The sequence below is a fragment of the Arthrobacter sp. P1_D4 genome (genome assembly GCF_056406115.1).
In genome coordinates this window covers 57084-113200 of the sequence record NZ_JBFUAU010000020.1, presented here as the reverse complement: position 1 = coordinate 113200, position 56117 = coordinate 57084, and the positions used below count along the sequence as shown (strand labels likewise).

The 56117-nt window shown below is 66.8% G+C and carries 53 protein-coding genes (2 of these 53 cut by a window edge); 13 read left to right on the top strand and 40 right to left on the bottom strand.

What is annotated here, in order from left to right:
* A protein-coding gene (locus AC1D0A_RS18770; RefSeq protein ID WP_243181561.1) for a helix-turn-helix domain-containing protein crosses the window boundary here: on the top strand, positions 1-463 show its final stretch. The gene continues 875 nt to the left of window position 1, outside the view; only the last 463 of its 1338 coding nucleotides appear in the window; its start codon lies off the left edge, out of view; it ends in the stop codon at positions 461-463.
* 7 nt (positions 464-470) lie between these two features.
* On the opposite strand, the gene AC1D0A_RS18765 is transcribed toward AC1D0A_RS18770, so the two are convergent.
* Both AC1D0A_RS18765 and AC1D0A_RS18760 read right to left on the bottom strand, forming a co-directional pair.
* The gene (locus tag AC1D0A_RS18765) at positions 471-1397 is read right to left on the bottom strand and encodes a hypothetical protein (protein ID WP_476946518.1); all 927 of its coding nucleotides are present in this window, start codon (positions 1395-1397) and stop codon (positions 471-473) included.
* A complete protein-coding gene (locus AC1D0A_RS18760; protein ID WP_279294368.1) occupies positions 1394-1981 on the bottom strand; it encodes a DUF6318 family protein in 588 nt (195 codons plus the stop codon). The genes AC1D0A_RS18765 and AC1D0A_RS18760 overlap by 4 nt, the downstream gene beginning before the upstream one ends.
* Positions 1982-2238: 257 nt before the next feature.
* Between AC1D0A_RS18760 and AC1D0A_RS18755 the strand changes: the two genes are divergently transcribed.
* The 3 genes from AC1D0A_RS18755 to AC1D0A_RS18745 all read left to right on the top strand — a co-directional run bounded on the left by AC1D0A_RS18755 (position 2239) and on the right by AC1D0A_RS18745 (position 3796).
* Entirely contained in the window at positions 2239-2673 is a 435-nt protein-coding gene (locus AC1D0A_RS18755; RefSeq protein WP_476946517.1) for a pyridoxamine 5'-phosphate oxidase family protein, read from the top strand.
* Positions 2674-2819: 146 nt separating this feature from the next.
* A complete protein-coding gene (locus AC1D0A_RS18750; protein WP_243181564.1) occupies positions 2820-3293 on the top strand; it encodes a very short patch repair endonuclease in 474 nt (157 codons plus the stop codon).
* 146 nt (positions 3294-3439) lie between these two features.
* A complete protein-coding gene (locus tag AC1D0A_RS18745) occupies positions 3440-3796 on the top strand; it encodes a hypothetical protein (protein ID WP_243181565.1) in 357 nt (118 codons plus the stop codon).
* Here AC1D0A_RS18745 and AC1D0A_RS18740 read toward each other — a convergent pair.
* The 14 genes from AC1D0A_RS18740 to AC1D0A_RS18675 form a co-directional block, all read right to left on the bottom strand.
* Positions 3793-5175: an McrC family protein gene (locus tag AC1D0A_RS18740; protein WP_243181566.1), complete on the bottom strand. Its 1383-nt coding sequence runs from the start codon at positions 5173-5175 to the stop codon at positions 3793-3795. The two genes, AC1D0A_RS18745 and AC1D0A_RS18740, sit on opposite strands and share 4 nt — an antisense overlap.
* Positions 5168-7399, bottom strand: coding sequence for an McrB family protein (locus AC1D0A_RS18735; RefSeq protein WP_476946516.1), 2232 nt, complete (start codon positions 7397-7399; stop codon positions 5168-5170). Before AC1D0A_RS18735 ends, AC1D0A_RS18740 begins: the two co-directional genes overlap by 8 nt.
* Before the next feature lie 68 nt (positions 7400-7467).
* A complete protein-coding gene (locus AC1D0A_RS18730; protein WP_028275636.1) occupies positions 7468-7764 on the bottom strand; it encodes a membrane protein in 297 nt (98 codons plus the stop codon).
* Between the two features lie 59 nt (positions 7765-7823).
* Positions 7824-8255: an acyl-CoA thioesterase gene (locus AC1D0A_RS18725; protein WP_243181568.1), complete on the bottom strand. Its 432-nt coding sequence runs from the start codon at positions 8253-8255 to the stop codon at positions 7824-7826.
* A 149-nt stretch (positions 8256-8404) separates the two neighbouring features.
* On the bottom strand, positions 8405-10480 hold the full coding sequence (locus AC1D0A_RS18720) for an ABC transporter ATP-binding protein (RefSeq protein ID WP_476946515.1): 2076 nt from the start codon (positions 10478-10480) through the stop codon (positions 8405-8407).
* Complete coding sequence (locus AC1D0A_RS18715) at positions 10477-12210, bottom strand: ABC transporter ATP-binding protein (RefSeq protein WP_476946514.1); 1734 nt, start codon at positions 12208-12210, stop codon at positions 10477-10479. Before AC1D0A_RS18715 ends, AC1D0A_RS18720 begins: the two co-directional genes overlap by 4 nt.
* A gap of 326 nt (positions 12211-12536) precedes the next feature.
* Positions 12537-14540: an MDR family MFS transporter gene (locus tag AC1D0A_RS18710; RefSeq protein ID WP_476946532.1), complete on the bottom strand. Its 2004-nt coding sequence runs from the start codon at positions 14538-14540 to the stop codon at positions 12537-12539.
* Between the two features lie 103 nt (positions 14541-14643).
* Complete coding sequence (locus AC1D0A_RS18705) at positions 14644-15129, bottom strand: MarR family winged helix-turn-helix transcriptional regulator (RefSeq protein ID WP_476946513.1); 486 nt, start codon at positions 15127-15129, stop codon at positions 14644-14646.
* A gap of 99 nt (positions 15130-15228) precedes the next feature.
* Entirely contained in the window at positions 15229-16917 is a 1689-nt protein-coding gene (locus AC1D0A_RS18700; RefSeq protein WP_476946512.1) for a thiamine pyrophosphate-binding protein, read from the bottom strand.
* Positions 16914-17993 (bottom strand): agmatinase, encoded by a 1080-nt coding sequence (gene speB / locus AC1D0A_RS18695; RefSeq protein ID WP_476946511.1) that lies wholly within the window; start codon positions 17991-17993, stop codon positions 16914-16916. Before speB ends, AC1D0A_RS18700 begins: the two co-directional genes overlap by 4 nt.
* Before the next feature lie 92 nt (positions 17994-18085).
* Positions 18086-18427 carry a P-II family nitrogen regulator gene (locus AC1D0A_RS18690; protein ID WP_476946510.1) on the bottom strand — a complete coding sequence of 114 codons (342 nt, stop codon included), beginning with the start codon at positions 18425-18427 and terminating at the stop codon, positions 18086-18088.
* Complete coding sequence (locus AC1D0A_RS18685; protein WP_476946509.1) at positions 18424-19881, bottom strand: ammonium transporter; 1458 nt, start codon at positions 19879-19881, stop codon at positions 18424-18426. The genes AC1D0A_RS18690 and AC1D0A_RS18685 overlap by 4 nt, the downstream gene beginning before the upstream one ends.
* Before the next feature lie 240 nt (positions 19882-20121).
* On the bottom strand, positions 20122-20898 hold the full coding sequence (locus tag AC1D0A_RS18680; RefSeq protein WP_476946508.1) for a hypothetical protein: 777 nt from the start codon (positions 20896-20898) through the stop codon (positions 20122-20124).
* A 102-nt stretch (positions 20899-21000) separates the two neighbouring features.
* Complete coding sequence (locus AC1D0A_RS18675; RefSeq protein ID WP_028275626.1) at positions 21001-21576, bottom strand: helix-turn-helix domain-containing protein; 576 nt, start codon at positions 21574-21576, stop codon at positions 21001-21003.
* A 280-nt stretch (positions 21577-21856) separates the two neighbouring features.
* On the opposite strand from AC1D0A_RS18675, the gene AC1D0A_RS18670 reads away from it, so the two are divergent.
* The 3 genes from AC1D0A_RS18670 to AC1D0A_RS18660 all read left to right on the top strand — a co-directional run bounded on the left by AC1D0A_RS18670 (position 21857) and on the right by AC1D0A_RS18660 (position 26101).
* A complete protein-coding gene (locus AC1D0A_RS18670; protein WP_476946507.1) occupies positions 21857-23527 on the top strand; it encodes a sodium:solute symporter family protein in 1671 nt (556 codons plus the stop codon).
* Positions 23528-23849: 322 nt separating this feature from the next.
* Entirely contained in the window at positions 23850-25142 is a 1293-nt protein-coding gene (locus AC1D0A_RS18665) for a VIT1/CCC1 transporter family protein (protein ID WP_028275623.1), read from the top strand.
* The gene (locus tag AC1D0A_RS18660) at positions 25142-26101 is read left to right on the top strand and encodes a matrixin family metalloprotease (protein WP_243181576.1); all 960 of its coding nucleotides are present in this window, start codon (positions 25142-25144) and stop codon (positions 26099-26101) included. Before AC1D0A_RS18665 ends, AC1D0A_RS18660 begins: the two co-directional genes overlap by 1 nt.
* 4 nt (positions 26102-26105) lie before the next feature.
* Here the strand turns inward: AC1D0A_RS18660 and AC1D0A_RS18655 are convergent, their stop codons facing one another.
* From AC1D0A_RS18655 to AC1D0A_RS18635, 5 genes are all read right to left on the bottom strand, one after another.
* Positions 26106-27239 carry an LOG family protein gene (locus tag AC1D0A_RS18655; protein WP_476946506.1) on the bottom strand — a complete coding sequence of 378 codons (1134 nt, stop codon included), beginning with the start codon at positions 27237-27239 and terminating at the stop codon, positions 26106-26108.
* 107 nt (positions 27240-27346) lie between these two features.
* Complete coding sequence (locus tag AC1D0A_RS18650) at positions 27347-28123, bottom strand: SDR family NAD(P)-dependent oxidoreductase (protein ID WP_018775918.1); 777 nt, start codon at positions 28121-28123, stop codon at positions 27347-27349.
* Positions 28124-28149: 26 nt separating this feature from the next.
* Positions 28150-29523, bottom strand: a complete 1374-nt coding sequence (locus AC1D0A_RS18645; RefSeq protein WP_372702868.1) for an MFS transporter — start codon at positions 29521-29523, stop codon at positions 28150-28152.
* Positions 29524-29716: 193 nt separating this feature from the next.
* A complete protein-coding gene (locus AC1D0A_RS18640; RefSeq protein ID WP_079550394.1) occupies positions 29717-30424 on the bottom strand; it encodes a FadR/GntR family transcriptional regulator in 708 nt (235 codons plus the stop codon).
* Between the two features lie 14 nt (positions 30425-30438).
* On the bottom strand, positions 30439-30933 hold the full coding sequence (locus tag AC1D0A_RS18635) for an SRPBCC family protein (RefSeq protein WP_028275618.1): 495 nt from the start codon (positions 30931-30933) through the stop codon (positions 30439-30441).
* 39 nt (positions 30934-30972) lie between these two features.
* On the opposite strand from AC1D0A_RS18635, the gene AC1D0A_RS18630 reads away from it, so the two are divergent.
* Positions 30973-31746 (top strand): gamma-glutamyl-gamma-aminobutyrate hydrolase family protein, encoded by a 774-nt coding sequence (locus AC1D0A_RS18630; RefSeq protein ID WP_476946505.1) that lies wholly within the window; start codon positions 30973-30975, stop codon positions 31744-31746.
* A gap of 21 nt (positions 31747-31767) precedes the next feature.
* Here the strand turns inward: AC1D0A_RS18630 and AC1D0A_RS18625 are convergent, their stop codons facing one another.
* The 6 genes from AC1D0A_RS18625 to AC1D0A_RS18600 are packed head-to-tail and all read right to left on the bottom strand — an operon-like array spanning position 31768 to position 37761.
* Complete coding sequence (locus AC1D0A_RS18625) at positions 31768-32802, bottom strand: Gfo/Idh/MocA family oxidoreductase (protein ID WP_243181581.1); 1035 nt, start codon at positions 32800-32802, stop codon at positions 31768-31770.
* The gene (locus AC1D0A_RS18620; protein WP_243181582.1) at positions 32799-33593 is read right to left on the bottom strand and encodes a TIM barrel protein; all 795 of its coding nucleotides are present in this window, start codon (positions 33591-33593) and stop codon (positions 32799-32801) included. The genes AC1D0A_RS18625 and AC1D0A_RS18620 overlap by 4 nt, the downstream gene beginning before the upstream one ends.
* On the bottom strand, positions 33593-34696 hold the full coding sequence (locus AC1D0A_RS18615) for a Gfo/Idh/MocA family oxidoreductase (RefSeq protein WP_243181583.1): 1104 nt from the start codon (positions 34694-34696) through the stop codon (positions 33593-33595). The genes AC1D0A_RS18620 and AC1D0A_RS18615 overlap by 1 nt, the downstream gene beginning before the upstream one ends.
* Positions 34697-34727: 31 nt before the next feature.
* On the bottom strand, positions 34728-35645 hold the full coding sequence (locus AC1D0A_RS18610; protein ID WP_476946504.1) for an ATP-binding cassette domain-containing protein: 918 nt from the start codon (positions 35643-35645) through the stop codon (positions 34728-34730).
* Between the two features lie 18 nt (positions 35646-35663).
* On the bottom strand, positions 35664-36713 hold the full coding sequence (locus tag AC1D0A_RS18605) for an ABC transporter permease (RefSeq protein WP_028275613.1): 1050 nt from the start codon (positions 36711-36713) through the stop codon (positions 35664-35666).
* Positions 36714-36765: 52 nt separating this feature from the next.
* Positions 36766-37761 carry a substrate-binding domain-containing protein gene (locus AC1D0A_RS18600; RefSeq protein WP_028275612.1) on the bottom strand — a complete coding sequence of 332 codons (996 nt, stop codon included), beginning with the start codon at positions 37759-37761 and terminating at the stop codon, positions 36766-36768.
* Between the two features lie 348 nt (positions 37762-38109).
* Here AC1D0A_RS18600 and AC1D0A_RS18595 point away from each other — a divergent pair, with 348 nt between their 5' ends.
* Complete coding sequence (locus AC1D0A_RS18595; RefSeq protein WP_243181584.1) at positions 38110-38850, top strand: GntR family transcriptional regulator; 741 nt, start codon at positions 38110-38112, stop codon at positions 38848-38850.
* Positions 38851-38945: 95 nt separating this feature from the next.
* Complete coding sequence (gene iolB, locus AC1D0A_RS18590; protein ID WP_476943301.1) at positions 38946-39842, top strand: 5-deoxy-glucuronate isomerase; 897 nt, start codon at positions 38946-38948, stop codon at positions 39840-39842.
* A 4-nt stretch (positions 39843-39846) separates the two neighbouring features.
* On the opposite strand, the gene AC1D0A_RS18585 is transcribed toward iolB, so the two are convergent.
* Both AC1D0A_RS18585 and AC1D0A_RS18580 read right to left on the bottom strand, forming a co-directional pair.
* On the bottom strand, positions 39847-40371 hold the full coding sequence (locus tag AC1D0A_RS18585; RefSeq protein ID WP_476946503.1) for an aldo/keto reductase: 525 nt from the start codon (positions 40369-40371) through the stop codon (positions 39847-39849).
* Positions 40372-40399: 28 nt separating this feature from the next.
* Positions 40400-41641, bottom strand: coding sequence for an MFS transporter (locus AC1D0A_RS18580; RefSeq protein ID WP_476946502.1), 1242 nt, complete (start codon positions 41639-41641; stop codon positions 40400-40402).
* Positions 41642-41805: 164 nt separating this feature from the next.
* Here AC1D0A_RS18580 and AC1D0A_RS18575 point away from each other — a divergent pair, with 164 nt between their 5' ends.
* Positions 41806-42255, top strand: a complete 450-nt coding sequence (locus AC1D0A_RS18575; RefSeq protein WP_079550370.1) for a MarR family winged helix-turn-helix transcriptional regulator — start codon at positions 41806-41808, stop codon at positions 42253-42255.
* A 102-nt stretch (positions 42256-42357) separates the two neighbouring features.
* Here AC1D0A_RS18575 and AC1D0A_RS18570 read toward each other — a convergent pair whose 3' ends face one another.
* The 9 genes from AC1D0A_RS18570 to AC1D0A_RS18530 all read right to left on the bottom strand — a co-directional run bounded on the left by AC1D0A_RS18570 (position 42358) and on the right by AC1D0A_RS18530 (position 52917).
* Positions 42358-43773: a sugar porter family MFS transporter gene (locus AC1D0A_RS18570; RefSeq protein WP_476946501.1), complete on the bottom strand. Its 1416-nt coding sequence runs from the start codon at positions 43771-43773 to the stop codon at positions 42358-42360.
* Positions 43770-44555 carry a sugar phosphate isomerase/epimerase family protein gene (locus tag AC1D0A_RS18565; protein ID WP_476946531.1) on the bottom strand — a complete coding sequence of 262 codons (786 nt, stop codon included), beginning with the start codon at positions 44553-44555 and terminating at the stop codon, positions 43770-43772. The genes AC1D0A_RS18570 and AC1D0A_RS18565 overlap by 4 nt, the downstream gene beginning before the upstream one ends.
* Before the next feature lie 81 nt (positions 44556-44636).
* A complete protein-coding gene (locus AC1D0A_RS18560) occupies positions 44637-45650 on the bottom strand; it encodes a Gfo/Idh/MocA family protein (protein WP_476943304.1) in 1014 nt (337 codons plus the stop codon).
* Between the two features lie 16 nt (positions 45651-45666).
* Entirely contained in the window at positions 45667-46578 is a 912-nt protein-coding gene (locus AC1D0A_RS18555; RefSeq protein ID WP_476946500.1) for a sugar phosphate isomerase/epimerase family protein, read from the bottom strand.
* Between the two features lie 213 nt (positions 46579-46791).
* Positions 46792-48303: a CoA-acylating methylmalonate-semialdehyde dehydrogenase gene (locus tag AC1D0A_RS18550; protein WP_476946499.1), complete on the bottom strand. Its 1512-nt coding sequence runs from the start codon at positions 48301-48303 to the stop codon at positions 46792-46794.
* Between the two features lie 48 nt (positions 48304-48351).
* Positions 48352-50280 carry a 3D-(3,5/4)-trihydroxycyclohexane-1,2-dione acylhydrolase (decyclizing) gene (iolD, locus tag AC1D0A_RS18545; protein WP_476943307.1) on the bottom strand — a complete coding sequence of 643 codons (1929 nt, stop codon included), beginning with the start codon at positions 50278-50280 and terminating at the stop codon, positions 48352-48354.
* Between the two features lie 39 nt (positions 50281-50319).
* On the bottom strand, positions 50320-51270 hold the full coding sequence (locus AC1D0A_RS18540; RefSeq protein WP_028275600.1) for a Cgl0159 family (beta/alpha)8-fold protein: 951 nt from the start codon (positions 51268-51270) through the stop codon (positions 50320-50322).
* Entirely contained in the window at positions 51267-52268 is a 1002-nt protein-coding gene (gene iolC, locus AC1D0A_RS18535; protein ID WP_028275599.1) for a 5-dehydro-2-deoxygluconokinase, read from the bottom strand. The genes AC1D0A_RS18540 and iolC overlap by 4 nt, the downstream gene beginning before the upstream one ends.
* Positions 52269-52512: 244 nt before the next feature.
* Positions 52513-52917 (bottom strand): tautomerase family protein, encoded by a 405-nt coding sequence (locus tag AC1D0A_RS18530; protein ID WP_476943309.1) that lies wholly within the window; start codon positions 52915-52917, stop codon positions 52513-52515.
* A gap of 253 nt (positions 52918-53170) precedes the next feature.
* On the opposite strand from AC1D0A_RS18530, the gene AC1D0A_RS18525 reads away from it, so the two are divergent.
* Positions 53171-53533, top strand: coding sequence for an ArsR/SmtB family transcription factor (locus tag AC1D0A_RS18525; protein WP_476946498.1), 363 nt, complete (start codon positions 53171-53173; stop codon positions 53531-53533).
* The gene (locus tag AC1D0A_RS18520; protein ID WP_476946497.1) at positions 53530-54012 is read left to right on the top strand and encodes an SRPBCC family protein; all 483 of its coding nucleotides are present in this window, start codon (positions 53530-53532) and stop codon (positions 54010-54012) included. The genes AC1D0A_RS18525 and AC1D0A_RS18520 overlap by 4 nt, the downstream gene beginning before the upstream one ends.
* Positions 54013-54185: 173 nt before the next feature.
* On the opposite strand, the gene sucD is transcribed toward AC1D0A_RS18520, so the two are convergent.
* Positions 54186-55088, bottom strand: coding sequence for a succinate--CoA ligase subunit alpha (gene sucD / locus AC1D0A_RS18515; protein ID WP_090582639.1), 903 nt, complete (start codon positions 55086-55088; stop codon positions 54186-54188).
* A 12-nt stretch (positions 55089-55100) separates the two neighbouring features.
* Positions 55101-56117 carry the 3' portion of an ADP-forming succinate--CoA ligase subunit beta gene (sucC, locus tag AC1D0A_RS18510; RefSeq protein WP_018776032.1) on the bottom strand. It continues 153 nt past the right edge of the window, so the window shows 1017 of its 1170 coding nt (coding positions 154-1170); the start codon falls outside the window, past its right edge; it ends in the stop codon at positions 55101-55103.

The window sequence follows — 56117 nt, the reverse complement described above, 5'->3', positions numbered from 1 at the left end:
GAGTGCCGAAGAATTGGCGTACGAGATCCATGGCGATGCGGGCACCGGCGCGGCGATCCGGACCGAGATGCACCGGATCCGCGCCGTTCTGGGAGATATCCTGGAAGCGAACCCCTACCGATTCTCTTCAACCCTCAACGTCGTTACCGACGCTTCCGTTGTGGCCGGTCACCTGCGGGGCGGTCGGGTTGCCGAGGCGTTCGCGGCGTACCCGGCAACACTGCTCACCCGTTCGGTCAATCTGGCGATCGGGTTCATGCGCGACGAGCTCAACACGGCCGTGGGAGCTTCCGTCCGGTCAAGCGGTGATGCCCGGCTGATGCTGCAGTGGTGCACGAGCGACATGGGGTCCTTCGATACGGCGACTGCGGCTGCCGTGGCTGCGCAATTGGGGCCGGACGACCCGCGTTGCCAGCTCGTGAATGCCCGGATGGAACGGGTGGACCGGGAATTGCGAGCCTAGCCACGGACTAGGGAGGCGGCGGGGCGACCCCGGGGCAGCCTTGGCCTTGGGGATTCTGCAGGCACGTGTCTGCGTAGTTCCTGGTGATCGTCCGCCAGACACTGACGGTCTGCGGCGGCGAGCTGAATTGCCCTTGGCCGGGGATGGGCAGCGGCGGTCCGCCATTGACGGAGTAGGTTCCCTGGAAATGCGTCGTCAAAACCACCGGGAAGTCGCCGGTTTGTGTGTACACGTGACTCGTCAGGGTCTTCTCGCCCCAGCGATCCTGCGGAAGCGGTCCGCCGGCCACCGCTTGCGGGCCGAGCGAGGTGCCGTCGCCATAGCTCCAGGAGTACTGCACGGGCTTAGCCACAATAGCCACACTTTGGCCCAGCATATCGACGCCAAATGTTTGCTCGATGGCCTCGGCATAGAAATTTGTCTCGGCACCCCTCAGAGTGTGTGGGCTCGGCTGCATGACGCTTCGGCCGGCATTGATTGGTAGTTGCTGAAATTTGGTCTGAATCTGGGCGGCAATCTGGCCCAGCACGTCTACGGGTTTCTCGAGATAGACACACCGGTCAGGCGAGATGCGGCTCCAATCATTCGGTCCCGCAACAACCAACTTCCACCACCATCTAACGGGGCGGCCGTTTTCGCCAGCGTTACACTCTGCCGTCGCCGCTAGACACGGAAGATCGAAGTTGTTGTTATCTATCAGGCACAGATACTCGAACCTGTACTGGAATGGGCTCTCCGGAGCAGTCCCGGGCGCATCCACCCAAACCCCGAACGTCGAGTCATACCTCCACACGCCCACACCCGTCTCGTTCCAGAAAACGTCGGATGCTTCGGCGTTGGCAGAAGGGCTAACGGCCGTCGAAAGAGACATGACAGCGGCGAGCACAATCCCGATACCCCACCGCCTTCGTCCTGAACGCGCGAGGCGATTCATGCACCGATCCGGTCAACATCCATCGCCATCCAACGACCGTCAGAGAAGCGGAGAATCATGATATCTGCTAGCACTTGGGAGGCAGGCACGGATTTCTCGACGCTTGAGTCAGCTCGATAGAGGGCTCCTGCCGACTGCTCCAACTGTGTGGTCACCTGGTAGGTACCCCGGGATGTCTTGACGAAGTTGGTATAGGCCCCCTTCGCTTGGAGTAGCCCTCCCGCGATCCATCGTCCTTCCGAGTTCCACTCCACAATTCCCGAGCGCACCTTCGCACATAACCTGCAGGATGAGTCTGTCACCTCATCCATCAGCCGGAATTCCCCAGTCTGATAAGCGTAATTCAGCAGGGTGTACCAATGTTTGGCAAAAGCAACAGCGCCTTCCTTCGTCTCCGCCTTCGCAGCTTCCGGCAACTCGGGTACTGGCACGTTCTGCGCCTTGCCGGTCGCGTCGGCGGGCTTGTAGCTGGCAGTAGGTGTTGGAGTTGTGCTCGGGGTGGCCGGCCCTGAGGGACTCTGCGAAGCAGCAGGTGGAGATCCGGGAGGTGGCGTTCCACCCCCGCTGCACGCTGTGGCCGACATCAGGGAGATCGACACCCAAGCGACCGCACAGGCTCGCCAGGGACCGGAAAGCGAAGTGCGAGATGTCATGGTCAGCTACTCCCCCGATAGAAAATCAAGACGATTGAAGCCAATTTGTGGCTTAAGGGTAACTGAGATCACATTTTGCCGGTCAAAATTATCCACAGGCAGCATGCGCCCGCCTGTCGGACCAGCAGAACACCCCGGCAGTCCTTTAGCCCCTAGCCAGCGACCGCCCGATTCAGAACAATGAACCCATGATGTTCGAACACGAAGACGGCAATCCGATCCTCCCACTGGACGACGACCAAGCCTGGACATTGATTGAGGCTACAAAGCACGGCAGGCTCGTGGTCACCGTGGCCGGAGAACCCGACATTTTCCCCGTGAACTACGCGGCCAGCGGCCGGAAACTGTTCCTCCGCACCGCCCCGGGAAACAAACTGGCCGAGCTCACCATCAACTCGAAGGTTCTCTTCGAAACCGACGGGATCCTGTCCGAGGAAGCATGGTCAGTAGTCCTGCGCGGCACTGCACGCGTGCTCGACCAATCGGCGGACATCGCCGACGCCGAGGCCCTCGGGCTGAAACCGTGGGTTCCGACGTTGAAGGACTTCTACGTCGAAATTACGCCGACGTCGCTCAGCGGACGCCACTTCCAGTTCGGCGAACACCCGGAGCGGGAAATCTAACGCCCGACGGCGGCTACCGCCCGCAGTTCCCAGACCCGCAGTTGCCCGGTCCGCCACCCCCGGTCCGCTTCAGACCCGCGCCCCGAGGCTGCTGCCCGGCGGCTGCTGGCCGGCGCCAGGACTTGGCACCCGCCTAGACTTAAACAATGGCGGACAAGCTGACTCCGGAGCGGCGCAGCTGGAACATGTCCAGGATCCGGGGCAAGAACACCAAGCCGGAAATGCTGGTCCGTAGGCTACTGCACGCGAAGGGATACCGCTATCGCCTGCACGGCACCGCGAGCGGCGGCAAACTCCCGGGCAACCCCGATCTCGTCTTCGCCGGCCGCCGCAAAGTCATCTTCGTCAACGGCTGCTTCTGGCATTTCCACGACTGCCGGGTGGGCCAGCACGCACCCCAAGCAAACGCCGAGTTCTGGGAAACCAAGCGCACGCGCACCCGGAACCGCGACGCCGCCCAGCGGCTTCAGCTCGAACTCGATGGCTGGGAAGTCCTCACCGTGTGGGAGTGCGAACTGAAGGACCGATCGGCGTTGGAGCTCCGCCTCGATGCCTTCCTCCAGGGCCCTCCCCGCCACAGTCCTTTCCTGCACAGCCCGGCCCGGGACGAACCCTCCTGAGGACCTTCGCTGAGCAGCAACGCCCCGCGTGTCGCGCGGCCCACCTCCGGTGCAGGCTGAACGACCTCAGCTAATATTCGACTCCGGGGGCGATAGGCATTATTCGGTCAGTACCAACGCGTACTGCAAACACGGGAGAGCGCACGATGCCGCACTTGCTGATGTCCAACGACCAGCCCGAAACGGCTGCTGCGCCAACAGATTCCAGTCCCGCAGATTCCAGCCCCACAGATTCCAGCCCCACAGTTCTGCCGTTCCGTCGCCTCGGCCACACGAGGCTCCACGGCTTCCGGGCCCGCCCGCTCCGCGGAGCGAACCCGGATCTGGAGCCGCTGCGCCGGCAGGCGGCCTCGATCATTGATGAGGTTCTGGCTGGCACCAACCCGGAAGAAGCTGACGTGCGGGAGAAACTCCAGTGGCACGTCGCCAACAACCCGGGCCAGCCGGAAAAGGCGCTCCTGGAACATTTGCGGACAGTGGCCGACCAGCAGGAATCCGCCTAGCCGGCGGACCTGTCGATACTGGCCTGCCGGAGCACTTCGCCCCACGACTGCTGGGCAAGATCTGCCACGGCGGCCAGGATTTCCGAGGGCGGTAGCGACAGATCCAGCGGGAACTCGACAATGTCGATGTCGGTATTGAGAATTCGGCGCAGCTTGATTTCCCCGGCTCCCGGGTAAACGATCCACGCCGTCGGCACCCGCAAGGATGTGCAGTAGGCCAGCATCCGGTAGTGGTCGCCCGAAAGGGACGCGCCGACGTCGGCCGCGGCCTTGTACTTGGCGTCGTACACCATCACGGGCCGGCCGCCGAGGAAGTGGACGGCACCGGGCTGCACCACAATGCGGTCCGAGTCGCGGACGGCCTCGTTCAGCAGGGCGTTGTAGCGCAACCGCATTTCCCCGGGGTAGGCGGCCATGGCTTCGCGCAGGGCTGTTCCCACGAAGTCCTCGAACACCTTTGCCATGTCCACCACGAACGACGCCGACTGCTGCTTGCCGTCGCCGGCCTCCGCCGACGCGTTCCGCAGGATCAGTTCGGCGAGCCGGAGAGCGGCGTGGTAACGGGTGTTCATCCGGCTGGGCCGCCACTGCGGCAGCGGCGCGCCGGACTGAAGGCGCGTCACGGCGTCGAGCTTTCCCTTGAGCTGGCGCAGGCGGCTCAGGACTTCCGGCCGAACCCGCGGCACCTGGGACATCCGTTCCAGTGCGGCGCGCAGAATCCGGTTCTCCGCGATGTCCTCGGTGAACTCGTCGTAGGAGACTTCCAGCGGAACCAGCATGCCGGGCCGGCGGGAAATCTGGTCCGACATCCGGATCCGGCCCTTGACGGTCCGGAGGGATTCTTCCACCATGAGATACCCCTGCAGCACGCCGCGGCTCAGCGCCCGGTCAGCGAGCTGCGCCAGGGATTCGGCCAGGGCGCTCCAAAGTTCAGTGTGCTCCACCGCGGCGACAGAATCGTCCCGGAACCCTTGGTCCCCCGCGTAGCCGAGCAGGAACAGCAAACGGCTCAGACCGAGCCGACCCTTCGGTCGCACCTCCAGCTGCACGGCGGGAGTGCGCACGGAGCCGACGGTCCCCACCGGTTCGACCCGGTACAGGCCCATGCCCATCGGCGAGGCCTTCGCCAGGCCGCTGGCGTTGACGTAGGCGGCAGTGTCCGGATCAAGCCGCTCCACGACGCCGGCGGAGAGTTCGTCGAGGACAATGTGCCGGCAGGCCTCCGCCGCACCGCGTCCGGATGAACCCCGTCCGGATGAACCCCGTCCGGATGAACCGCGCCCGGCCGGACCGCCTCCGGATGAACCCCGATGGTCAGAGGCATTGCGGTCCGACGAACTGCGGTCCAGCGCTACGGCGTCCCCGGCCAGCCTAGGCATGCGCCAGGCGGCCCAGGAGTTGTTCCAGTCCGAACCGTTCCTCGAGCTGGGCGCGGTTGAGCTGCCCGTGATAGTGCTCCTCCAGCAGCGGCATGAGCTCGTATTTCCAGATCCTGCTCAGGCCCTTGGGCGTCTGCGCGGACTTCTTCATGAAGTAGGAGGGCCCGATCATGAGGTCGCGGTCCCATTCGTCGATCGCGTCGTTCAAAGCGTCAAGCAGCAGGGCCGGCGTCGTGTCCAGGTCGCGGGCCTGGAGGAAGCGCAGCAGCGAGCCCTTCACGGGTTCCGTCTTCGGGTGCAGCTCGATGAAGGAGAACCGCCGCCGGATGGCCGCGTCCATCATCGCGATGGACCGGTCCGCGGTGTTCATGGTGCCGATGATGTAAAGGTTGTCCGGCAGGGTGAACGGCTCGTTGGGGCTGTATTGCAGGTAGATGCGGTCGTCGCGGTATTCGAGCAGGAAGTACAGCTCGCCGAACACCTTGGCGAGGTTGGCCCGGTTCATCTCGTCGATGATCAGGAAGTACGGTTTGCTCTCGTTCCCGGGCTTGGCCGCTTCCTCGGCGAGCCGGCGCAGCGGTCCCGCCACGAGCTTGAAGGAGACCTGCCCCTCGTCCGTCTTGTCCGGGCGGAATCCCTCGAAGAAATCCTCATAGGCGTACGACGGGTGGAACTGGACCAGCTTGACCCGCTCGTCCGTGGTGTCGCCGGCGAGCTCGGCGGCGAGGTGTTTGGCGAGGTACGTCTTGCCGGTTCCCGGCGGACCGTAGAGCACCAGCTGCCGGTTCTCCTCGAGGAGTTCGGCGATTTCCTGCAGCGGCTCCAGGTCCATGTGCAGGGACGCGGCGAACTCCGGCGTCAGCGGCCGGAACCCGTCACAGGCCGGTTCGACGGCGGCATCCGGCGCGGCGCCGTCGCCGTCCTCGGCTTCCGCTTCAGCCGGCAGCAGCGCCTCGAGCGCCTGGATCACGCGGGTGATGTCCACGATGTTGCCGGAGGTGGTCAGCTGGCGCTGCACGTGGCGGGGCAGGCCGGTGGCGTCGTGTTCCTCATCGAACCAGCGGACCTTGCGGCGGAGCTGGCGGTTGTCTTTGGCATGCTCCGGTTCGCCGAGGACCACGCCGATCCGGACCTTGCCCGAGCTCTGGTAGAGCGCCAGGTCACCCGGCTTCATGACGGTCAGGAAGGCGAAGACTGCGGTCTTGGTGTCCTCACGCTCCACGTAGCCGAGGTGCTTGTAGTCCTCGTCAACGGCGTTCTGGACCAGCCCCGCGGTGACGCCGGGGTCCAGCAGGCGGAGGTGTTCGACGTCGAGCGTCACCGCTTCCTCGTCCCGCCACTCCCCCAGCAGCTCGGCGTTGTCGTGGTGGGTGCGCAGGAGCCAGGCGCGGCGGCCGGGGTCGCCGACCTTCCGCCACTGGCTCACCAGCTGGCGTGAGTACCAGTCGATCCGCTGCCCGGCCTGCTGGTCCAGGTGCAGGCGGATCCGGTGGATGTCCGCCGAAATCTCCTCGTCGCTGTCCCCCTTGGCCCCGCCCACGAGGGAAGCGAAGGCGTCGCGGATCTCCTGCCGTTCGACATCGGCCACCACGGGTTCGAAGTAGCTGGGCCAGACCAGGAACTCAATGCTGCGGCGGATGGCCGGCTGGTCATCCGGGGTGCCGGCGACCAGCCGGTGGAAGGCCAGCGGATCCTTGACCGCGGCCTGGACGACGTGGGCCGGCCGCTGTGCGACGTGCTGCACGAAGCGGCAGAGCCATTTCAGGTGGTCCCAGATGGTCCAGTTGAATTCGGCGGTGCGGTCCCGGATCACGCCGTGGTCCGTCATGCCCGCGTAGAGCTCGTCGGGGAGCTCCATCGCAGGCTCCAGCCAGGATGCCGCCTCGGCGACGCGGGCCCGCTTGACCTTCAGCGACTTGACCTCGTGGGCCAGCGGCAGGGACTGGAGGAAGAGTAGCTCCACGGCCAGTTGCTTCGCCCCGCGGGTGGCGTCTTCCAGGTTCTGGCGCAGGTTGGTCATCATCGGCGCCTTGGGATCTGGAACGCCCCGTTCGAGGCGTTCCAGCAACTCCGCGGCAGCCTGGACGGACCACGTTTTGGTGCGGCCGTCCAGGGGGGACGCCTTGCCGAGCAACCCCGGGCCCAGCACAAACCACGCCGCGTCTTCAATCTCCTTGGAGATACCGAGGGCGCGGTGCAGGGCAGGCTTCTTGGTTGGGGTCATACGTTCAATTTACAGGCTTAAACTGAACGCGCCCATTTAACGCCGACCCCAAACTACCGGCCAGTAGATTACGGACGGGCGGGCAGCAGACTCGGTTTCGCGCCGGGCCGGCGCTTCACGCCGAAGGTGAAATACGTGGCCGGACCGATGAAATTCACCAGCGTGGCAAGCCGCCACATGGCCTTGCTGCCGCGGATCTGCGCAGACGGGCGTCGGCTGATGTCCGTCTGGGCCGCGACCAGCAGCGAGAGTTGGACGATGGCAGCGGCGATGGTTCCGAACCGTGCAATCGGCGAGAGTTCGTTCCACTTCTTCTTGCGGGTGTGCTTCTTGTGCATGTTCTGGCCCATGTTCACAACGACCACGCCTCCTTTTAGCGTCGGAGTTGTTCATTCTAGGAGCCCTACCGGCACCGTGGTAGAGGCTATTGGACCGGGTGGGCAGGGGTGTAGGGGGCCAGCCGGTCCTTCTGTTCGGGCGTCAGCCGCAGAACCCGGCCGGTTGCCTCGTCCACGAAGGCGAGATGGCTCGTGGCCCGGACGCAGTCCTCGCGCGTGACGGGATCCTGCACCAGGTAGTGGATGTCAAAGCTGGCGCCCTTGACCGCGCCGATCCACAACTGGACGACGGCGGGCACGTTCCGGTACTCAAGGGTCCTGACGTACCTGATCTTGTGCTCCACCACGAGCGCCAGCGTCCCTTCCGGAATTTCATTGAAGAGCGGCACCAGCGGTTCGGTTCCCGGCAGCCCGGGCCCCCGGGGCGGGCCGAACGCCGCGATCCGTGCTTCTTCGAGGATCCGGACAATCTGGACGTTGTTGATGTGCCCGTAGGCATCCATGTCGCTCCAGCGCATCGGCACGCCCACCTCGAGGCGCCAGGGCTCCGTGGATGTGTTCTCCCCAGCGGCTGCACCCTTGCCGGCGGGGCCCGCGGCTGTGCCTGCGCTCTCCCTGCCGGGCCCGTGCCCGCCGGCTGTGCTCTTCCCGGCGGGGCCTGCGGCGCTCAGCTGTGCACCGCCGTCGCGTCCTCCGCGGAATCCGCCACGGCAGAGTCTGCGTCCTCGCCGGCGAACTGGGACATGTACAGCCGGTAGTACGCGCCCTGCAGGGCCAGCAGTTGGGCGTGCCGGCCCTGCTCGACGATCTGCCCGTCCTCCATAACAAGGATGGTGTCCGCGTCCCGGATGGTGGAGAGGCGGTGGGCGATGACGAAGCTGGTGCGTTCCGTCCGCAGCGCCGCCATGGCCTTCTGGACCAGGGCTTCGGTGCGGGTATCCACGGAACTCGTGGCCTCGTCCAGGATCAGCAGCGACGGGTTCGCCACAAAGGCCCGGGCGATGGTGATCAGCTGCTTTTCGCCGGCACTGACGTTGTTGCCTTCTTCGTCGATCACCGTGTTGTAGCCCTCCGGCAGCGCCCGGACGAAGCGGTCCACGAACGTGGCCTTGGCCGCCGCCATGATCTGTTCTTCGGTGGCGTCCAGCTTGCCGTAGCGGATGTTCTCGTAGATGGTTCCGCCGAACAGCCAGGCGTCCTGCAGCACCATGCCCACCTTGGCGCGCAGCTCCGAACGGCTCAGCCGGGTGATGTCCACACCGTCCAGGGTGATGCCGCCGGAGTTGAGCTCGTAGAAGCGCATCACGAGGTTGACGAGGGTGGTCTTGCCCGCCCCGGTCGGTCCCACGATCGCCACCGTGTGTCCGGGTTCGGCCGTGAAGGACAGGTCTTCGATCAGCGGCCTGTCCGGCGTGTAGCTGAAGGTGACGTGCTTGAACTCGACGTGCCCGTCGGTCTTGGCCGGGAGGTGCTCGGTGGCGGTCTCGGCGTCCTGTTCGTCGGCGTCGAGGAATTCAAAGACCCGCTCGGCGGAGGCGACACCGGACTGCAGCATGTTGGCCATGCCGGCCATCTGGCCCAGCGGCTGGGTGAATTCGCGTGAGTACTGGATGAACGCCGTGGCGTCGCCCAGGCTCATGCTGCCCGAGGCCACGCGCAGTCCGCCGACGACGGCGATCCCGACATAGCTGAGGTAGGAGACAAACTGCATGACCGGCATGATCATGCCGGAGACGAACTGGGCTCCGAAGCTGGCCTTGTAGAGTTCCTCGTTGCGCTCGTCGAAGCGGGCCAGCATGTCGGCGTCGCGGCCGAACACGCGGACGAGGTCATGGCCGGAGAACGATTCCTCGATCTGGCCGTTGAGCTCGCCGGTGTTCTTCCACTGGGCGGCGAAGAGTTTCTGGCTGCGGGCGCCAATGATGCCGGCTGCCACGCCGGAGAGCGGCAGGGCGACGAGCGCGATCAGGGCCAGCTGCCAGGACACGATGAACATCATGATCACGATCCCGATGACCGTCAGGGCCGAGTTCACGAGCTGGGCGAAGGCCTGCTGGAGCGCCTGCTGGATGTTGTCGACGTCGTTCGTGACGCGGGAAAGGATGTCGCCGCGCTGGCGGGTATCGAAGTAGTTCAGCGGCAGCTTGTTGAGTTTCTTCTCGGTGTCATCGCGCAGCGTGCGGACCACGCGCATGACCAGCACGTTGAGGACATAGCCCTGGAGCCAGAGGAAGATGTTGGCCACGAAGTACATCACCAGCACCACGCTGATGAGGAACGCGAGCTTCTGGAAATCGATGCCGGCGCCCGGCACGACGTCCATCTTGGCGAGCATGTCGGCAAAGTTGTCCTGGCCCTGGGAGCGCAGTCCTTCGATGAACTGTTCTTTGGTGGCCCCGGCCGGGAGCTGCTTGCCGACCACTCCGGCGAAGATCACGTCCATCGCCTGGCCCAGGATCCTCGGGGCAATGACGTTGAGGACGACGGCGACCGTCACCATGGCGAGCACGGCGGTGATACCGGCGCGCTCGGGCTTCAGCAGCCCCATGAGCCGTTTGGCCGAGGGCCAGAAGTGCTGGGCCTTCTTGGCCGGCACGGCACCGAACATGCCGCCGTCGGCCTCGCCGGGCGTGTACTCCTCCTCGATGAAGTCATCTTCGATCAGGTCGGTGGCGTCCGTATCGGCAGCGGCCTGGCCGGCTGCGGTGGCCGGCGTGCTGGAGACTTTCTCGTTGGTGCTCATGCCACTGCCTCCGCGCTCAGCTGGGATTCGACGATTTCCTGGTAGGTGCTGGAGCTTTCCAACAGTTCCTCATGTGTTCCGCGGTCCACGATCCTGCCGTTGTCCAGCACGAGGATCTGGTCCGCATCGGCGATGGTGGACACCCGCTGGCCGACGATGATCACTGTGGCATCGGCCGTCTTGGCCTTGAGCGCCCGGCGGAGCCTGGCGTCGGTGGCGACGTCAAGGGCCGAGAACGAGTCGTCGAACAGGAAGACCTTGGGTTCGGTGACGAGCGCGCGGGCGATGCACAGCCGCTGCCGCTGGCCGCCGGAGACGTTGGTGCCGCCCTGGGCGATCCGCGCTGCGAGGCCGCCCTTCTTTTCGCGCACGAACTCCGCGGCCTGGGCGACCGTCAGTGCCTCCCACAGGTCCGAGTCCGTGGCCTCGGGCTTGCCGAAGCGCAGGTTGTGCTCAATGGTTCCGGAGAACAGGTAGGGCCGCTGCGGCACCATGGCCACGCGCTGCGTGATCTCGGCGCGGTCCAGCTGGGTGACGGGGACGCCGTCGAGCAGGACCTCGCCCGACTCGGCGTCGTACAGCCGCGGGAGCAGGGCCAGCAGGCTGGACTTGCCGGCGCCGGTGGAGCCGATGATCGCCACGGTCTGTCCGGGCTCGGCCGTAAAGCTGATGTTGCTGAGCACGGGAGCTTCAGCGCCAGGGTAGGCGAAGGTCACGTTGCGGAATTCGACGCGGCCGGCCTTTGCCGCAGGCGTCACCGGGGTGAGCGATTCGTGGATGGAAGGCTCGACGTCGAGCACTTCACCGATCCGGTCGGCGCAGACCGAGGCGCGGGGAATCATCATGGCCATGAAGGTGCCCATCATGACGGCCATGAGGATCTGCAGGAGGTACTGGAGGAAGGCCGTCAGAGAGCCGACCTGCATCTCGCCGGCGTCGACGCGCTGGCCACCGAACCAGAGCACAGCGGCCGTGGAGATGTGCAGGATCATGCCGATGGCGGGGAACATCAGCACAAACAGGGAACCGATCTTCAGCGAGACGTCGGTGAGGTCCTGGTTGGCCGCGCCGAAGCGCTCGGCCTCGTGGGGTTCGCGCACGAAGGCCCGGACCACGCGGATGCCGATGATCTGCTCGCGGAGGACACCGTTGAGCCGGTCGATCTTCTCCTGCATGGAACGGAAGAGCGGCATCAGGCGGACCACGAGGTAGCCCACCACGACCACGAGCAGGGGCACGGACACCCAGACGAGCCAGGACAGGTTGAGGTCCTCGCGCAGGGCCATGAAGATCCCGCCGATGCACATGATGGGTGTGGCCACCATGAAGTTCAGTGCCATGAGCATGAGCATCTGGACCTGCTGCACATCGTTGGTGCCCCGGGTGATCAGGGTGGGGGCGCCGAAGAGGTTGACGTCCCGCGCCGAGAAGCTGCTCACCTTGCGGAACACGCCGCGGCGCAGGTCCCGGCCGAACGCCATCGCCGCCTTCGAGCCGAAGTAGACGCCGGCGATCGCGGTGGCCACCTGGATCAGCGCGACGCCGAGCATGACGCCGCCGGTGCGCCAGATGTAGTCCGTGTCGCCGCGGGAGACGCCCTCGTCGATGATCTGGGCATTGAGGCTGGGGAGGTACAGAGCCGCGATGGTCGAGGCCAGCTGGAAGATGACCACAGCCGCGATGTATGGCAGATACGGCTTGGAATAGCGCCGCATGAGGGTAACGAGCATGCCCACGAGTCCTTACGAAGACTGAATTATAGGGAGACCAAATTTGGGGAGAGCAAATTATGGGGAGAACAAAGTATGGGGAGAGCTAAATAGTGAAGTTTATTGGAAGGCTGATTGGAGACTAGCCCATGGGACCGACAGCCTTAGCCACCCAACTCTACGAAATCCCTCGTCCGGGAGGAACATCGGGAGCTGAATATCATCCAAACGGCGTACTTAGGCGGCTCCTGTGGTCTCCCCCCGCAACCGCCTTGCTGCACGAAGGCCCCGCAGCCGCCCCCTCGGGCGGCCGCGGAGCCTCAGCGGTCCGGTACTGTGAGCCGGCGCTACCCGGTCCGGTGCCGGCCGTGGGTGGCGATGTAGTCGGCAGCCGCGCGCTGCATCTTGCGCTGCTTGGCGAGCTGCCGGCGCAGGGCCGTGAGCTCCCCGGCAACCCGGGCCTGTTCCGTGGCGATCGCACGCTGCTCGGCGGCCTGCTCGTGCACGGCGCGCAGGGCGTCCGCCAGCAGCAGTTGCTGCTCCGCGAGGAGCTGCTGGGTCTGGAGCATCACAGGTACGACGTCGGCGGCCTCGGGCCGGTCCTCGGCCACCAAGGTCCGGGTCCGCTGGCGGGCGGCATCGGGGAAGCGGGATTCGGCGCGGTCCCGGCTGAGCACCTCGATGAATTCCCGGTCCAGGTCAACGATGCCGGTTCCGGCAGACGGCGCTGCCCCGACGGCGTCGTTCCCTGTGGTCCTGGTGTAACCCGTGTTTCCCAGAGCCGGGGCCGTAGCACCGGCCATCGCGGCCATCCCGGCATCCGCGGCGTCCCCTGCGATTTCGGCGGGTTCCGGCCGAACGTCGACCGTGCGGCGCAGCGGGCGTTCCTTGATGAACAGGATGGCCACCAGCGCCACGAGGCCGACAACTGCGGAGATCAGGAAGACCTCGGCGATCGCGTCGCCGTAGGCGGCCCGCATGATGTCGCGGATCGGTGCCGGCATGTCCTTGAGGTCCATGCTGGCCCCCGCGGATCCGGCGGGAACCTGGATGCCGGCCGAAGCCAGCCCCTCCACGACGAGCTCCTTGACCCGGTTGCCCAGCACGGCGCCGAGGACCGAGACGCCGATCGCACCGCCGACGGACCGGAAGAAGGCCACAGAGGCGCTGGCCGTGCCGATGTCCTTGGCCTGGACCGTGTTCTGGACGGCGAGGACGAGGTTCTGCATCAGCAGGCCCAGGCCGACGCCGAGGATGGCGGTGTAGATACCGGTCAGCCACAGGTCAGTGGTGTGGTCCATGCTGCCGGCCAGGCCCAGGCCGCCGATCAGCAAGATGGCGCCGGCCACGAGGTACCGCTTCCACTTGCCGGTGCGGCTGATCAGCATGCCGGAGGCGACCGACCCGATGAGGTTGCCGGCGATCATGGGCAGCGTGAGCAGGCCGGCCTCGGTGGGGGTGGCGCCGCGTGCCACCTGGAAGTACTGGCCAAGGAAGGTCGAGGAGCCGAACATGCCCACTCCGACGGCCACCGAGGCGAGGATTGCGAGGGCGGTGGTCCGCTCAGAGATGATCTTGAGCGGGATGATCGGCTGGGCGACCTTGGATTCCACCAGCACGAGCAGGCCAAGGAGCACGATGCCGCCGCCCACCATGGCGACCGTCTGCCACGACCACCAGTCGTAGTAGTCGGGATTGCCGGCGAAGGAGACCCAGATGAGCAGCAGGCTGACGCCGGACGTCAACAGGATGGAGCCGAGCCAGTCGATCTTGGCGGGGCGCTTGACGTGCTGGATCTTGAGGGTGACCTGCAGCAGGATGAGTGCGACCACCGCGAGCGGGACGCAGACGAAGAAGGTCCAGCGCCACCCCAGCGGGCTGTCGACAATGAAGCCGCCGAGCAGCGGGCCGCCTGCCGTGCCCACGGCCATGACGCCGCCCATGTAGCCGGAGTACTTTCCGCGGTCGCGCGGCGGGATCATGGAGCCGATGATGGCCTGGGCCAGGGCGGTGAGGCCGCCCATGGCGATGCCCTGGATGACACGGGCGGTCAGCAGCAGCGGGATGGTCTCGGACAGGCCGGCCATAACGGAGCCCGCCACGAAGATCACGATGCTCAGCTGGACGAGGACCTTCTTGTTGAAGAGGTCCGCGAGCTTGCCCCAGATCGGGGTGGTTGCCGCGTTGGCCAGGAGCGCGGCGGTGATCACCCAGGCGAAGTCCGTCTGGGTGCCCTTGAGTTCGGACATGATGGTGGGCAGCGCGTTGGCGACGATCGTGCTGCTCAGGATGGCGGTGAAGAACGCCGCCAGCAGGCCGGTGAGGGCCTCCATGATCTGGCGGTGGGTCATCGCCACAGGTTCTGCGGCGGTCTGGGATGCGCGGGATGCCCCCTGCGCAACGTCCGACGGGGCCGGGGACGGCCCTGTGGCGGCGGCGTGGCTAGCCATATATCTACTCCTCAACAATTTCGGTCGTATTCGTGGATCCGGCCGTCGTTGCCCGGGCTGAGGTCCTGAGGGACTCAGCAAGTTTTTCGAGGGTGCGCGCCGTCAGTTCGACGTCATCCTGGCTCCAGTCCTGCAGCAGGTCCTGGATGGTGGCCGTCCGCTGGTCCTCGATGGCACGCAGTTTCTCCGTGCCGGCGGCGGACAGCGCGATCAGTTGCGCGCGGCCGTCTTCCGGGTCGGGCCGGCGGACCACATAGCCGTGCTCTTCGAGGTCGGCGATGTGCCGGCTGAGGACCGGGGCGCTGACGCCGAGCCGCTCCGCAAGATGCGTGGCCCGGGATTCGCCCTCCCCCACAAAGCGCAGAACGCCCTGAAGCGCCACTCCGGTGTCCTGCCCGCGCAGACTGGCGGCGGCAACGCAACGGACCGCGCGCTGGAGATCGAAGATCTGGTAGACGAGTCTGGCTGCAGCGTTGGATTCAACTGACATGATGGACACCCCTCTTTTGTTTGCGGCCTGCCCCTCGCGGTGAGGGGCAGACCCGGCCGGTCCGCACTGTGCAGCGGCGCTGCTGTGGTGTTGGTCCGGCTACGTGGCCATGTGGGTGGGGCCGAACATCTGGAGCAGCGTTTCGACGACGACGACGTTGGGGCCGTCCGCGGCGAAGCCCGCCTTCAGGGCGTCCCCGACGTCCTCCGGAGAAACCCGGACAGCCGGGACGCCGAAGGACTCTGCCAGCTTGACGAAGTCGGGGCGGGCGAGCTCCGTGGCCGTGGCCTTGCCGAAGGCGCCGACCATGTATTCGCGCAGGATGCCGTAGCCGCCGTCGTCCACAATGAGCCAGGTGACCGGGACGTTGTGCTGCTTGGCGGTGGCGAGCTCGGAGATGGAGTACATCGCCGAGCCGTCGCCGGAGACGGCCAGCACTCTGGCGTGTCCGGCAGATGCGCCGGCAGATGCGCCGGCGGAAGTGCCGGTGGTTTCAAGCCCGACGGCGCCGCCGATCGCCGCGGGGAAGCCGAAGCCCAGCCCGCCGGCGCCCTGCGCGGAGTGGAACTGGCCGTCGCGGGCATCCCAGCAGCTCCAGCCCCAGTATGCCGAGATGGTCATGTCCCAGAACGTCTGCATGGCCGCGGGAACGGCCTCGCGGATGTCGGCCATGAACTTCAGTTCCTTGCCGAGGTCCTGGGACTCGAGCCGGGCCTTGACCTTGGCCAGGGTGTCCTTGACGAGCACCTCGGGAGCCGTGCCGTGCCAGTCGGCGCGTTCGCCGTGCGGTTCAGTCAGGGCTGCGTCGAGGGCGGCCAGGGCCTGGCCGGCGTCCGCCCGGATGCCCAGTCCCGGGCGGTTGGACTCCAGGACGCGGGGCTCGGCGTCGATCTGGATGATCCGGCCGCGAGGTTCAAAGGTGAAGTAGTTGGAGGTGACCTCGCCCAGGGAGGAGCCGATGACGATCAGCACGTCGGCATCCTCGAGCACCTCCGTCATGTACTGGTCTTCGATCCAGGACTGCAGGGAGAGCTCATGGCTCCACGGGAACGCGCCGTTGCCGCCCGGGGTGCAGATGACCGGCGCCCGCAGCTTCTCCGCAATCGAGAGCAGCGACTTTTCGGCATGGCCGCGGCGGGTGCCGCCGCCGGCGATGATGGCGGGACGTTCCGCCGTCGAGAGCCATTTCACGGCTTCGCGGACCAGCTCCACGCGGGGCGGGTTGTCGGCCGCTTCGGCGAGGGCGTCCTCCACGGGAGGCACCATGATGGGGTCCAGCAGGACGTTCTGCGGGATTTCGAGCCACACGGGGCCCTGCGGCGAGGAGATCGCCTCGGTCCAGGCATCCTGGATGGCCGAGGGGATGCCGGAGGCGTGCTGGATCAGCCGCTGGGACTTGGTGACGTTCGCGGCCGAGGCCTTCTGGTCATCGAGCTGGTGCAGCATGCCCTTGCGCCGGGCACCAAGGCCCTCGAGCGGGATCTGGCTGGCCACGACCACCATGGGAACTCCGGTGGCGTAAGCCTCCTGCAGCCCGGCCAGGGACGTCAGCGCGCCCGGACCGGTGGACAGGAACAGCACGCCGACTTCGCCGGTGGCGCGGGAGTAGCCGTCGGCGGCGAAGGCCGAGTTGTTTTCAACCCGGGAGGAGACGAAGTGCAGGTTCCCGCGGCCCATCGCGTCGAACAGGCCCAGGGCGTGCTGGCCCGGGATGCCGAAGACCGTCTTGGCGCCGAGCGCCTCAAGGGTCTCGACGACGAGGTCCCCGCCGTTGCGCACGCCGGTCATCGCGAAGCCACCGGCGATGCCACAGGGGAGCCGAAGCCAGCGGGGCGGTGGGATTCCTGGCCGAGGGCCTGGGCAGCGTAGCCGTTCGGGCTGCCGAAGCGGTCCCCTTCGACGGCGCGGTCCGCCATCAGTGTCACGAGTTCGTAGGCGACGTGGCTTGCCGCCACACCGGTGATCTCGGCGTGGTCGTACGCCGGGGCGACCTCGACGACGTCGGCACCGACGAGGTTCATGCCGCGGAACCCGCGGATGATTTCCAGCAGCTCGCGGCTCGTGATGCCGCCTGCTTCCGGCGTGCCGGTGCCCGGGGCGTGGGCGGGGTCAAGGACGTCGATGTCCACGGAGATATAGAGCGGGCGGTTGCCGATCCGGTCCCGGACCTTTGCGACCGTCTCCAGGACGCCCTGGTAGTAGACGTCGGCGGAGGTGACGATGCCGAAGCCGAAGCGGTGGTCGTCGTCGAGGTCCTTCTTGCCGTAGAGCGGACCGCGGGTGCCGATGTGGCTGATGGCCTCGGTGTCCAGGATGCCTTCCTCGACGGCGCGGCGGAAGGGTGTGCCGTGGGTGTACTCGGCGCCGAAGTAGGTATCCCAGGTGTCCAGGTGCGCGTCGAAGTGCAGCATGGCAATGGGCCCGCCGGCGCGCTCGGCGGCGGCGCGCAACAGCGGCAGGGCGATGGTGTGGTCGCCGCCGAGGGTGACGAGCTTGCTGCCGGACGCCGTCAGGTCCAGGGCGTTCTGCTGGATCGTTTCGATGGCGTCGTTGATGTTGAAGGGGTTGACCGCCATGTCGCCGGCGTCGGCAACCTGGACGTTCTCGAAGGGGCTGACGTCCCAGGCCGGGTTGTACGGCCGCAGCAGACGGCTGGCCTCACGGATGTGGTTGGCCCCGAAGCGGGCGCCGGGGCGGTAGGAGACGCCGGTGTCGAACGGCACGCCGACCACCGTGACGTCTGCCTTGGCCACCTGGTCCAGGCGCGGCAGGCGGGCATATGTGGCAGCCCCGGCGTAGCGTGGGACGCGGGATGAATCGATGGGGCCAAGGTTGCCATTGGCCTCGATGCGCAGCTCTTCCAAAAGAAGCCTCTCCTTCGAGGATTGACCGACGGTTGTGACAGCCATCATACACTCGAAGTTTCGTATTGCGCATCATTTGTTTACCAACCACTTCAGGCGATGGCCGACGCGCCCCGCTCCCCCGTGCGGACGCGGACGGCGTCGCGCACCTCGACAATCCAGATCTTGCCATCGCCGTAGCGGCCCGTGCGCCCGCCCTCTTCAATGGCAGCCATGACGGCGCCGAGGGCGCCCTCGTCGACCAGGACTTCGAGCCGCACCTTGGGCAGCAGGTCCGAGCTGTATTCGGCGCCCCGGTACACCTCGGTATGGCCCCGCTGCCGGCCGTAGCCGCTGGCCTGGCTCACGGTCAGGCCGTTGACCCCGGCCCGCTCCAGGGCCGCGCTAACGGTCGCGACCCGCTCCGGCCGCACAATCGCCGTGACGAGCTTCATGACGATACCCTGCCGCGGACGGCCTCACCCTCGGCCTCGGCTTTGGTCCCGGCTGGGACTTCGGCCTGGGTCCCGGCCGGGGTCCCGGCATGGGCCGCCGTGTGGGCCTCGGCCGCGTCAGTCCGGGCATGCGGGTCACCGGGGTGGAAGCTGCCGCCGACCATGAGGAGTTCATACGCCGTTTCGGCGTGCTCCGTCACGTCAATGCCGGAGAGCTCGTCGGCCTCGGAAACGCGCATGCCGATGCTCTTGTGGATCGCGAAGCCAATCAGTGTGGTCATGGCGGCGCTCCATGCCGTGACGATCAGGGCGGTGAGAATCTGTGGCCAGAACTGCGCCAGGCCGCCGCCGTAGAACAGGCCGCCGGCCGTCTTGGTGGACGGAAGCGCGAAGAATCCGAGGGCCAGGGTCCCCCACAGGCCGCCGACGAAGTGCACGGCCACGACGTCCAGGGAGTCGTCGAGCCCGATCTTGAACTTCAGCCCGACGGCGAGCGCGCAGACGGCACCGGCGATCACGCCGATCAGGATGGCGCCGATGGGGTCGATGAATCCGCAGGCCGGGGTGACCGCCACGAGTCCCGCGACGGCTCCCGAGGCGGCGCCGAGCGAGGTGGCATGCCCGTCGCGAAGCCGCTCCACGAGCAGCCAGCCCAGCAGGGCGGCGCTGGTGGCGAGCAGCGTGTTGGTCCAGGCCAGGGCGGCCGTGGCGTCGGCGGCGAGTTCCGAACCGGCGTTGAAGCCGAACCAGCCGAACCAGAGCAGCCCTGCGCCGAGCATCACGAACGGCAGGTTGTGCGGACGGATGTTGGGGTCTTTCATGAAGCCGAGCCGCTTGCCCAGAACCACGGCAAGCATGAGTCCGGCAATGCCTGCGTTCATGTGGACCACCGTGCCGCCGGCGAAGTCGAGGGCCGAGATCTTGCTGCCGATGATGCCGGTAGGTCCGAAGATGCCGCCGCCCCAGACCCAGTGCGCGATCGGCGCGTAAACGAGCGTGACCCAAAGGGCCGCAAAGAGGAGCCAGGGGCCGAACCGGACGCGCTCGGCCACCGCGCCGCTGATCAGTGCGACGGTGATGATGGCGAACGTGGCCTGGAAGCCGACGAAGATCATGTCCGGCAGGCCTGCCGCCTTGGAGCCGATGCTGGTGGTCAGCCCGCTCAGGCCGAAGTTGGTGAAGGGATCCCCGACGAATCCTCCCAGCGCATCCGGGCCGAATGCCAGGCCATAGCCCCACAGGGCCCAGACGACGCCCACAACGCCCATGGCGCCGAAGCTCATCATCATGATGTTGAGGACGGACTTCATTCTGACGAGCCCGCCGTAGAAGAACGCAAGACCGGGGGTCATCAGGAGGACCAGAGCGGATGCCGTGAGCATCCACGCGGTCGATCCGGGGTCAAGGACCTGCGGATCCGTTGCCATTCCTACTGCAAGCACAGAGAACTTCATAGCGGGAGCCTTCCTCGAGTGCCGGCGCTCCGAGGGCGCCGATGCGGCGAGACCATGTGACGTTTGGGACTGACGAGCGTCCCCCCGCCGTTGACGCTACTCACGGAGTGTTTCGGGAAGGCTTTCCCATTCTTGCGGGCACGTTACGTGCCGGCTCCGGGCATTAAATTGCCGTTTCCGGCAGATTGCCGGGATGTGACGTACATCTCACCACGGCCGATCTCACCAAGAAAAGGGAGGTCAGCTGTACTTGAGGGTGAGCAGCAGGCGCTTGAGCTGGCTGTACTGCTCCGTGGTCATCCAGGCTTTGGCGGCGTCGACAGAGGCAAACGCCGGGCTGCCGAAGAGCACCTTGGCTTCCGCCCCGCCGTTGGCGAAGCTGACGTAGGCGGAGCCGGAGTCAGAGACCGCGGACGCGAAGTCGCGTTGCTTGCGCACGCTCATGTGGAAATCGGACTGGTCGGCAAGGGAATCGAACGCGAAGCCGAAGGCCAGCTGTTCGCCGTCCACATCTTTCAGCCCCGGCACCGGGGCGGTGTCCAGCACGGTGCGGGCCACCGGGCCGGAGGCGTTGCTGGCGCTGGTGCTGCTGGTGATGGAAGCCAGTTCGTTGCCGGTGGCGTCGGCGATGACCGCCTGCAGGCCCCGCAGCTTGGCCGCGTTCTCGGGCGAGCCCACCAACCGGACGGACCAGCTGCTCGGATAGGAGAAGGAGAGGTGCCCGTCCGGGAAGGTGAAGGTTTTCACGCCGGCCACCGCGCTGGCCGTGGCCGTGGGTGCGGCCGGGACGGGCGTAGCGGAGGCGCTCGGGGCAGCCGAGGGCAGGGCCGAAGCGGCGGAGGAGGCGGTCGTGGCGGCCGCGCCGGATTCCTGCTGCGCCGGGGCCGCGGTTTCACCGGCGGGACCGCTTGCCGCTTCGCCGGCCCGCTGGCCCGGGGCGGCGCACGAGCTTAGGCCAAGGGCGGCCGCGAGCGCGGCGGCCACGGCCAGGGACGGAAAGACGTGGTTGCGGTTCATGGATCCCCCAGTTGATGACGCGAGCGGCTTCGGCTCGTCCTGTGTATCTCCGGCGTGCGCCGTGCGGATACTTTTGCGGTGGTTGCGGATGCGTTCATGCCCTCAGCGGCTGGCGGCGGGCACGAGCACCCACAGCACCTCGACGGCGTCGTCCGTGGGATTCACCCACGTGTGCGGTTCCCGGCCGGGAAACGTCACGGTGTCCCCGGCGCTGAGCTCGAATTCCTCATTGGTGAGGATCAGGCGGATGCTGCCCTTGACCACATGCAGGACGTCGACGTCGCAGTCCACGGCATAGAGCTCGGACTCGCCGCGCCCGCGCGGCTCGATCACGGCCTGGATGATCTGGACGCGGCGCTCGGAGCGCGCGGTCAGCAGCCGCTCGACGATCCCCTCGCCGCCGAGGGAGATTCGGGGGCCCTCATTCTGCTTCGTGAGGTGCGTTTCGGGTGCGGCGAAGAGGTCGCCAATGGAGATGGACAGAACCTGGCACAGCGTCACCAGGGAGGCAACCGAGGGCGAGGTGAGATCCCGCTCGACCCGGCTCAGGAATCCCTTGGTGAGCCCGGTGGCGTCTGCGACCTGTTCAATCGTGAGCCGCTGGGACTGTCTGGCCGCGCGGATCCGCGAACCGATGGCAACGGGAACGTTGCTCGGTTCAACTGGTAGAGCCTTCATTTAGGAACCTTTCACGGCCGGCCGCTTGGCCCCATCATTGGAGCAATCCTAGCGGGAGCGGGCCTTCGTGACGCGGAGGCGGCGGCACCACGCCCTGCGTCTTGACTGTTACCGGCGTCACAACATACTCTTTGGCAACATGTGTTGCCTATTAGGCAATACGGGGGGTTCCGACGGAAATCCTCCTCTAACCACTTCCCGCAGCAGCGGCCTTGCCGAACATACTGTTGAGGCCCGGCAGGCCCGCATCCGCTGTCAACCAGCTCCAAGGAGCCTTTATATGGACGCAACTTTCGTCAACATCGCAATCGTGGTGGTGTACCTGGCCGCCATGCTGGCGTTCGGATGGTGGGGCAAGTCCCGCACTAAGAACAATAGCGACTTCCTCGTCGCCGGCCGCCGCCTCGGCCCGTTCCTCTACACCGGAACCATGGCCGCCGTCGTCCTGGGCGGTGCCTCGACCGTCGGCGGCGTGGGCCTGGGCTACAAGTTCGGCATCTCCGGCATGTGGCTCGTCGTCGCAATCGGCGCCGGCGTCCTGCTGCTGAGCCTGCTCTTCGCCAGCACCATCCAGAAGCTGAAGATCTATACCGTCTCCCAGATGCTGACCCTGCGCTACGGCAGCAACGCCACGCAGACCTCGGGCATCGTCATGCTTGCCTACACGCTGATGCTCTGCGCCACCTCCACGGGCGCCTACGCCACCATCTTCGTGGTGCTCTTCGGCTGGGACCGCGCCCTCGCGATCGCCGTCGGCGGGGCCATCGTGCTGGTGTACTCGACCATCGGCGGCATGTGGTCCATCACGCTGGCCGACCAGGTCCAGTTCGTCATCAAGACGGTCGGCATCTTCTTCCTGATGCTGCCGTTCACGCTCAACGCCGCCGGCGGCCTCGACGGGATCCGCAGCCGGGTGGACGCCACCTTCTTCCAGATCGACGGCATCGGCGCCCAGACGATCATCACGTACTTTGTGGTCTACACCCTCGGCCTGCTGATCGGCCAGGACATCTGGCAGCGTGTGTTCACCGCCAAGACACCTGAAGTTGCCCGCTGGGGCGGCGCCACGGCCGGCATCTACTGCATTCTCTACGGCGCTGCCGGCGCCCTGATCGGCCTCGGCGCCCGGGTGGCCCTGCCGCAGATCGACGTCAAGGCCCTGGGCAAGGATGTCGTCTACGCCGAGGTCGCCACCCACCTGCTGCCCATCGGCATCGGCGGCCTCGTGCTGGCCGCCGCCGTCGCCGCCATGATGTCCACCGCCTCCGGCGCCCTGATCGCGGCCGCCACCGTGGCCCGCGCCGATGTGCTGCCGTTCGTTGCCGGCTGGTTCGGCAAGACGGTCAACACCGATGACACCGACAACCCGGAACACGACGTCAAGGCCAACCGCATGTGGGTCCTGGGCCTGGGCATCGTGGCAATCGTGATCGCCATCGTCACCAAGGACGTTGTCGCGGCCCTGACCATTGCGTACGACATCCTGGTTGGCGGCCTGCTCGTGGCCATCCTTGGCGGCCTGGTCTGGAAGCGCGGCACCGGCGTCGCCGCCGCGGCGTCCATGGCGGTGGGCTCGGTCATCACGCTCGGCACCATGATTATCCTGGAAATCAACGCCGAGGTTCCGCTGGACGGCATCTACGCCAACGAGCCCATCTACTACGGCCTGGCGGCTTCCGCAGTCGTCTATATCGCGGTCTCGCTGCTGACCAAGCCGACGGATCCTGCGGTCATGCAGAACTGGCGCCGGCGTGGGGGGCGCCGCCGTCGGCCTTTAGGCACCTTAACGGGCCGCGGGAGGATCACTCATTTTCCTCCGGCGCAAGGAATTCCTCACCTTCCACGGGCACCACCGGCTTCTCGTCGCCCAGGAAGTCTTCCGCGTCCAGGGGAACGAGCCGGTCGGCCTCTTCGAGAAGCTCCTCGTCCTCGGTCTCCGCGGCATCACTGACGGGCGCGTCCTCGGCGTAGTCGTAGGCGGGATCGGACTCGAGTGACTCCCGGGCCGGCTGGATGGGATGTGATGCGGTGCTCTCCATGATGCAACCTCCATGCGGCTTCGGTGGCGGCAAGGCCCCGGGGAGCCCGCCCTGGGTTTCATTCGAACACCGCGGACCCGGGCGGTCAAGGGCTCACAATTGCCGCCGGAAAGCGGCTGCGGGCGGGCCCGCCGGAGCCGGGCAGTTACGGCCTCCCTAAACTTTCCACTGAGGATTGCCAGCCGGAAAAGCGCGGAAATACGGGGTAGTCTGGAGTCGCAATGGGGCCGGACCATGCCCGACCAAACCCAGGAGTTTTTCGTGTCTCAGCACACCGAATCGGACCGCAACGATTCTTCGCAGCACCACCCGACACAGCCCTCTTCGGTCCGCGATACGGACCCGCGCCCTGCCTCGCCGCACGCTTCTGCTGCCCCCGGGGCGGCTCCCTCCACTGCCGCTCCGGTCAGCGCACCGAGCCCCTCGCCCGCAACAGACGCGAGCGCAGCGCCCAGCGCAGCGGACATCAAGCGCTGGCGACAGTATCTCGCCGATGAACGTGCCGAGGCGGCCGTCTACCGGGACCTGGCGCAGAACCGCGCCGGGGAGGAGCGCGCCATCCTGCTGGCGCTGGCCGAGGCCGAGGGACGCCATGAAGCGCACTGGCTCCAGTTGCTGGGCGATCACGCCGGCAAGGACCGGCATGCCTCACTCCGGAGCCGGTTCCTGGGCTTCCTGGCCCGGCACTTCGGCTCGGTCTTCGTCCTGGCCCTGGCCCAGCGGGCGGAGAGCCGCTCCCCGTACGCCACCGAATCCTTCGCCACCCCGGCCATGGTCGCCGACGAGCAGATCCACGAAGAAGTGGTCCGCGGGCTGGCCACCCGGGGCCGCAACCGGCTGGCCGGAACGTTCCGCGCCGCCGTCTTCGGCGCCAACGACGGGCTGGTCAGCAACCTGTCCCTCGTCATGGGCATGGCGGCCTCGGGCGTGGGCAGCCAGGTGGTACTCCTCAGCGGCGTCGCCGGGCTGCTGGCCGGCGCACTGTCCATGGGGGCCGGCGAGTTCATTTCCGTGCGGTCGCAGCGGGAGCTCCTCGCCGCGACCCGACCCACCCAGATCACCTTGGCGGCGGCGCCGCTGCTCGATATCGAGCACAACGAACTCCTGCTCGTCTACCTGGCCCGCGGCATGTCCCGGGAGGCCGCCGAGCACCGCGTCGCGGAGCGGATGGGCCTGCTGGACTGCGACTGCGATCCCAGCCTGTCCCTGCGTCCGGAACTGCCCGAAAGCGAGGACCAGCACGAGGCGGTCGGCACCGCCTGGGGCGCGGCGGCGTCGAGCTTCTGCTTCTTCGCCTCTGGCGCGATCGTGCCCATCATTCCCTTCCTGCTGGGCATGACAGGACTCGCCGCACTGGTGGTTTCCGCGTCCCTCGTCGGCTTGGCGCTGCTGCTTACCGGCGGCGTGGTGGGCCTGCTCTCCGGTACCTCGCCCGCCACCCGTGGCCTGCGCCAGCTGGCCATCGGCATGGGTGCCGCGGGCGTGACGTACCTGCTGGGCATGGCCTTCGGCGCCGTGGTTGGCTAGTGGACGGCCCTGAATTTCGGGACCGCGGCCCTCGGCACAGCCGGCGCGCCACCGCGCTGCGGATCATCAGGAACCTCGCCGCCGCCGCGGTGATCGCCGCCGGCGCCTTCCTCACCGCCGGACTCGTCTACGGCGATCCGAGGTTCACGGGCCTCTTCGAGGTCTCCCGAGGAACGGGGAACAACGCAGGGCACAGTGCAGAAAACAAGGCAGGCAGTGACCTGCAGGCACAGCCGCAGGCCGGCCAGAAATCCGGCCAGCCTGCCGTGCCGGCCGGCGAAGACCGGACGGACACTCCCCCGCCCGGGCTCGAGGAGCAGGACCACCCCCTCGGCGCGGCCCGGAAACCGGAGGCCGCCAGCACCTCGTACAAGTTCCTCGCAACGAATGACGACGGCACTCCGGTGGGTTACTCGCCGTGCCGCCCGCTGCACTACGTCATCAATGCCGCCCTGGCCCCGCCGGGTGCCGAGCGGCTCGTGGACGACTCGATCCGGACGATCTCCGAGGCCACCGGGATCGCCTTCATCAATGACGGCCCCACGTCCGAGGCCCCCTCGCCCACACGTGCGCCCTACCAAAGGGATCTCTACGGGGACCGGTGGGCGCCGCTGCTGATCGCCTGGACCACCCCGGAGCAGGCACCGCAGCTCAAAGGCCCGGTGATCGGCACGGGCGGAAGCACACACTTCAGTTTCGGCGACGGCCCCAAAAGCTTCGTCACCGGCAGCCTGGAGCTGGATGCCCCGCAAATCGCGGAAGACCTGGACCGCTCCGAGGGAGCGGCCTATGCCACGGCCGTGATCCTGCACGAGCTCGGCCATGTGATGGGCCTGGAGCATGTCGATGACCCGGCCCAGCTGATGTACCCCGAGATCGGAGCCCCGGACGGGCTTGCCGCCGGCGACCTGAACGGACTCTACGAGCTCGGCCACGCCCAGTGCCGCAAGGATCTCTGACCCCCTAGCGCTCCAGCGCTTCAAGGGCTTCTTCGACCGTATCGACCAGGAAGATCCTTCCCTCCATCCGGCGCCCGGACGCCAGGCTCTGCAAGAGGGGCCAGGCCGGGAATCGCCGCAGCCAGTGCTCGTGCCCCACCAGGACCATGGGAGTGACGGTTTCCGGGGCGGCGTAGTAGTTCTCGCAGGCGTCCTGAAAGATCTCCTGGACCGTGCCGCCCGAACCCGGCAAAAAGACGATCCCGCCGTTGCACAGTTCAAGCAGGATGGCTTCCCGGATGGCATTCGCGAAGTATTTGGCCACATGCGTGGCGAAGAAGTTCGGTGGTTCATGACCGTAAAACCATGTGGGAATCCCCAGCGACGGCACACCCTCCGGGTGGCGTTGGGCGACCGCCGCGGCCGTCCGCGCCCAGGCGGCCACCGACGGGCGGAAGGACGGCACCGCCGAGAGGTCGGCCAGAGCCCGCCGGAAGTCCGGTTCGGGGGCCTCGCTGAGGAAGGCGCCAAGATTCGCGGCCTCCATGGCCCCGGGGCCGCCGCCCGTGGCCACCACCCGGCCGCTGCGGGCCAGCAGCCGGCCCAGCAGCGCGGCGCCCTCAAAGACGGCGGTGCCGCGGCGGGCGATGTGCCCGCCCATGACCCCCACCATCGTGCGGCCGGTGCGGAGATAGGTGCCGGCCAGTTCGTCGAGTGCCACGCCGATCGAGTGGTCATGCAGGGCGGCGGCCAGTGTCGCATCCAGCCGGCGGCGCTGGCCCGGCCGGATGCTCCATTGGTACACCCGCGCGTCGAGCGTGTCCTCGTAGGGTGTGGTGGCGATCCCGGAATAGAGTTCCTGCGGCGTGTACAGCTGCCCGCGGTAGGGGTTGAACGGCACGGCCGTGAGCCGGGGAAAGATGAGGGCGCCCCGGCCGCGCAGCAAATCCTCCACACCGTCGTCGAACCTGCAGCCCAGGAAGACCGCGCCCTGGGCCTCAAACGCCTCCAGCTGGGCCCGGCGGCCCCGCAGGTCCAGCGACTGGACGTGCCAGCCGTGCATGCTGCGCGCCCCCGCCGCGACCAGCCGGTCGAAACCGGCAAGGCTCTCGACCTCCAACGTGCGGGGGCTGGGGTGAAGGCTGCGGGCGGCGCTCATGGAGCCAGCCTAGACCGTGGCCAAGCTCCCCGTGGCGCCATCACTCCTGGTGGCCATTCCGGGATCTTGAGGCCCAAAAGTGATAGCGCAACGGGGGTGCGTGCAGGTTAGGAGACCTGGAGGCCGCCGTTGATGTCATAGGTGGCCGCGGTGATGTAACCGGCGTCCGGGCCGAGCAGGAAGGCGATCAGGGCCGCCACTTCCTCGCGGCTGCCGACCCGCCCCATCATGATGCCCTCCGACATCTGTGCCTTGCGTTCCTCGCTCAGGGTGCCGCCCATGATGTCGGTGTCGATGGGGCCGGGGGCGATGGCGTTGACCGTGACCCCAAACTCGCCCACCTCGCGGGCCAGGGCGCGGGTGAATCCGATGATCCCGGCCTTGGAGGCGCTGTAGGCGACCTTTGAGTAGGTGCCGCCGCCCCGCTGTGCCGAAATCGAGGAGATGCTCACGATCCGGCCCAGCTTGCGCTCGATCATGCCCTTGAGCACGCGCTGGGAAACGATGAAGGATCCGCGCATGTTGATGGCGAAGACCTTGTCCCATTCCTCGACAGTGGTGTCCATGAACGGCGTCGGGGAACTGATGCCGGCCAGGTTGGCCAGCGCGACGATCGGGGGCAGCGAGCCCTCGATCTCGGTGATGGCACGGTCAACCGACGCGGCGTCGGAGACGTCCGCACCGACGCCGATGGCCTTGACCGCACGGTTGGAACCGATTTCGGCGGCAGCGGCGCTGGCGTCCTCGGCATTGATGTCCAGGATTGCGATGGACCAGCCCTCGCTGGCCAGGCGGTCGGCCGCGGCACGGCCGATGCCGCGGGCTGACGCGGCTCCGGTCAGGACCACGGTGCGTTCAGTGGGGAACGGGGTAATTGATGTCATGACGAAGATTCCTTCGGGGGTTCGGATCAGGATACTTTGGCCGGGTCGACGGCGGCAGCCGCTGCGACCGCGGGGTCAAGGCCGGCGTCGCCTTCGGGGCGCCGGCGGGCGTACAGGTAGGTGGCCACGGCCGTGATGCACAGGCACAGGGACAGGAACAGGAGCCCGCTCTGGTTGCTTCCGGTGGCGTCCTTGAGGAGGCCGACCGCGTACGGGGAGATGAAGCCGCCGAGGTTTCCGAGGGAGTTCACCAGGGCCAGCCCGGAAGCGGCAGCCGCACCGGTCAGCGCCGCGGAGGGCATCGAGAGGAAGGGGGCGATCGCCCCGTAGATCCCCATGGCGGAGAGCGTCAGGCCGACCATCGCGAGGAACGGGTTGACCGGCAGCAGGTAGCCGGCGGCCACGAGTCCGACGCCCGCAAGCACCATGCTGACCGAGGCGTGCCAGGCACGCTTGCCGGTCCGGTCCGCGCGCTTGCTCCAGAAGTAGACGAATACTGCGGCCACGGCATAGGGGATGAAGACGATGAAGCCGACCTCTGCCGTGGAGAACTTGCCGAGGGCCGCGACGATGGTGGGCATCCACAGGCCCAGGCCGTAGATCCCGCACACCAGGCCGAAGTACAGGGCGGAGTAGACCAGGGTGCGCTTGTCCTTGAGCCCGGCCATGAAGTTGTGCTTGCCCGACTGGGACTTGGCAGCCAGTTCGGCGTCCATAGTGGCGGTGAGCCAGTTGCGCTCGTCGGCTTCGAGCCATTTGGCGTCCCGCGGACGGTCAGTCATGAGGATGGGCGTCAGCAGGCCGAGGGCGATCGCCGGGATGCCTTCGATGATGTAGAGCCACTGCCAGCCCTGGAGGCCCATGACGCCGTCCATCTGCAGCAGGAGCCCGGATACCGGGGCGCCGAGCGCGTTGGATACGGGCTGGGCAAGGATGAAGATGCCCAACACGGTGACGCGCTGCGCGGCGGGGAACCACAGCGTCAGGTAGAACAGGATCGCCGGGAAGAAGCCGGCCTCGGCGGCACCGAGCAGGAACCGGACGATGTAATACGTGGTTTCACCGTTCACCAGGCACATGGCGGTGGCGAAGATACCCCACGTGATCAGGATGCGGGCCAGCCATTTCCGGGCTCCGAACCGGTACATGCCGGCGTTGCTGGGAACCTCCAGGAGGGCGTAGCCAAGGAAGAAGATGCCGGCGCCCAGACCGTAGGCAGCGGAGTTCAGGCCGATGTCCTCGCTCATGGTGAGTTTGGCGAATCCGACGTTGTTGCGGTCCAGGTAGGCAACGAAGTAGAGCAGGACAATCAGGGGCATGACGCGGCGGCGGACCTTGCGGAGCGTGCGGTCGCCCAGTTCGCCGAGTCCGAAGGACTTGGGGGCTAATGAAGTCATCATCGACCTTCTTAAGTGTTTTCCTGCCCTGCGGCTGTGCCGGGTGAGGAAAGCGGTGGATTGGGGTGGTCATCCTGCCCGCCTGGAAGCGCGTGCTGCAGGATTCTTGTTGAGTCAGATGTCAGACATCTGATTCAGGAACTAGCCAAAATCTTAGGATGTGATTCGGATTACGTCAAGAGTCCGGCGGCGGACGTCAGGACTTGGCGCCCCGGACGTAGCGTTCGTAGTCCGCATTGGTCTGGTCCATGTGCTCATCCATCGCCTGCCGCGAGCGCTCGGCGTCGCCGCTCAGAATGCTGTCCAGGACCCGCTGGTGGTAATCGATGGCGTGCTGCTGGATCACCTCGACGGCCGACGTTTCGCGCCGGGTCACGTACAGCAGCTGGCCCAACTGGGCGAACAGGGCCCGGACAAAGGGGTTGCCGGACGCCTTCAGGACGGCATCGTGGAAACCAATGTCCGCCTCCACGAAGCGGTCCAGGTCGCCGGAGTCGTGGAAGCGCTTCATATCCGCGATGCACTCGCGCATGCGCTCGGCCTGCTCCGGGGTATAGCGTTTGGCGGCGAGCGCCGCGGCCCCGGTCTCCACCATCCGTCGCATCTCAATCAGTCCCACCGAGACCTGGTCGGCCGCATTGCCATGGGAGGCTGCCTTGAAGATCGCGTCCAGGCCGGTCCAGTTGTCCGTGGGATTGACGAAGGTTCCCCGGCCGGCCTTCACATAGAGGATGTTTTGCGCCCGGAGGGCTTTGAGGGCCTCCCGCACGGTGAGCCGGCTGACGCCGTAGGCCTTGGCAATGTCGGCCTCGGGCGGAATCGGGTTGTGGGGCAGGAGCTTTCCGTCAAGGATTTCGGTCAGCAGGCCGTCGACGAGATCGTCGACCAGTGTCCTGCGGCCCATCCCAGTTCCCACCTTCAGTCTCGTTTCGTGCTGCCATCCACATTACCCATGTCCGGGTGCGCAGCCATGTAGGCGTCGAGCTTGGCCAGCGTCTGCTCCAGGTTGGCCGGATGGCGGCGCAGGTAGCCGGCCATCCGGAGCAGGCTCTTGCCGCGGACCTGCCGCGCGTCCCATTGCTCGGTGACCAGGGTGCCAGCGGTGCCGTCCTTGCCCGTGGATGGTTCAAGCAGGTAGCGCCACACATGGCCGTAAAAGTGCCGCCATGCAATCCGGTGGCCTTCCTCGAATTCGCAGACGGTATTGAGGATCTTGTAGTTCACCCGCATGTTCATTTGCATGCCGAACCTGGCGCGGAGGTACAGGCGCCGTGGCCCGCGCGGCTGGGTGCCCTTCACCGTGTCCGAGCCGTCGATCACGCTGTGCAGGGCAGGCGTGGCGAGCACCTCGAAGATGGCTTCGGGGGCTGCGGCGATGTACCGGCTGCGGGACACGAGATAGCGGGGATTCATCTAGTAATCCTAGTCCGCGATCGTGTTGCAGAATGAGGCATGCAGACTTCCCGCAACCCCCTTCGCGGCCGGCCGCGCATCGGCGTTCCCGTCCGCCTCAGCAGTTCCTCCGATCCCGACCCGCGCGTGGCGGAAGCCAACGCATTGTTCGAGTACATCGTGGAACTGCTGCGCGAGGGCGGCGGCGAACCGGTGCTGCTCGACGCTCCGGGGCCCGACGACGGCGGCCTCGCCGCGGCGATGGCCTGCCTTGACGGCGTCGTCCTTCCCGGCGGCGGCGACCTCGACCCCGCCCTCTACGGCGAGCTGCGCGGCGACGTCTGCTACGACGTCAGCCCTGCCCAGGACGCGCTGGATCTCGCCGTGGCGCGTCTTGCGATCGACGCCGGGCTGCCTGTGTTCGGCATCTGCCGCGGGCATCAGCTGCTCAATATACTTTACGGCGGGACGCTCATCCAGGACATGGCGCCGGGGACGGTGGCGCACCGCGAGCCCGCGCCGGTGCACGGGGCCGGCCCGTGGGCCTGGCATGAGGTGGCGGTGCGGGCCGGCTCCAGGGTGGCCGCGCTCTACGGCGGCGGTTCCGGTGCCGTGAACGTGAAGATCGCCTCCGGCCACCATCAGGCTGTGGCCCGGGTGGCCGGAGGATTGCGGGCGACGGCCGTGGCCGAGGACGGGACCGTCGAGGCGCTGGAGGATCCGGAGCGCTGGGTGGCCTCGGTCCAGTGGCACCCCGAGGCCCCGGAGCTCCCGGCCGGGGAACGGCTCGCGCCCTTCCGGGCCTTCGTCGAGGCGTGCCGTGCCCGGCCCTGAGCCGGACGCCCCGGGCCGTGGTCAGCTGCCGACGCTCACCGTCACCTTGACCGGGGCACCGGTGGCCAGCGATTCCTGGGCGGCATCGGCAACCCGGGAGGCCGCGACGGCGTCTTCCGGAGTGCAGGGATTCTCCCGGCGGCCAAGGATCAGGTCGACGAACGCCTCCATTTCGGAGCGGTACGCCGTCTCGAACCGCTCGGCAAACGTCAGGTGCGGCTTCCCCGCGGGGAAAGCGATCCCCGCTTCGGCGGAGGCCATGGCCGTCTTGTCGTCCAGGCCCACCATCAGCGAGCCGCGGGAGCCCTGGATTTCCAGCCGGACATCATGGCCCGCCCCGTTGTAGCGGGTCGCCGAAACCGTTCCCACGGTGCCGTCGTCGAACGTCACCACCGCGAGGGCCGTGTCCACATCGCCGGCCTCACCGATGGCCGGATCCCCGTTGTTGGAGCCCTTGGCGTAGACCTCGACGATTTCGCGGCCTGTGAGCCAGCGCAGGATGTCGAAATCGTGGACCGAGCAGTCACGGAAGAGCCCGCCGGAGCTGGCCAGGAACTCGACCGGGGGCGGCGTCATGTCGCACGTGACGGCACGCAGGGAATGGATCCAGCCGAGCTCGCCGGCCTGGTAAGCGCGGCGGGCTTCCAGGTAGCCGGCGTCGAACCGGCGCTGATGCCCGATCTGCACCACGCCGTTCCGGTCCCGGATGTAGTCGAGCACCGGCAGGGCGTCGGCCACGTTCAGGGCCACGGGCTTTTCGCAAAACACCGGGATCCCGGCGTCCACGCCGGCCTTGATGAGCTCGGGGTGGGTCCCGGTTCCGGTGGCGATGACCAGGCCGTCCAGCCCCGAGGCCAGCAGCGCCTGGACCGAGGGCAGGAATTCGGCACCGAGACCGCTTGCCACCGTCCGGGCGTGCTCTTCGGCGACGTCAGTGAGGCGGAGACGGACACGGATCCCTTGTGGGTTCAGGACCTCGTTGAGGGCGGCGATGTTGTTGGCGTGCATGACCCCGATCCGCCCAACGCCGGCGAGTCCAAGGATTACGTCTTTCATACTTCCACTCTCATGTTTGGTGCGGGCACGGTGAACGCCGCACGGAAGGCCTCCAGGGCCGCATAGCTGTCGCCACTGGCCCACGCTTCCATGCCCACGGTTCCTTCGTAGCCTGCGTCCGCGAGCGCCCTGGCCACGGCCGCGTAGTTGATTTCCCCGGTTCCGGGTTCGCAACGGCCTGGAACGTCCGCCACCTGGATTTCGCCGAGGTATGGCAGGGCGGTCCGGACGAGCTCGACCAGGTTCCCCTCCCCCATTTGGGCGTGATAGAGATCCAGCATGAGCCTGGCGTTCGGGTGCCCGGCAGCCTGCACGAGCGCCAGGGTGTCCTTGGCCCGGGCCAGCGGGATGCCGGGGTGGTCCCGGATGGTGTTGAGGTTCTCGAGGCAGAACGTCACCCCGTACTTCTCACCGAGCTTCCCGAGCCGTTCCAGGGTCCGGGCGCCGGTGGCCCACATGTGTCCGCTGGAGCGGTAGACAGGCCGGGCCGCGTGGCCGTCGACGAGTTCCGCCGGGTGGACCACCAGCCGGCTGACGCCAAGTTCCAGGGCGGTGGGGATCAGGGACTCGGCGGTCCGCACCACCTCGTCCGCCGTGTCCGGATCCACGAGGCTGCCGGAGCTGTATCCGGTCATGGAGGAGAACACCGCCCCGGTGGCCTTGAGCGCGCCGATGTCCTTGGGCCGCGAGTCCCAGAGTTCGACGTCGAAGCCGGCCTCGTGGAGCCGCCGCACCCGCTCCGTGAACGGCAGGTCCGTAAAGACCATCTCAGCGCACACGGCGAGCCGCATCAGAGGACCACGTTCTCGTTGACGGCCACTGTGTTGACCGTTGCCGGGGTCCCCCGCTTGACGGACTCAATGCAGGCCAGCGCCACGGCCAGTGCGCGCCGGGCGTCGCTGGCTCCCGGAGTGAGAGTGAAGGGCTTCGACTCCGGAGCGGTGCCGTCACGCCGGGCGCGCACGGCGTCGGCGAAGTCCGCCAGCTCGTCTGTGTAGGCCTGCCGGAAGAGCTCGACGTTCAGCCGTGGGGTGTCGGCGGACATCCCCTCGGCGGTGAACCGGCGGGCGGCGGTTTCGGTAGCGCGGCCGGCCTGGACCATGCCCTTGGAGCCGAAAACCTCGCCGCGGATGTCGTAACCGTACAGTGCGCTGAAGTTTGCCTCGGCGACGGCGATCGCACCGTTGCTGTAGCGGATGGTCACGACGGCGGTGTCCAGGAACCCCTGGTCCCGCAGTCCCGGCTCCACAAGCGCGTCCGCGACGGCGTAGACCTCCACGGGTTCGGCGCCTTCGTTGAACCAGTTCAGGGTGTCGAAGTCGTGGATCAGGGTTTCGAGGAAGATGGTCCATGCCGGGATCCTTGCGGCGTGGCCGATGCTCCCCGTGCCCGGGTCCCGGGTCAGCGAACGCAGCAGTTGCGGCTGCCCCACGATTCCGGCGGTGATGTCCTTCTTGGCCGCCTGGAAGTCTGCGGCGTACCTGCGGTTGAAGCCGATCTGGAAGTGCACCCCGGCGGCGTCGACGGCGTCAAGGGCGGCGTCGAGCTCCTCGAGCCCCTGACCGGCGGGCTTCTCGCAGAAGACGTGCTTTCCGGCCGCTGCGGCCTGGCCAATCAGGGAGGAATGGAAACGCGCGGGGCTGGCGATGACGACGGCGTCAATCGCCGGGTCGGCCAGGAGGTCAGCGGCGTCGGCGGTCACCTTCGTGGTGCCCAGGGCGCCGGCCAGCGCCCCGGCGGATTCCAGGTTCGGATCCGCGATGGCGGCAAGGACGGCGCCGGGGACCCGGCGGGCAATGCTCTCGGCGTGGAAGGCGCCCATCCAACCCGAGCCGATGAGCCCGATCCGCACGGGCAGGACGGCGTCGGAGGCGTTGCGGTTGAGGTAAGCCAAAGGCTTGTCCTTTCAGGAGTTGGGGCGGCGGTTACCCGTAGGTCGTGCCGGTGGTCTGGGACACGTCGGCGACTTCGCCCTGGACTTCTTTGACGACGTCGCTGTGGCCGCCGAGTTGTTCGAGTTCGTGGGCGAGTTCGGCGAGTTCTGCGCCGCCGGCCATCTGGGCGGTGAGCTCGTCGAGGGTGATGTCCTTCTTGTCGTAGTAACCGATCGATTTGCCGCGTTTGAGCAGCAGGAACCGGTCCCCGACGGGGAAGGCGTGGTGCGGGTTGTGGGTGATGAAGATGACGCCGAGGCCGCGGTCGCGGGCCTGCAGGATGTAGCGGAGCACCACGCCGGACTGCTTCACGCCCAGCGCCGCGGTGGGCTCGTCCAGGATCAGGACCTTCGCGCCGAAGTACACGGCCCGGGCGATCGCGACGCACTGGCGTTCACCGCCGGAGAGCTGGCCGATGGGCTGTTCGACGTCGCGCAGGTCGATGCCCATCGCGGCGAGTTCCTTGAGCGTGATGTCCTTCATCTTCTCGACGTCCATGCTCTTGAACGGGCCGAAGCCGGACGTGAGCTCCGAGCCGAGGAAGAAGTTCCGCCAGATCGGCATCAGCGGCACCACGGCGAGGTCCTGGTAGACCGTGGCGATCCCGACATCGAGGGCGTCCCGGGGGGAGCTGAACTTCCGCTCCTGGCCCATGATCTTCAGTGTTCCGGCGTCGTGCTGGTGCAGGCCGGCGATGATCTTGATCAGCGTGGATTTGCCCGCACCGTTATCGCCCAGCACGCAGGTGACGCGGCCGTTGTCCACCGCCATGGTGACCTCGGAGAGGGCGATGATGTTCCCGTAGTGCTTCCCGACCCCGTCGAGGGAGAGCAGGTGCACCGGGGTGTGGGTGAGCGGGTCTTTTTCGTTCTGCAGCAGGGTCTGCTGGTCGATCTCTTTGGCATTCATGGTTCTCTTCGGCCCCTTCTACTTCAGTTCCGCGCGGCGCTTGACGATGAGGTTGACGATGGTGGCCAGCAGCAGCATCAGGCCCAGGAAGAACTTGAACCAGTCCGGGTTCCACTGCGCGTAGACGATGCCCTTGTTGGCCATGCCGAAGATGAACGCGCCGATCGCGCCGCCGATCGCCGAGCCGTACCCGCCGGTGAGCAGGCAGCCGCCGATCACCGCGGCGATGATGTAGAGGAACTCGTTGCCCACGCCCTCACCGGACTGCACGGTGTCGAACGCGAAGAGGTTGTGCATGCCCAGGATCCAGGCGCAGAACCCCACGGCCATGAACAAACCGATCTTGGTGGCCTTGACCGGCACGCCCACGGCGCGGGCCGCGTTCGCGTCCCCGCCGACGGCGAAGATCCAGTTCCCCACCCGGGTCCGCATCAGCACCCAGGTCGCGACCGCGACGAGCGCGAACCAGTAGAACACGGTGATCTTGATGTCGACGCCGCCGACGCTCACCGAGGAGGCGAACACCGCCCGGGCCGAGGCGAAACCGTCCATGGTCGAGATCGAGGGCGAGGACACCGAGCCGCCGATCAGCCGGGTCAGGCCCAGGTTCAGGCCGGTCAGCATCAGGAACGTGGCCAGGGTGACGATGAAGGACGGCAGCTTGGTCTTGATCAGGATCCAGCCGTTGATGAACCCGACGGACAAGGAGACCACCAGGGCCAGTCCGACTCCGACCCAGACGTTCGTGGTGAAGTACCAGCTGAACAGCGACGCGGTCAGCGCCGAGGTGATCACGGCGACACCGGTGGAGAGGTCGAACTCCCCGCCAATCATCAGCAAGGACACCCCCACCGCCATGATCCCGATCGTGGAGGACCCGTACAGGATGGTCGCCAGGGCACCGGGCTGGGTAAAGGTCGGGGACACCAACGCGAAGAAGATGAAGAGGACGATCGCGCCCACCAGGGCACCGACCTCGGGACGTCCGAGCAACTTCTGGAACGGACTGCGCTTGGCGACGCGCTCATCGGGCGCCGGCGACTTTGTCTTGGTCTGGGTGATGGTCATGATAAGTCTCCTTGCCGCCGGGCCGGCGCGAACCGGCCCGGCCAGCGGGCTGTTAGCGGACGCCCTGCTGGGCGAAGGTCAGGACATCGGCCGCATTGGATTTGTCGATGACCGCCGGGCCTGTCAGCACAGGCTGGCCGCCGCCGATCTTGAAGCCGCCGCGCTTGTTCTGCCAGATGGCGTCAACGGCTCCGTAGCCCTGCAGCCACGGCTGCTGGTCCACGGTGAACAGAACTGCACCATCCACGATCTTCTGGGCGAGCTCCGCGTTGAGGTCGAAGCTGGCAACCTTGGCAGAGCTGCCGGCGTCAGTGACCGACTTGAGGAGGGTCAGGGTGATGGGGGCGCCGAGGCCGATGATGACGTCGGCGTCCTTGGAGGCCTGAAGCTTGGCAGTCGCGGTGGACTGAACGGAGGTCATATCCTTGCCGTCGACGTAAAGGATCTCCGTTCCGGGAACCTTCGCCTTGACGCCCGCGCACCGTGCTTCAAGTCCCACGTGGCCCTGTTCCTGAATCACGCAGACCGGGTGCTTGTAGCCGTCCGCGGCCAGCTTGGTGCCCACGGCCTGACCGGCGAGCTGCTCGTTGGAACCGAAGTGGGTGAATGCTCCGAGCTGGGAGGAGACCGATTCGCCGGCGTTGAGGCTCACAATCGGTATGCCGGCGTCGGAGGCCTTCTTCAGGACGTCCTTGAGGGCTTCGGGCTTGGCGAGCGTGACCGCGATGCCGTCGACCTTCTGGTCGATGGCCTGCTGAATGAGCTGGGCCTGGCGCCCGGCTTCGGGATCGGACGTATAGAGGAGCTCAACGTTGTCCTTTGCCGATGCCTCCTCGGCGCCTTTGCGAACAATATCCCAGAAGGTGTCACCGGCTGCGGCGTGCGTGATAAGGGCGACCTTGATGCGGGAGGTGCTGGCTGCCTGGCCTCCGCCAGCCGCATTGCCTGAGTCTGCGGGCTTGCCGCCGGTGCTGGAACACGCGCTCAGGGCCAGCATGGGTACAACGGCCGCCACGAGGGTCGCCTTCCGCCACGAGAACTTGGTCACGATCAATCTCCTTTGATTCCGGGCCACGCCGGCCGCTTCATCGCGTCGGTCCATGAGCCATCTACAACCGATCATGGTGACTCCAATCACAGTTGTCAATAGTTTGTCCTGACATTAGGATGTTTGGACGTAACGAAGTGGGGTCGGAATGTCGCATTCGCAGAGCTTGCCGGGCCAGCGCCGACAGCCCGACCCCCGCAAACAAAGCCCGTCACAGCAGCCCTTGGCACCTCTTGGCAGCCCTGCTACTATCAGAAAAAGGCAGTATGTCCTATCAAGCGAACATAGCCTGACATACGCGGACAGGCCGGCACAACGGCCGCCGCGGAGCACAAGGGAGCATGTCCAGTGGCGAATCAACTGAATCTGCGGATCGACCGCTCTTCCCCGGTGCCGCTGTACCACCAAGTGGTGCAGGGCATCGAGGCAGCGATCCACACGGGGCTGCTGGAACCCGGCAGCAGGCTGGAAAACGAGATCGACCTGGCCGCCCAGCTGAACCTGTCCCGGCCCACGATGAGAAAAGCCATGGACGAGCTGGTCCGCTCGGGCCTCCTGGTCCGCAAGCGCGGCGTCGGCACCCAGGTGGTGTCCAGCCAGGTCCGCCGCCCGCTGGAACTTTCCAGCCTCTACGACGACCTGAGCAACAACGGCAGCAAGCCCACCACCGACGTGCTCAGCTTCTCGCATGAGGAGGCGGACGGCGCGATCCGGACGGCTCTGCAGCTTCCGGCCGGCGCCAAGGTCTACCACTTCACCAGGCTCCGGAAGGTGGGCGGCAAGCCGCTGGCCCTGATGGAGAACTGGGTGCGGGATGACATCACCGCCCTCGACGAGGCTTCCCTGGGCGCGCAGGGCCTCTACGCCATTCTGCGCAACGGCGGCGTGAACTTCCGCCTGGCCTCACAGCGGATCGGTGCCATGATCGCCAATGACTACCAGGCGCCACTGCTCGAGACCACCCCCGGCTCCGCCCTGGTGACCATGGAGCGGACCGCGGTGGACGACACCGGACGCATGGTGGAAACCGGCCACCACGTCTACCGGGCGGATTCCTACAGCTTTGAAATGACACTGGTCCAGAGGTAAGCGTCCAGAGTTAGGCGCCAGCGACGGGCGCAACCGGCTCCAACCCCGCACACACACGCGCCTGCCTCCGGCGCGACAACGAAAGGGCAGCTTCCATGGCCAACTGGGTCTATCCGCTCGGCACCGCCGCCGAAGACACGTGGGACATCTCCATCGGGACGTCCGACTCCAAACTGGAGGTGGACGGCTGGGCGCATACCGGGCTGAAGGTTGCCACGCTGGCAGCCGGCGCCGCGGTCGAACTCGACGCCGCGGCGGAGGAACGCATCGTGATCCCGCTCAACGGCTCTTTCGTGGCGGCCGTCGACGGGCAGGACTATCCCCTGGCCGGCCGGGTCAGCGTCTTCAGCGGCCCCAGCGACGTGCTCTACACGGGAGCCGGTAAGGCGGTGGCCATCACCTCGGCCGACGGCGGACGCGTGGCAGTCGCCACTGCCCCGGCCAAGGCCGCCTACCCGACCCGCCTCATCACGGCCGCCGAGACGCCGGTGGAACTGCGCGGGGCGGGCAACTGCTCCCGTCAGGTCCACAATTTCGGGACTCCCGCCGCGCTGGAGGCGGACCGCTTCATCGTCTGCGAGGTCCTCACGCCGGCCGGCAACTGGTCTTCCTATCCCCCGCACAAGCACGATGAGGAAAAAGACGGCGAGACCAACCTCGAGGAGATCTACTACTTCGAAACCCGGGTGACGCCCGGGGCCCCGCAACGCCCGGGCGCCGACGACGCCATCGGCTACCAGCGCGTCTACGCCTCCGACGAGCGGCCCATCGACGTTGCGGCCGAGGTCCGGACCGGCGACGTCGTCCTGGTGCCCTACGGCTGGCACGGGCCCGCCATGGCCGCCCCCGGCTACGACATGTATTACCTCAACGTCATGGCCGGACCCGGCCCGGTCCGCGAGTGGCTCATCAGCGATGACCCGCACCACGGCTGGATCCGCCAGACCTGGGAGGGCCAGGACCTGGACCCGCGACTGCCGTTCGGCCGCTAGGCCGTCAGGCCGCTGGCTGCTGGAGCGCCGGGTGCAGCTCCACCTGGTTGACCGCCGGCACCGTGCCGCCCAGGTCGATGAGCCGTTGCAGGTGCCCCGGCTCGAAATTGGACACGCCGATGGCCCTGACCCGGCCGTCGGCATGGAGTTTTTCAAGGGCCAGCCAGGAGTCGGCGTACCGGTCCGACGCCGGCGCGGGCCAGTGAATCAGGTAAAGATCCAGGTAGTCGAGACCCAGCTTGTCCAGGCTCGCGTCGAAAGCCGCCAGAGCTGGTTCGTAGCCGAGGTCGTCGATCCACAGCTTGGACGTGATGAACAGGTCTTCCCGCGCGATCCCGGACTCGGCGAGCGCGCGGCCGGTTCCGGTTTCGTTTCCATAGATGGCGGCCGTGTCGATGCTCCGGTAGCCGGCGTCGAGCGCCGCCGCTACCGCCTCGGTGGTCTCGGCGTCGGGAATCTGAAAGACGCCGAAGCCCATCTGCGGCATCCGCACCCCGTTATTGAGGACGATAGTGGGAATTGAACTCATAGTGTCTCCTGTGGTTGCGTTCGGGAGGTCAGCGGACAACGGCTGCAGCCTCGGTGGCGGGAAGGTCGGTGCTGGTTTGCGCTGCTGCCGCGGCGGGGGCGGTTGAACCGCCGGCCGTCGCCAGTCGCTTGGCCTGAGCCGCGGCGAATACCATCACTGCCAGGCCCAGCAGGGTGATCCCGGCGCCGGCCCAGATCGGCGAGGTGTAGCCGAGGCCGGCGGTGATGGTGACGCCGCCCAGCCAGGCGCCCAGGGCGTTGCCGACATTGAAGGCGCCGATGTTGGCGCCGGAGGCCAGGGTGGGAGCGCTGCTGGCGTACTTCATGACGCGCATCTGCAGTCCCGGAACCGTGGCGAAGCCGAAGCCGCCCAGCAGCACCATAGTGGCGATGGTCACCGGCTGGTTGCCGGCTGTCAGGGCGAAGGCCACGAGCACCAGCACCAGGGCGGCGAGGACTACGAGCAGGGTGCGGTCCACGTTCTTGTCGGCCGCCTTGCCGCCGAGGGTGTTGCCGATGAAGAGCCCGACGCCGAAGAGGATCAGCAGCCACGGGACCGTGGCGGCGGAGAAGCCCGTGACCTCGGTGAGGGTGAATGCAATGTAGGTGAAGGCGCCGAACATGCCGCCGTAGCCGAGGATGGTCACGAGGATGGAGAGCCACACCTGCCCGGACCGGAAGGCACGGAGCTCGCCGCGCAATCCGCCCGCTGCTGGTTCGCCGGAGCCGGTTTTCGGCACGAGTGCGAGGATGCCGGCCAGGGCGAGGACACCGATCACGGTGATCGCCCAGAACGTGGAGCGCCAGCCCGCAGCCTGGCCCAGCATGGTGCCGAACGGGACACCGAGCACATTCGCAGCCGTCAGGCCGGTGAACATGATCGCGATCGCACCCGCCTTCTTAGTGGGCGCCACCATGCTCGCGGCCACCACTGCGCCGATGCCGAAGAACGCGCCGTGCGAGAGCGCGGCAATGATGCGGCCGATCATCATTACCGCGTAATCCGGCGCGAGCGCCGAGACGAGGTTGCCGGCAATGAACAGCACCATCAGCACGGCCAGCACGGGCTTGCGTTCGAAGCGCGTCACGGCCGCGGTGAGGCCAAGCGCCCCGACAACGACGGCGAGCGCGTAGCCGGAGATGAGCCAGCCCGCGGTCGCCTCGGTGACGTGGAAGTCTGCGGCCACTTGCGGCAGCAGGCCCATGATGACGAACTCGGTGAGTCCGATGCCGAACCCGCCGAGGGCGAGGGCTATCAGGCCAACAGGCATGGAGGTGCTCCTTACAAAGCTGTACGGGATGGGGTATGGCGCGTAAGCTAGTAGTTGCAGACGCGTTATTTATTCTTGCACAAGCAGATACAGCGCGCAAGCAACTATTATTTGATGTGCCCGTCACCTCCCCGCCGGGCACGCGAGTTGAAGGGAAACACGTGATGGGCATCAAGGACGACGCCGTCGAGGTCCGGGCGCAAGGCTGGCGGACCCTGGCGGCCCTGCACGGGCTGATCGAGGCCGAGCTGGAGCGGTCCTTGCAGGCCGAGGCGCAGCTCTCCGTCGTGGAGTACACCGTGCTGGATGCGCTGAGCCGGCAGGACGGCTGGCACATGCGGATGCAGCAGCTGGCCCGTGCCACGGCGTTGAGCGCGAGTGCCACCACGCGCCTGGTCAACCGGCTCGAGGACCGCGGGCTGCTGACCCGGATCCTGTGCGCGGATGACCGCCGCGGAATCTACACCGAGCTCACCCCCAGCGGCATCGCCCTGCTCGAGCAGAGCAGGCCGGTCCACGACGCCACGCTGGAACGGGCGCTGGCCGAGGCCCAGGAAGTGCCGGAGCTGGCACCGCTGGTCGACGCCCTCCCCCGCCTGCACGCCGCGGTCTAGCGCGGCAACCACCTCGCGCGAGTACGCAGAAAGAACGCAGAAAGCCCCGCCGGGGACGAATCCCGGGCGGGGCTTGTGCGTGCAGGGCTTTCTTGACTGGGGCTAGACGGTGACCGGTTCCCTGGCAGCCGCCTGTTTGAAGAAGTGTTCCAGGTCCTCCAGGCTCTTGTCCTTGGTCTCCGGAATGTACTTCGCGGCAAAGGCGATGGCCCCGACGCCGAGCACAGCGAAGACGAAGAAGGTGCTGGACAGTCCGATCGCGGCGAGGAGCTGCGGGAAGCCGAAGCCAACCAGGAAGTTCACGATCCACAGCACGAAGGCCGAAGCGCCCATGCCCAGGCCGCGGATCTTCAGCGGGAAGATCTCTGAGAGCATCAGCCAGGTGACCGGTGAGATTGCACCTTGCTGGAAGGCCAGGAATGTCACGGTCAGGGCCAGGATGACGAAGCCCCGGGAGGGGCCCTCGGGGAGGATGAGAGAGAAGACGCCGATCAGGAACAGCGCCGTCGTGGTGCCGAGCTGGCCAGTGATGAGCATCCTCCGCCGTCCCACCTTGCCCAGCAGCCAGATGCCCAGAAACGTGGCGAGAACGGAGATGACGCCGTTGGCGATGTTGGCCGTGAGGGCCGCTTCGCGGCCGAATCCGGACTCGGCGAGGATCTGCGTGCCGTAGTACATGATCGAGTTGACGCCCGTGATCTGCTGGATGACCGCGAGCCCGATTCCCACCACGAAGATGTGCCGGAGCCACGGAACACTGAGGTCCTTCCAGGAGCCCATCTTGGCCTTGTAGTCCTCCACGGCCATGGCCTTGACTTCTTCAAATTCAGCCCTGGCCTCGGACTGGGAGCGGATCCGCTGCAACACACTGAGGGTTTCGCCGAAGCTGCCCATCGATGCCAGCCAGCGCGGGCTTTCGGGCATGAAGTTCATGCCGATCCAGAGCGCGATCGCCGGCAGGGTTGCGATGACCAGCATCCAGCGCCAGATCCCGCCGGCCTCGCCGAAGCTGTTGCCGAGGTAGGCGTTGAACATGAAGGCCAGCAGCTGGCCCGTGACGATCATCAGCTCGTTTTGGGTGACAATTCGTCCGCGCCGGGCACTGGGTGAGACCTCAGCCAGGTACACCGGCACCGTCACCGAGGCCCCGCCCACGGCCAGGCCGAGGATCAGGCGTGCCAGGATCATCACCTCCGTGTTCGGCGCGAAGGTACACGCAAGGGTGCCGGCGAGGAACACCACGGCCAGCACCATGATCATTTTGCGCCGGCCGTGGCGGTCCGCCAGGCGCCCGCCGAAGAGGGCGCCAAAGGCCGCCCCGAACAGCAGCGAGGAGGTCACGAGCCCTTCGGTCAGTGGCGTGAGGCCCAGGTCCACCTGCATGTACGGCAAAGCGCCGTTGATCACGCCGGTGTCGTAGCCGAAGAGCAGTCCGCCGAAAGTGGAGACGATCGTCGCGGTCCGGAGGGCCCGTTTGTGGTTGGCGGGCCCTGTCACCTCGGCGACAGGCGCCGTCATAGGCTCGCCTTCGCGATCCGCTGCTTCATGGTCTCCAGCTGGTACCGGGAGACGTCCGCGGCGTTGTCGTCCTCGGCGAAGACGCTGGAGACCATCACCGTGTCTTCACGGTCCAGGAAGCCGATCTCCTGCAGGCCGCCGAAGAACTCGTCCCAGTTGACGTCGCCGTCGCCGATTTTCAGGTGCTGGTGCACGCGGACGGGGTTGCCGGGCGGGTTGGTGATGTAACGCAGGCCGTGTGAGGCGTGGTGGTCCATCGTGTCGGCCACGTGGACCAGGCGCAGCTTGTCGCCCGCGGCCCGCATGATCTCCAGCGGTGCGTTCTTCATGTGGAAGCTGTGCGAGGCCACGTAGACCAGGCCAACATTCTTCGAGTTCAGCCCGCGGATCACCCGGATCGCGGCCAGGCCCTCCTCGACGAAGTCGTCCGGATGCGGATCGATCAGCAGGTCGATCCCCTCCCGCTCGATGATGGGGAGCAGCTCCTCCATGGAGCGGTAGAAGGCCCGCTCGGATTCCTCGGCCTTCTCCGGCCGGCCGCTGAACTCGGTGTTCATGGTGCCAACGCCCAGGTCCACGGTGATCTGGATGGCCCGTTTCCAGTAGCGGACGGCCGCCTCGCGCGCGTCCTCGTCCGGGCCGGACCAGCGCAGCACGGGCAGCACCGACGCGATTTCGATTCCCGCGTCCTTGCAGGCCGCCTTCAGCTTGCCCACGAGCTCGTCGTCGGCCTTCGGGTGGTTGAAGAAGGGGATGAAATCGGCGTGCGGGGTCATCTGCATGTACTTGTAGCCGAGGTCGGCCACCACGCGCGGGAACTCGAGGAGTGTTCTTTGCAGTAGAAGGCGCCGGCCGGCGGGGTTTTAGCGGTACAGGGCGGGCTTGGCGTTGAGCTTCACGGCGACCTTTTCGCCGTTCTTCTGCGCCTCGACGCCGGCCTCGCAGCAGGCGGCCGTGGCGTAGCCGTCCCAGGCGGTCGGGCCGCCGATCTCATCGCGGAGGGCCGCGTCCACCCAGGACTGGATTTCGACGTCGTATGCCGCACCGAAGCGTTCCTCGAAGCCGGGGGTGACGTTGCCGCCCCAATGGCCGTTGCTGCGGGTGTACGGGCCTTTGTCGCCGCCGATGCTGACGATGCCGTCTTCGAAGGAGGCCTGGGTGGCCACCTCGTAGCCGAACTTGGCATTGACGTAGATCTCGACGTCGGCCAGGACACCGGACTCGGTCTCGATCAGCACGTGCTGCGGGTCGTGCTGACCGGCCGGGGCGTTCCGTGTGGCCTTGCCGAGGCGGACCTGGACCGAGGTGATTTCCTCGCCGGTGAAGTAGCGTATGGCGTCGAATTCGTGGACCACGGAGTCGTTGATCAGCATCTCGTTGGTGAAGCCCGCCGGGGTGGTGGGGTTCCGGTGCTGGTGGTGCAGCATGAGCAGCTCACCGAGTTCGGAGTCGCGGATGATTTTKCCGAGGGCGGCGTATTCGGCGTCGAAGCGGCGCATGAAGCCGACCTGGATGCGCTTGTGGCCCAGCTCCTGCTCGGCTTCGACAATCTTCCAGGAGGATTCGGCATCCGGGGTGAGCGGCTTCTCGCAGAGGATCGGGATGTCCTTGGCGATCGCCTTGAGCAGGATGTCCTCGTGCAGGAAACCGGGGGTGGCGATCAGTACGGCGTTGACGTCGCCGTTGTTGAGGGCCTCCTCGGCGTCGGCGAGGGCGACGGCACCGGGGATGCCTTCGATGGCGGCCTGGGCACGGGCGAGGTCGACGTCGACGACGGCGGCAACTTCGGCGCCGTGGATGCGGGTGTTGAGCCGCTGGATGTGGTCTGCGCCCATACGGCCGGCGCCGATGACAGCTACGCGGAGGGTCTTAGTCATGATCTTGTCCTCAGTTCTAGTTGACGGCGGTGCGGGAGCCGCAGGAAAGCAGGTAGTTCCGGGTGCGCTTGGCGATCGGCATCGGGACGTCGAAGGCCACGGGATACATGTCCTGTTCCACAATGCCAAAGATCGGCCGGGGGAGCGCCTCCACGGCTTCGATGACGGCGCGCAGGTCCGGCAGCCCGTTCGGCGGCTCGGTCATCACGCCGGCCAGGTTGGCGGCGGCCCACGTCATGTTTTCCTCGTTGACCTTTTTGAGGATGTCCGGGTTGATCTGCTTGAGGTGCAGGTAGCCGATCCGGTCCGGATAGTTCTTGATCAGGTCGAGGCTGGAGGCCCCGCAGTATTCGGCGTGGCCGGTATCCAGGCAGAGGTTGAGGTACTTCGGGTCCGTGGCCGCGAGCAGGGTTTCGATGTCCGCCTGCGCGCCGACGTGGGAGTCGGCGTGCGAGTGGAACTGCTGCTTCAGGCCGAAATCCTCCAAGAGGGTCTTGCCCATGCGGTTGTGGCCGGAGAACAGGTCGCTCCACGCCTTCCCGGTCAGCGTGCCGCTCTCGACGGCCTCGCCGGTGACGTCGTCGCGCCACATCGCGGGAATGACCACGATGTGTTCGCCTCCCATGGCTGCCGTGAGTTCGGCGACCTTGCGGGCCGGCTCCCAGGCTTCGTCGTACTGGTGGGCCCCGCGGTGGAATGCGGTGAACACGGTGCCGGCCGAGATCTTCAGGTCGCGCTGCTTGAGCTCTTCGGCGAGACGGGCCGGATCGGTGGGGAGGTAGCCGTAGGGGCCGAGCTCGATCCACTTGTAGCCGGATTCGGCGACCTCGTCGAGGAAGCGTTCCCACGGGGTCTGCTGAGGGTCATCCGGGAACCAGACGCCCCAGGAGTCCGGCGCGGTGCCGATGATCAGCTTGTTCTCTGTCATTTCCATTCCTTCTCATCGATTGCTCAGCAGGTGCCGTTTTGGACGCTCAAAACGGCGGTTGCGGAGCGATCGATCGCGGTTGTTGGGTGGCGGTGGATGGGCCCACGCCGCCAGGGTTCCCTGGCCGTGGGGCCCCACCGGCGAGGGCCCCTGCCTGAGCTTGCGAAGGCTGGGAGCCGGTGGGGACTTGCGAGGCGAGGGGGGCGGTGGGGACTAGTTGGACGGGAAGTTGTAGGAGGCGCCGGAGGCGTGCGTGGGTTCGGGCCAGCGCGAGGTGACCACCTTGCCGCGGGTGTAGAAGGAGACGCCTTCGGGGCCGTAGATGTGCTTGTCGCCGAACAGCGAAGCCTTCCAGCCGCCGAAGGAGTGGTACGCCACCGGCACGGGCAGCGGCACGTTGATGCCGATCATGCCCACGGTGACGGAGCGCTGGAACTTCCGGGCCGCGGCGCCGGATGAGGTGAAGATGGCGGTGCCGTTGCCGTAGGGGTTGGAGTTGATCAGGGCGATGCCGGCGTCGAGGTCCTCGACGCGGACCACGACCAGGACGGGGCCGAAGATTTCCTCCGTGTAGGCGGTCATCCCGGCCGTGACGTGGTCCAGGACGGTGGGGCCGACCCAGAACCCGTCTTCGTGGCCGGGGACCACGAGGTCGCGGCCGTCCACCACCATCGCGGCGCCGGCTGTTTCGGCTTCGGTGACGATCTTCACGATGCGTTCCTTGGACGCCGGCGTGATGACCGGGCCCATTTCGGCGTCGGGCACGGTGCCGTTGTTGACCTTGACGGCCAGGGCGCGCTCTTCGACCTTCTTGACCAGCAGGTCGGCGGCGTCGCCGACGGCGACGGCGACTGAGATGGCCATGCAGCGTTCCCCGGCGGAGCCGAACGCGGCGGCGGCCAGGTGGTCGGCAGCGTTGTCGAGGTCGGCGTCGGGCAGGATGATCGCGTGGTTCTTCGCGCCGCCCAGGGCCTGGACGCGCTTGCCGTGGGCGGTGGCGGTCTCGTGGACGTACCGGGCGATCGGGGTGGAACCGACGAAGGAGATGCCGTCCACGTCCGGGTGGGTCAGGAGGCCGTCGACCGTTTCCTTGTCGCCGTGCAGGACCTGGAAGACGCCGTCGGGCAGCCCGGCCTGCTTCCACAGCTTGGCGAGCAGCATGGAGGCGGAGGGGTCGCGCTCGGAGGGCTTGAGGATGAAGGCGTTGCCCGTGGCAATCGCCATCGGGGCCATCCACAGCGGGACCATGACAGGGAAGTTGAACGGGGTGATGCCGGCGACGACGCCGAGCGGCTCGCGGAAGGAGAAAACGTCGATGCCGGTGGAGACCTGGTCCGAGTAGTCGCCCTTGAGCAGCTGCGGGATGCCGCAGGCGAACTCGATGACCTCGAGTCCGCGGCCGATCTCGCCCTTGGCGTCGGAGAGGACCTTGCCGTGTTCGGCGGTGATCAGTTCGGCGAGCTCGTCCACGTGGGAGGCGACGAGTTCGCGGAACTTGAACAGCACCGCGGTGCGCTTGGCCAGGGAGATGTCGCCCCAGGAATCGGCGGCAGCGCGGGCGGCGGCGACGGTGGTGTCCAGGTCGGTCCGGTTGGCCAGCCGCAGCTCTGCGGAGACGGCGCCGGTGGCCGGGTTGTAGACGGGCTGGGTGCGGGTACCCTCACCGGCGGTTTCGGCGCCGTTGATGAAGTGGTGGATGGTTTTGGTGGCGGTGACGGTAGTCATGGGAATGTCCTTGGGAGTTGGAATCTGGGATGGCTCAGGGAGCCGGGGTCAGCCGAGCAGCTTGCGCTGGCGGCTCTTGTGGTCGGTGTAGGTCTGGAAAGCCTGTTTCGTCGAGTCGAGCTCGGAGACCTGGGAGACCGGAACGTCCCACCACGACTCGGAGCTGGGGGCATCCAGCAGCGGGTCGGATTCAACGTGGATGACGATCGGGCCGCCACGTTCTGGGGCGGCCTTGGCGTCCCGGACGGCCTGCTCGAGCTCGGCGATGACCTTCTCCCCCGGTTCGATCCGGATCACCTTCACGCCGAGGCTTTCGGCGTTCAGGGCCAGGTCCACCGGGAGCCGGTCGCCGTCGTCGAAGCTGTGGTGTTCCTCATCCAGCGCCCGGTACTGGGTGCCGAAGCGCTGGGATCCGAGCGATTCGGAAAGCGAACCGATGGAGGCGTAGCCGTGGTTCTGGATCAGGACCACGATCAGCTTGATCCGCTCGGCGACGGCGGTGACGAGTTCGGTGTGCATCATCAGATAGGAGCCGTCCCCCACCATGACGACGACGTCGCGCTGCGTGCCGCCCTTGGCGGCTTCGGCCAGGGCGGCGCGCTTGACCCCGAGGCCGCCCGGGATCTCGTAGCCCATGCAGGAGTAGGCGTATTCGACGTGGTAGCCGAACGGGTCCCGGACGCGCCACATCTTGTGCAGGTCACCGGGGAGTGAGCCGGCGGCGCAGATGACGACGTCCTGGGCGTCCATGGCGCGGTTCGTGGCGCCAATGATCTCGTTCTGCGCCGGCAGCGGCGTGAACCGCGTGTCGAATGCCTCGTCCACGGTGGCGTCCCAGCGTTTCTTCTCGGCCGCGATCCGCTGCTCGAGGTCCGCGCCGATGCGGTAGCCGCCGAGGGCCTGGTTCAGTTTGACGAGGGCCTTTCGGGCGTCGGCCACGATCGGCAGTGAGGTGCCGTGCTTGTAGGCGTCGAGGGCGGCGACGTTGATGTTGAGGAATTTCACGTCCGGGTTCTGGAACGCGGTCCGGGAGGCGGTGGTGAAGTCCTCGTAACGGGTACCGATCCCGATGATGAGGTCGGCCTCGGCGGCGATGGCGTTGGCCGCCGTCGTGCCGGTGGAGCCGATGGCCCCGAGGGAGAACTTGTGGTCCCAGGGCAGCACGCCGACGCCGGCCTGGGTGTTGCCGACCGGGATGCCGGTCAGCTCGGCGAACTTCGCGAGTTCCTCGTTGGCGTAGGCGTAGAGCACACCGCCGCCGGCGATGATCAGCGGGCGCTTGGCGGCGCGGATCGCCTCGGCGGCGCGGCGGATGTCCTCGTCGTCGGCGTCCGGGCGGCGGATCCGCCATTCGCGTTCGGCGAGGAATTCCTCGGGCACGTCAAAGGCCTCGGCCTGGACGTCCTGGGGCAGCGAGATGGTGACGGCACCGGTCTCGGCCGGGTCGGTGAGGACACGGAGTCCGTGGTGGAACGCGGAAAACAGCTGCTCGGGCCGGGAGACGCGGTCAAAGAACTTCGACAGGGGCCGGAACGCGTCATTGACGGTGATGTCGTAGGCGTAGGGCTGTTCGAGCTGTTGCAGCACGGGGTCGGCGGCGCGGGTCGCGAACGTGTCACTCGGCAGCAGCAGGACCGGCAGCCGGTTGGTGGTGGCCAGCGCCGCGCCGGTGAGCAGGTTCGAGGAGCCCGGACCGATCGAGGTGCTGATCGCGAAGGTCTGGCGGCGGCGGGTGTGGCGGGCGAAGCCGACCGCCTGGTGGGACTGGGCCTGTTCGTTGCGGCCCTGGTAGTACGGCATGATCGTCGGATCGAGCTGCTGGTACTGCTTGAGGGCCTGGCCGACGCCGGCGACGTTGCCGTGGCCGAAGATGCCGAACGTGCCCGGAATCAGGCGTTCCCGGAAGTCCTGGCCGCCGGCCGAATCGACGGTGTACTGCTTGGACAGGTATTCAACGACGGCCTGCGCGACCGTCATTCTGCGTGTTCCTGATGCCGTGCTCATTCCCATGGGAAGCTACTCCGATACTTCTTTGGTGCGGGTGGATTCGGTGTGGTGCAGCAGCGAGGCCGCGGTTGCCACGGCGCCGGCGACGTCGCCGTCCTGCGGGTAGAGCAGGGTCCGGCCGACGGTGAGGCCCTGAACGCCGGGCAAGGCGAGGGCAGTCTGCCAGCTGGCGAACACCTCGTCCTGGCCAGCGTCCGGGTCTCCGCCGAGGAGCACGGTGGGCATCGTGGTGGACGCCATGACGCGTTCCATCTCGGCCACCACGGGGAGCTTCATCCAGGTGTAGGCGCTGCTCGCGCCGAGGCCTTCGGCGATGGCGACTGACTTGATGACGGCATTGGTGGAGAGGTCGTTGCGGACCTTCCCGTTTTCGCGGACGGAGAGGAACGGTTCCACCATGGCGATCAGCCTGCGTTCGGCGAGGGAGTCGATGGCCCTCGCGGTCGCTTCGAGGGTGGCGACAGTGTCCGGGTCGCCGAGGCAGATGCGGGTCAGCATCTTGCCGCCGTCGGCGCCCAGGGCCTCGAGCGCGGCCGCGGTGTGGCCGGTAAAGCGGTCATCGAATTCGTTCACCAGGCCGGAGAGTCCGCCACGGTTCATCGAGCCGAAGAGCAGCTTGCCCTCGAGCGCGCCGAGCAGGAGCAGATCGTCCATGATGTCCGGCGAGGCGAGGACACCGTCCACGTCAGGGTTGGCCAGGGCGATCTGCAGGCGGTCCAGGAGCTGGCGGCGGTCGGCCATGGCCACCGGATCGTTTCCGACGGCGAGCGCGCCGCGGGCAGGGTGGTCGGCGGCGACAATGAAGTTCTGCCGGTGGGCCCTGACACCGGGGTGGCGGCGCCGGGCCTTGGCGGCGCGGGCAATCGCTTCCGGGTCTTCGAGCCGGATAATGCTCAGGTGCTCGTAGCGGCGGGGATCGTCGTTCACCGCACGGGTGGCGACGGCTGGGTTTGCACTCACAGTGCTGCTCCTTCGGTGGCGTAGGTACCCGGCAGCAGGCGGCCGCGGTCGGCGAGCAGGCCGGTGACTTCGTCCGGCGTCGGCATCGCGTCGGCGCAGGACAGGCGGGAGGCGACGAGGGCGCCGGCGGCGTTGGCGAAGTCGAGGACCTGTGCCAGGGGCCAGCCGGAAAGCAGGCCGTGACAGAAGGCCCCGCCAAAGGAGTCGCCGGCGCCGAGGCCGTTGACAGTTTCCACGGGCACCGGGGCAGAGACCACACGCTCGGTGCGGGTCTTGGCCATGACCCCTTCAGGGCCCAGCTTCACGACGGCGATTTCGACGCCGGCCGCGAGCAGCCGGTCCGCCTGTTCGTCCGGGGTGCCTTCCCCGACAGCGACGGCGCATTCCTTGTCGTTGCCGATCGCGACGGTGACGTGCGGCAGGATCCTGGCGACCTGTTCCCGGGCTTCCTCCTCGGAAGCCCAGAACATCGGCCGGTAGTCGAGGTCCAGGATGGTGAACTGGCCTTCCTTGAGCCCGGTGCGGGGCCGTGCCTCGTGGGCCGTGAGCTGGGCAGTGCGGCTGGGCTCCTGGCAGAGTCCGGTGACGGTGGACCAGAAGATCCCGGCGTCCCTGATGGCGTCCAGGTCCAGTTCCTCGGCCTTGATCTGCAGGTCCGGTGCCGTGGGGAAGCGTCCATAGAAGTAGAGCGGGAAGTCCTCCGGCGGCTTGATGGCGCAGAACGTGACGGCGGTGGGCCATTCCTTGACCGCCGTGACGAAGGAGTCGTCCACGTTGAATTTGCGCAGTTCGCGGTGCAGGTACTTGCCGAAGGCGTCGTCGCCGGTGCGGGTGATGACGGCGGTGCGGCGGCCATGGCGGGCGGCGGCGACAGCTACGTTGGATGGGGATCCGCCAAGGTACTTTCCGAAGGACGTGACATCCTCCAGATCCACCCCGATGTCGTTCGGGTAGATATCAACACTGATGCGCCCGATCGTGAGCAGTTCGTGGGTCACGGTGATCGTGGACCTTTCTGGTGTGGACTCGATACCTTTGCGCAGCCTGAGCTTCGGCGTTTCTGCGGTGCTTATTCGGTGCTTTGGGGCCTGGCGTGAGCCGGGCCACAACCACTACTTTGCCTTAGAATCCATGTACTGTCAAAGGTTTGTACTGACATATTTACAACATGACACGGGGACTTCAAGTGACGCCCCGCGCGGCGCCGCGGCGGCGGAGCAGGCGCCGGTATTACCCCGGTGGCTACCTGGCGGGAATGCCGAGTTCGCCGGTGACGTACTGGGCCTGCCCGAAACCGAACGACCAGTCCCCCGCGGTGTTCTCGACGTATCCGATGAAAACGTCCTCGCCGGCGACCCCCGCGGCGGCCAGCCTGTCCGCAATGGCGGCAAACAGGGACTGCTTGGCGGACTGGCTGCGCCCGGCCTGGGTGAAGATCTGGATCATCACCACGTCCGGCGTCCGCTCGAAGCCGAGCCCGGCATCCTGGGCAACAATTTGCCCCACGGGATGCTCGGTCAGCACGTGGAAGTAGTCCCGCTCCGGAATGCCAAATTCGGCCACGATCGCGCTGTGGATGCCCTGGCTGAGTCCGCGGAGCTGCTCCGCGCCGCGGCCCTGGTTGACGTCAATTCGTACGAGAGGCACTCGCATCTCCTTCACTAGTTTGTCCTGACATACTAACAAAGTAATTCGGAGCTACGCAAGGATTCCGTGACAGCACACAGCAACTTGGGGTCACTTAGCGCCCGTCCCAGCCCCTCAGGACGGGCCCTCAGTGACCCCGCGTTGGGTATTGCGCGGACATTGCCTCCGGCGTAGCGTTAACAACCTAGAGATTGATCAATGAGCAAGTTGATTACTGATCAGTTGACCACGGGACGAGGAGGTGGAGCACCGAGTGGAAGCGAGTGACGACGCCGAGCTCGACGCGGCCTTCCTGGCCCTCGCCGATCCGGTCCGCCGCCGCATCATTGCCCGGCTCAGCCGGGGCCCGGCCACCGTCAATGAACTGGCGGAGCCCTTCGCGATCACCAAGCAGGCGGTCTCGAAACACATCCAGGTCCTCGAGCAGGCGCAACTTGTCACGCGCACCCGTGACGCCCAGCGCCGGCCCGTGCACCTGAACCCTGCACGGCTGGAAGCACTCACTGCCTGGATCGACCAGTACCGGCTGGTCCGCGAGGGGCAGTTCCGCAGCCTTGACGCCGTGCTTGAAATCCGCGCCGCCCAGAGCGGCCCACAGGCAAAGGATGCATCATGAGCAACGCACTGAAATTGACCGTCCCCGAGGGTCTGCCGTTCATCGATTTCGAGCGTGAATTCGACTTTCCGGTGTCCGAGGTGTTCCGGGCGCACAAGGATCCCGAGCTCGTCGCCCAGTGGCTTGGCCCGCGGCGGCTGACTATGGCTGTTGACCACTACGACTTTAGGACCGGCGGCAGCTACCGCTACACCCACACCGCGCCGGACGGCAGCGCCTATGGCTTCACCGGTGTCTTCCACACTGTCCGCGAGAATGATTTCGCCATCCAGACCTTCGAATTCGATGGCTACCCGGACGTGGTGAGTATTGAGTCCCTGACCTTCGAGGACTTGGGTGGCGGCCGTTCGCGGCTCAGCGGCCACGCGGTCTACCCCAGCATGGAGGCCCGCGACGGCATGGCGCAGTCCGGAATGGAGGGCGGCATGACCGAAGCCTACGAACAGCTCGAGGAAGTCCTCAGCCGGGCCAAGGTCTAGGACCCCAGGGACTTAAAGAGTACGACGGCGGCAGGTCACCTCCCGGGGAAGGTGGCCTGCCGCCGTCGTACTTAAAGAAACAACGCGGGGTCACTCCGCGCCCATCCCACCGAGTGGAATGGGCCGTGAGTGACCCCGCGTTGCTGTAGTGCTGGTACTTCGGCGCTTCGGACCTAGAGGGTCGCGAAGACCTCGCGCAGGAGCTTGGCGGTCTCGGACGGCGTCTTGCCGACCTTGACGCCGGCAGCCTCGAGGGCTTCCTTCTTGGCCTGGGCGGTGCCCGCGGAACCCGAGACGATGGCGCCTGCGTGGCCCATGGTCTTGCCTTCCGGAGCGGTGAAGCCGGCCACGTAGCCAACAACCGGCTTCGTGACGTGGGCCTTGATGTAGTCGGCGGCACGCTCTTCGGCGTCGCCACCGATTTCGCCGATCATGACGATCGCCTTGGTCTCCGGGTCAGCCTCGAAGGCTTCGAGGGCATCGATGTGGGTGGTGCCGATGACCGGGTCGCCGCCGATGCCGATGGCGGTGGAGAAGCCGAGGTCGCGCAGCTCGTACATCATCTGGTAAGTCAGGGTGCCCGACTTGGAGACAAGGCCGATGGGGCCCTTGCCCGTGATGTTGGCCGGGGTGATGCCGACGAGGGCCTCGCCCGGGGTGATGATGCCGGGGCAGTTCGGTCCGATGATGCGGGTGACCTGCTTGCCGTTGGCGTCCACCTTGGACTGGGCCAGTGCCCAGAACTCGGCGGAGTCCTGGACGGGCACGCCTTCGGTGATGACGACGACGAGGCCGATGCCGGCCTCGATGGCTTCAACGACGGCGTCCTTGGTGAAGGCCGGCGGCACGAAGACGATGGAAACGTCAGCGCCGGTCTCTGCCATGGCTTCCTTGACGGTGCCGAAGACGGTGATCTCGTTGTCGCCGTGCAGGACCGTGGTGCCGGCCTTGCGGGCGTTGACGCCGCCCACAACGTTGGTGCCGGCTTTGAGCATCAGGGCGGTGTGCTTGGTGCCTTCGCCGCCGGTGATGCCCTGGACGATGACCTTGGAGTCCTTGTTCAGATAAATAGACATAGTCGAGTCCCTCTACTTCGCTGCGTTGGCGAGCTCGGCAGCCTTGTCGGCGCCCTCGTCCATGGTGGCGGCCAGGGTAACCAGCGGGTGGTTGGCCTCGGCCAGGATGCGGCGGCCTTCCTCAACGTTGTTGCCGTCAAGGCGGACTACCAGCGGCTTGTTCGCGGAGTGGCCCAGCTCGGCCAGTGCACCGACGATGCCCTTGGCGACGGCGTCACAGGCGGTGATGCCGCCGAAGACGTTGACGAAGACGGACTTGACCTGCGGGTCGCCCAGGATGACGTCGAGGCCTGCTGCCATGACCTCGGCGGAAGCTCCACCGCCGATGTCCAGGAAGTTCGCGGGCTTGACGTTGCCGTGGTTCTCGCCGGCGTAGGCAACGACGTCGAGGGTGGACATGACCAGGCCGGCACCGTTACCGATGATGCCGACTTCGCCGTCCAGCTTGACGTAGTTGAGGTCCTGCGCCTTGGCCTTGGCCTCGAGCGGGTCAGCAGCGTCCTTGTCTTCAAGGTGGGCGTGCTTGGGGTGGCGGAAGTCGGCGTTCTCGTCGAGGGAGACCTTGCCGTCGAGGGCAACGATGTCGCCGGCGCCGGTCAGGACCAGCGGGTTGACCTCCACAAGAGTGGCGTCTTCCTTCTTGAAAACGTCCCAGAGCTTCAGGATTACGCTGGCGACCTTGCCACGCAGTTCCTCGGCGAAGCCTGCCGCGGCGACGATTTCGTCGGCCTTGGCCTGGTCGATGCCCACGGCCGGGTCGATCGAGATCTTGGCCAGGGCCTCGGGGCGCTCAACGGCGAGCTGCTCGATTTCCATGCCGCCTTCTACCGAGCACATGGCCAGGTAGTTGCGGTTGGCCCGGTCCAGAAGGACGGAGAAGTAGTATTCCTCGGCGATGTCTGCACCCTGGGCGATCATCACCCGGTGCACGGTGTGGCCCTTGATGTCCATCCCGAGGATGTTGGTGGAGTGTTCAAACGCTTCGTCAGCGGTCTTCGCGACCTTGACGCCGCCGGCCTTGCCGCGGCC

Excerpts from the sequence above, each read along its gene's own strand:
- AC1D0A_RS18765 (WP_476946518.1), bottom strand. The coding sequence starts at position 1,397 with ATGAATCGCCTCGCGCGTTCAGGACGAAGGCGGTGGGGTATCGGGATT.
- AC1D0A_RS18760 (WP_279294368.1), bottom strand. The coding sequence starts at position 1,981 with ATGTCGGCCACAGCGTGCAGCGGGGGTGGAACGCCACCTCCCGGATCT.
- AC1D0A_RS18755 (WP_476946517.1), top strand. The coding sequence starts at position 2,239 with ATGATGTTCGAACACGAAGACGGCAATCCGATCCTCCCACTGGACGAC.
- AC1D0A_RS18750 (WP_243181564.1), top strand. The coding sequence starts at position 2,820 with ATGGCGGACAAGCTGACTCCGGAGCGGCGCAGCTGGAACATGTCCAGG.
- AC1D0A_RS18745 (WP_243181565.1), top strand. The coding sequence starts at position 3,440 with ATGCCGCACTTGCTGATGTCCAACGACCAGCCCGAAACGGCTGCTGCG.
- AC1D0A_RS18740 (WP_243181566.1), bottom strand. The coding sequence starts at position 5,175 with ATGCCTAGGCTGGCCGGGGACGCCGTAGCGCTGGACCGCAGTTCGTCG.
- AC1D0A_RS18735 (WP_476946516.1), bottom strand. The coding sequence starts at position 7,399 with ATGACCCCAACCAAGAAGCCTGCCCTGCACCGCGCCCTCGGTATCTCC.
- AC1D0A_RS18725 (WP_243181568.1), bottom strand. The coding sequence starts at position 8,255 with ATGCGCTGGAGCGACATGGATGCCTACGGGCACATCAACAACGTCCAG.
- AC1D0A_RS18720 (WP_476946515.1), bottom strand. The coding sequence starts at position 10,480 with ATGAGCACCAACGAGAAAGTCTCCAGCACGCCGGCCACCGCAGCCGGC.
- AC1D0A_RS18715 (WP_476946514.1), bottom strand. The coding sequence starts at position 12,210 with ATGCTCGTTACCCTCATGCGGCGCTATTCCAAGCCGTATCTGCCATAC.
- AC1D0A_RS18710 (WP_476946532.1), bottom strand. The coding sequence starts at position 14,540 with ATGACCCACCGCCAGATCATGGAGGCCCTCACCGGCCTGCTGGCGGCG.
- AC1D0A_RS18705 (WP_476946513.1), bottom strand. The coding sequence starts at position 15,129 with ATGTCAGTTGAATCCAACGCTGCAGCCAGACTCGTCTACCAGATCTTC.
- AC1D0A_RS18700 (WP_476946512.1), bottom strand. The coding sequence starts at position 16,917 with ATGACCGGCGTGCGCAACGGCGGGGACCTCGTCGTCGAGACCCTTGAG.
- AC1D0A_RS18690 (WP_476946510.1), bottom strand. The coding sequence starts at position 18,427 with ATGAAGCTCGTCACGGCGATTGTGCGGCCGGAGCGGGTCGCGACCGTT.
- AC1D0A_RS18685 (WP_476946509.1), bottom strand. The coding sequence starts at position 19,881 with ATGAAGTTCTCTGTGCTTGCAGTAGGAATGGCAACGGATCCGCAGGTC.
- AC1D0A_RS18680 (WP_476946508.1), bottom strand. The coding sequence starts at position 20,898 with ATGAACCGCAACCACGTCTTTCCGTCCCTGGCCGTGGCCGCCGCGCTC.
- AC1D0A_RS18675 (WP_028275626.1), bottom strand. The coding sequence starts at position 21,576 with ATGAAGGCTCTACCAGTTGAACCGAGCAACGTTCCCGTTGCCATCGGT.
- AC1D0A_RS18670 (WP_476946507.1), top strand. The coding sequence starts at position 21,857 with ATGGACGCAACTTTCGTCAACATCGCAATCGTGGTGGTGTACCTGGCC.
- AC1D0A_RS18665 (WP_028275623.1), top strand. The coding sequence starts at position 23,850 with ATGCCCGACCAAACCCAGGAGTTTTTCGTGTCTCAGCACACCGAATCG.
- AC1D0A_RS18655 (WP_476946506.1), bottom strand. The coding sequence starts at position 27,239 with ATGAGCGCCGCCCGCAGCCTTCACCCCAGCCCCCGCACGTTGGAGGTC.
- AC1D0A_RS18650 (WP_018775918.1), bottom strand. The coding sequence starts at position 28,123 with ATGACATCAATTACCCCGTTCCCCACTGAACGCACCGTGGTCCTGACC.
- AC1D0A_RS18645 (WP_372702868.1), bottom strand. The coding sequence starts at position 29,523 with ATGATGACTTCATTAGCCCCCAAGTCCTTCGGACTCGGCGAACTGGGC.
- AC1D0A_RS18640 (WP_079550394.1), bottom strand. The coding sequence starts at position 30,424 with ATGGGCCGCAGGACACTGGTCGACGATCTCGTCGACGGCCTGCTGACC.
- AC1D0A_RS18635 (WP_028275618.1), bottom strand. The coding sequence starts at position 30,933 with ATGAATCCCCGCTATCTCGTGTCCCGCAGCCGGTACATCGCCGCAGCC.
- AC1D0A_RS18630 (WP_476946505.1), top strand. The coding sequence starts at position 30,973 with ATGCAGACTTCCCGCAACCCCCTTCGCGGCCGGCCGCGCATCGGCGTT.
- AC1D0A_RS18625 (WP_243181581.1), bottom strand. The coding sequence starts at position 32,802 with ATGAAAGACGTAATCCTTGGACTCGCCGGCGTTGGGCGGATCGGGGTC.
- AC1D0A_RS18620 (WP_243181582.1), bottom strand. The coding sequence starts at position 33,593 with ATGCGGCTCGCCGTGTGCGCTGAGATGGTCTTTACGGACCTGCCGTTC.
- AC1D0A_RS18610 (WP_476946504.1), bottom strand. The coding sequence starts at position 35,645 with ATGAATGCCAAAGAGATCGACCAGCAGACCCTGCTGCAGAACGAAAAA.
- AC1D0A_RS18605 (WP_028275613.1), bottom strand. The coding sequence starts at position 36,713 with ATGACCATCACCCAGACCAAGACAAAGTCGCCGGCGCCCGATGAGCGC.
- iolB (WP_476943301.1), top strand. The coding sequence starts at position 38,946 with ATGGCCAACTGGGTCTATCCGCTCGGCACCGCCGCCGAAGACACGTGG.
- AC1D0A_RS18585 (WP_476946503.1), bottom strand. The coding sequence starts at position 40,371 with ATGAGTTCAATTCCCACTATCGTCCTCAATAACGGGGTGCGGATGCCG.
- AC1D0A_RS18580 (WP_476946502.1), bottom strand. The coding sequence starts at position 41,641 with ATGCCTGTTGGCCTGATAGCCCTCGCCCTCGGCGGGTTCGGCATCGGA.
- AC1D0A_RS18575 (WP_079550370.1), top strand. The coding sequence starts at position 41,806 with ATGGGCATCAAGGACGACGCCGTCGAGGTCCGGGCGCAAGGCTGGCGG.
- AC1D0A_RS18570 (WP_476946501.1), bottom strand. The coding sequence starts at position 43,773 with ATGACGGCGCCTGTCGCCGAGGTGACAGGGCCCGCCAACCACAAACGG.
- AC1D0A_RS18565 (WP_476946531.1), bottom strand. The coding sequence starts at position 44,555 with ATGCAGATGACCCCGCACGCCGATTTCATCCCCTTCTTCAACCACCCG.
- AC1D0A_RS18555 (WP_476946500.1), bottom strand. The coding sequence starts at position 46,578 with ATGACAGAGAACAAGCTGATCATCGGCACCGCGCCGGACTCCTGGGGC.
- AC1D0A_RS18550 (WP_476946499.1), bottom strand. The coding sequence starts at position 48,303 with ATGACTACCGTCACCGCCACCAAAACCATCCACCACTTCATCAACGGC.
- iolD (WP_476943307.1), bottom strand. The coding sequence starts at position 50,280 with ATGACGGTCGCGCAGGCCGTCGTTGAATACCTGTCCAAGCAGTACACC.
- AC1D0A_RS18520 (WP_476946497.1), top strand. The coding sequence starts at position 53,530 with ATGAGCAACGCACTGAAATTGACCGTCCCCGAGGGTCTGCCGTTCATC.
- sucD (WP_090582639.1), bottom strand. The coding sequence starts at position 55,088 with ATGTCTATTTATCTGAACAAGGACTCCAAGGTCATCGTCCAGGGCATC.